Consider the following 54,175-nt stretch of genomic DNA (forward strand, 5'->3'; position numbering starts at 1 on the left):
GCCGTGCTGCACAGCTACGGCGCCGCCCTCGACCTGATGGCGGCCGGCGCCGTGGAGACCGCACCCCTGCTGACCCATACCCCCGGTCTGGAGGAGTTTCCCGCCGCCCTGGACCTGATGCGCGCCGGGACCGGCGTGAAGGTGCAGGTCGTTCCGGAGTCGGCGCAGACCTGACCGAAGCGCAGCCGCCCCGCAGGAGGGGCGGCTGCGCGTGCAGCCCCTGCGCCGACCGCCAGTGGCTGCCGCGCCGCCGGCACCGTCCGCCGGCGGCACCCCCCCACCCCCGAAAGCCCGAAGAAAGGCCCCCCGTGCGCCCCCTTCCCCGCATCGCCCGGCCGGCCGCCGCCCTGGCCGTGTCGGGCGTCCTGCTCACCGGATGCGCCGGAGCGGGCGCCGCCGCCGGAGGCGACGGCGCGACCCGGCTCGTCATCGCGATCGTGTCCAACCCGCAGATGCAGGACGCCATCGCCCTCGAATCGGAGTTCCGCGCCGAGAACCCCGGCATCGACGTCGACTTCGTGTCGCTGCCGGAGAACGAGGCCCGCGCCAAGATCACCACCTCGGTCGCCACCGGCGGCGGCGAGTTCGACGCCGTCATGGTCAGCAACTACGAGACCCGCCAGTGGGCCTCCTACGGCTGGCTGGAGAACCTCCAGCCCTACATCGACGCCTCGGACGACTACGACGACGAGGACTTCATCCCCTCCATCCGGGAGAACCTGTCGTCCGGCGGCGACATGTACTCGGTGCCGTTCTACGGCGAGTCCTCCTTCGTCGCCTACCGCGAAGACCTGTTCGAACAGGCCGGCGTGGAGATGCCGGAGGACCCCACCTGGGAGGAGGTCGCCGGCCTCGCCGAGGAGCTCGACGGCATCGAGCCCGGCGTCTCCGGCATCTGCATGCGCGGCCTGGCCGGCTGGGGCGAGGTCCTCAGCCCCTTCAACTCGCTGCTCAACACCTTCGGCGGCCGCTGGTACGACGAGGACTGGAACGCCGAACTCGACTCGCCGGAGTTCCGCCGCGCCGCCGAGTTCTACGTCGACCTCGCCCGCAGCCACGGCCAGCCGGGCGCTGCCAACGCGGGCTTCGGCGACTGCCTCAACCGCTACGGCCAGGGTCAGGCGGCGATGTTCTACGACGCCACCGCCATGGTCAGCACCATCGAGGACACCGAAGCCTCCACCGTCGCCGGCAAGAACGGCTACGCGCCGGCTCCGGTCGACTCCACCGACTACGGCGGCTGGCTCTACACCTGGTCGCTGGGCATCCCCGCCACCTCCGAGCACAAGGACGAGGCGTGGGCGTTCCTGGAGTGGATGACCGACAAGGACTACATCCGCCTGGTCGCCGACACCTACGGCTGGCAGCGCGTGCCCCCGGGCAACCGCATGTCCACCTTCGAGGAGCCCGAGTACCAGGACGTGGCCGGCGCCTACTCCGACGCCATGCTCGACGGCATCGAGCAGGCTGACCCGGAGGACCCCGGCACCCGCCCGGTGCCCTACGAGGGGATCGGCTTCCTCGCCATCCCCGAGTTCCAGGACCTCGGCACCCGCGTCAGCCAGCAGCTCAGCGCGGCCATCGCCGGCCAGATCACCGTCGATGAGGCGCTCGCCCAGAGCCAGGAGTACGCCCAGACCGTCGGCGACACCTATAAGGAGGGCGACCGATGAGCGCCACCGCCCCGCCGCGCCCCGAAGCCGGCGCCCCCGCGCCGCCGCGGCACACCCGCTCCCGGGCGGCGGAGCGCGCCGCCGGCTGGCGGCGCCGCGCACCGCTGATGCCGGCGCTGGTGTTCATGCTCATCGTGACGCAGCTGCCGTTCCTGGCGACGGTCATCTACTCGCTGCGCTCGTGGAACCTGCTGCGCCCCGACTCGCAGGGATGGGTGGGACTCGCCAACTACGCGGCGGTGTTCACCGACTCCCAGTTCCTCGGCGCGGCCCTCAACACCGTGCTCATCACCGCGGCGTGCGTGGTGGTGTCGATGCTGCTGGGGATCGGCCTGGCGCTGCTGCTGGACCGGCCCTTCCCCGGGCGCGGCGTGGTGCGCACGATGATCATCACGCCGTTCCTCATCCTTCCGGTGGCCACCGCGCTGCTGTGGAAGCACATCATGCTCGAGCCGGTGTTCGGGCTGGTCAACTTCGTGCTGAGCCCGTTCGGCTCGGACATCGACTGGGCGTCGCAGTATCCGGTGCTCTCGGTCGTGGTGGCCCTGGTGTGGCAGTGGACCCCGTTCATGGCGCTGCTGGTGCTGGCCGGCCTGCAGAGCCAGGGCGGCGACGTGCTCGAAGCGTGCCGCGTCGACGGCGCCGGCCCGTGGCAGACCTTCGTCCACATCACGCTGCCGCACCTGCGGCGCTACATCGAGCTGGGCGTACTGCTGGGCTCGATCTACGTCGTCAACACCTTCGACACGATCTACATGCTCACCCAGGGCGGTCCGGGGACCGCCAGCGCCAACCTGCCCTTCTACATCTACCAGCGCACCTTCCTCGGCTTCGACATCGGACAGTCTGCGGCGATGGGCGTGGTCGTCGTCGTCGGCACCATCATCATCGCGACCCTGGCGCTGCGCCTCATCTTCCGCACCTTCCAGACCGCGCAGGAGGCCTCGTGACCGCCCGCACCGCCCCCGCTCGGCGCACCGCCGGCGGAACCGCACTCACCGCCCTGACCTGGGCCGCCGGGCTGTTCTTCGTCTTCCCCGCGCTCTGGCTGGTGCTCACCGCGTTCAAGCAGGAGAACCAGGCCGCCACCGACCCGCCGACGCTGCTGTTCACCCCCACGCTGGACCGGTTCACGGCGGTCATCGGCGCCGACTTCGCGCCCTACCTGGGCAACTCCCTGATCGCGACGCTGGCCTCCACGGTGCTGGTGCTGCTCCTGGGCATTCCGGCGGCCTATGCGCTGTCGATCGCGCCGGTCAAGCGCACCTCCGACGTGCTGTTCTTCTTCATCTCCACCAAGATGCTGCCGGTCGTCGCCGTCGTCGTGCCGATCTACGTGGCCGCCACCCAGCTGTCCATGCTGGACAACATCTGGACCCTCGTGGTCCTCTACACCGCGATGAACCTGCCGATCGCGGTGTGGATGCTGCGCTCGTTCTTCCTGGAGGTGCCCGGCGCCATCATCGAGGCGGCCCGGGTCGAGGGGGCCGGCCTGCCGCGCATCCTGGTCTCGGTGATGCTGCCGATCATGGCGCCCGGCATCGCCGCCACCGCGCTGATCTGCATGATCTTCGCCTGGAACGAGTTCTTCTTCGCCGTCAACCTCACCGCGTCCCAGGCCGCGACGGTGCCGGTGTTCCTCACCGGCTTCATCACCAGCGAGGGCCTGTTCGTGGCCCAGCTCGCCGCGGCCGCGGTCATGGCGTCGCTGCCGATCGTCATCGTGGGCTGGATCGCCCAGCGCCAGCTGGTGCGCGGCCTGTCCATGGGCGCGGTGAAATGATCACGCGGCGCAGCGCCCCGCGCGCTGCCGCCGCAGCAGCGGCCCCGTAGGGTCGCGGTGCGGAAAAGAGCACCGCGCCCTGCGGGCGCACCCAGGACCACCAGGAGCTCCATGATCACCGTCTGCGGCGAGGCCCTGATCGACTTCGTGCCCGGCCCGGAGCCGGGCGACTGGCGGGCCCTGCCCGGCGGCGGCGCGGCCAACGCGGCCGTCGCACTGGCCCGGCTGGGCGCGCCCGCGCCGCTGCTGTGCCGGCTCTCCGGCGACCACTTCGGCCGCACCCTGCGCGACCACCTGGCGGACAGCGGTGTGGACCTGGGCCGCGCGGTGCAGGCCGGCGAGCAGTCCACGCTCGCCTTCGTCGCCTTCGATGCAGCCGGGTCGGCCGAGTACACCTTCTACCGGAACGGCACCGCCGACTTCCAGTGGCGCCCCGAGGAGCTGCCCGACGACACCGCGGGCAGCTGCGTCCACGTCGGCACGCTCGCCGCGGTCCTCGAGCCGGGCGCCGCCGTGCTGCGCGACTGGCTCGCCGAGCGCACCGGCACCACCGCCGTGTGCTACGACGCCAACGTGCGCCCCGACGTCCAGCCCGACCGCACCGCCTACCGCGCCTCGGCGGCGGCCTGGTGCGACACCGCGCACATCCTCAAGGCCAGCGCCGACGACCTCGCCTGGCTCTACCCCGGCACCGACCCGGTGGAGACCGCCGCGGCGATGCTCGACCGGCACCGGCTGCGGCTGGCCGTGGTCACCCTCGGCGGCGACGGCGCGGTGGGCCTGCTGCCCGGGCGGCCGCCGATCCGGGTGCCCGCGGTGCCGGTGGACGTGGTCGACACCGTGGGCGCGGGCGACGCGTTCATCGCCGCGGTGCTGGCCGCGCTGGACGGCGACGGGCTGCTCGACGGCCCCGCCCCGCTGGACACGCTCACGCCCGGCGACGTCACCCGCGCGCTGGACCAGGCGACCCGGGCCGCGGCGCTCGCCTGCACCCGCGCCGGAGCCCAGCCGCCGACCCGCGCCGAACTGGACGCCGCCTTCGGCGGCGGGGGCGGCGGCGCGGTGCCCGCGGAAGCGCCGGCGCCGGTCCGCGACCTCGGCGCACTGCTGGCGGGCCTGCAGCCGGAACTGCATCCGGGCACCTACGTCCACGCGAGCGCGGAAGCCGTGCCGCCGGGCGTGCGGCCGGTGGCGACCTTCGCCGAGGCCGAGGGGCTGACCCTGGTGTGCACCCGCGGGGAGGCCGAGGCTGCGGGCCTCGACCACGGCCCGGACAGCGCCTGGATCACGTTGCGCGTCCACTCGGCGCTGGACGCGGTCGGCCTCACGGCCGCCGTCGCGTCCGCGCTCGCCGACGCGGGCCTGTCCAGCAATGTCCTCGCCGGCTACCACCACGACCACCTGTTCGTCCCCCGCGCTGACGGCCGCCGCGCGGTGGAGCTGCTGGAGCGCCTCTCCGCGGAGGCGTCCCCGGCAGGGGAGACCGTGTAGCGGCGCGGTCCGGACGGTCCGCGCGAAAGCGGGGGAGCGGGGGAGTGGTGCTGCGGCGCGGCTCCGCCGCCTTGCGGGGAGCGGAGCCGTCCCCACCGTGTCCATCAGCCGTCTGCTTCCCTGTTCCCGGGGGCGTTCAGCGCCGATGTGCCCCCTGGTGGCCGGAACGGGCTCGGCAGCCCAGGCCGCGCGCGCCGTGGCTTACCGGTCCCTGCCCGGGGCGGAGACCGCTCCGTGCAGGCCCGCTCTACCAGCCCGGCCACGCGGCCGGCCGCCAGACCGGGTCGTATTGCGGTCGGGCCCGACCGCGCTGATCGCCGCCATCGCCCTGCCCGGTACCGGGCAGGGCGATGGCGGTCGAGCCGACCAGAATCCGGGGCGGGGCTGGCAGCAACCGCGCGGACGCCGTGTCCAGCTCTCCGCCGCCGGCTTCGGGGCAGGTGCAGCAGCGGCACGATCGCTGCAGACCGAAGCAGGGGAGCGGCCCCGCGGGGTGCGCAGGAGGTGCGCTTCTCTTCGGACGGCGCGGCTGCGGTTCCACCGCCTCCCAGCGGTGTTAGTGATCTACGCCGTAAAGGTGGCAGTGGCGTTCACGCCACCCGATACAGATCCAAGAAGCGGCTGCGCCGCCCCTGTCCCACAGAGCCTGCGACTGCTTTCGGCCCGGTCAGCCGCTCACGGCGCCGAGCTGAGCCATCAGCGTGAAGGTGTCGCCGACCACCCAGTACTCGCAGAAGCGGTCGCCGCGCAACCGGAAGAAGTCCGCACCCGGGTACTGGACGCGGGTGCCCAGTGGGGCGGTGGCGGCGTCCAGGCCGCCGGCGTAGTCAGCGCTGAACAGCCAGTGCGCGGCGACCAGGCCGCCGGCGTCCACGACCGGTCCCACCTCGACGGTGGTGGAGATCGACGAGAACATGGCGTGGGTGGTGCGGATCTGGTCGGCGATCGCGAAGGGACCGTGCACGTCGCGGCCGGGCCAGTGGGCGACGGCGTCGTCGGTGAACACCTCCCGGGCGAGCACGTCGAGGTCGGCGGTCGGCGCCTCCCACAGGCCGGGCAGCCAGCGGGCGTAGAGCGCGGATACGGCGTTGGGGTCGAGGGCGCGGTGCGTCGGTTCGTCCATGGATCCTGGTTAGCACCCGTGGGTGACATCGCAGCGCAAGGTGCGGCCGCGCGCCGGGACCCGATCGGGCCGCCACCGAGCAGGCTCGCCGGCTGGGCCGGGCCACCGCCGTCCACCAGCGGCGGCGCCGGTGCGGCCGCGCGCACGCGGACGCCTGGAGCAGCGGCGGGGCTCGTCCTGCGCAGGAGAGCCGGCGCCTACGGCGAAGGCCCGGGGCCGGGGGAGGGCGCGGTGGAACGCCTGCCAGGCCGACAGAGGAGCGGACAGAGGATCGGGGTGCCAGCGGCCTGCCGGCAGGCGGGCCGCCGCTGGACCCCTGAGCCGGTGGCCGGCGCGGAGCAGGCGGTCGGCCCGCTGGTGCGCCGGCAGCCTGCTGGTCAGCGCTGGCGTGCGGTGGCGGCGTAGACGCCGCCCAGCGCACCAGGGAGCCCCGAGAGGCCGTCCGGCGGCGGCGCCCACTGGGCCGCCGGCCCGCTCGGCGCAGTGGGCGCCGCGGGGAGCTCGGGCAGCGCCGGAATCTCGGGCACCGCCCAGAACGCGCCGGGGGAGGGGAGCGCGGCCGAGTCAGGCGCGGTACCGTCTCCGCCACCGGGCGCCTCCTCCGCGGCAGGGACGCGGTCGGAGGGCCCGCCGCCCGCCGCCTCTCGCACAGCCGCCTGCAACGCGCCGCGGTCGCGCCCCAGCCACGCCGTCAGCAGGAACGGGTCCCGGCCGGCCCGGTCTGCCAGTGCCGCCGCGGCCGCGGTGATGTGGCCGCAGCCGCCGCCCCAGGCCGGGCAGGCGCACGTGGCGAGCGTGCCGCCGATCCCGTCCGGCAGCAGCGCAAGGCCGAGCACCGCGAAGACCTGCTCGGTCTCCGGCGGCAGCACCCCCGCCAGGATCCGGCTGCCGAACAGCGGCTGGCTGGCCAGTGCTGCGGCGGCGCGCGCCCAGTCGGCATCGTCGAGCACCGGGCGGATCAGGCTCACCGGAACCCCGTCCGGGCCGCCGATCCGCACCTGCACCTCACCCGGCACCACGCGCACCGGGCTCTGCGGCGCCGGCGGTGCGCCTTCGGCCTCCAGCGCGGCGCGCACCCGCGCCGTCCAGCGGGGGTCGGCAGCGGAGGAGGCTGCGCGGCTCACTGCACCACCGCCTCGGGGCCGAGCTGCACCGCGGTCCGCAGCTCCTCGGTGGACAGCTCGGTCAGCCAGTCCTCGCCGGTGCCCACCACCGTCTGCGCAAGGGCCTTCTTGCGCTCGATCATCGCGTCGATCCGCTCCTCCAGCGTGCCCGCGCACACCAGCTTGCGCACCTGCACGTCGCGCCGCTGGCCGATGCGGAACGCCCGGTCGGTGGCCTGGTCCTCCACCGCCGGGTTCCACCACCGGTCGATGTGCACGACGTGGTTGGCCGCGGTCAGCGTGAGCCCCGTCCCGGCGGCCTTCAGCGACAGCAGGAACACCATCGCGCGGCCCGGGGCACCGCTTTGGAAGTGCCGGACCATCTCCTCGCGGCGGGCCCGCGGAGTGCCGCCGTGCAGCCAGAGGACCTCGCAGCCCAGGCGCTCGGCCAGATAGGGGGCGAGCCGGTCGCCCAGGGCGCTGTACTGCGTGAAGCACAGCGCGCGCTCGCCGCGCTCGGCAACCTCCTGCAGGAGCTGCTCCAGCCGCTCCAGCTTGCCCGAGCGCCCCGGCAGCGGCGAGCCGTCGCCGAGGAACTGGGCCGGGTGGTTGCAGATCTGCTTGAGCCGCGCCATCGCCGCCAGCACCAGGCCCTTCCGGGCCATCCGGTCGGCCTGGCCGGCGCCCCCGCCGCCGGCGTTCTTCTGCTGCTCGTCCAGCTGCTCGGACAACTCGTCCACCGCGGCCCGGTACAGCGACGCCTGCTCGGGGGTGAGCGTGCACCAGGTGAGCATCTCCTGCTTTTCGGGCAGGTCGGCGATGATGCGCCGGTCGGTCTTGAGGCGGCGCAGCACCAGCGGCCCGGTGGCCCGCTTCAGGGGATCGGCCGCCGCCGCGTCGCCTTCGGCCACCGCCCGCTCGATCTGCGCGGCGCCGCGCAGGAACGGCGCCTTGGGGCCGAGCAGCCCGGGGTTGGCGAACTCCAGAACCGACCAGAGCTCGCCCAGGTCGTTCTCGACCGGGGTGCCGGTCAGGGCGATGCGCTCCTGGGCGGGCAGCGACCGCACGGCGCGTGCCTGCTGCGTTCCGCTGTTCTTGATCGCCTGTGCCTCGTCGCAGACCACCCGGTGCCAGGGCAGCGCGGCGAGCATCTCGGCGTCGCGCTGCAGCACACCGTAGGTGGTCACCACCAGGTCGGCGCCGCCGGCCGCGCGGGCCAGCGCGTTGCCGTGGGCCCGATCGGGGCCGTGGTGGGTGTGCACGCGGAGCTTGGGCGCGAACTTCTCGGCCTCGCGCACCCAGGTGCCGACCAGCGACACCGGGCACACCATGAGCGTCGGGCCGGGGGCGCCGCCGCCGGCCCGTTCGTCGCACAGCACCGCCAGCATCTGCACGGTCTTGCCCAGGCCCATGTCGTCGGCGAGCACGGCGCCCAGGCCGAGCCGGCCGAGGAGCCGGAGCCAGGCGGCGCCGCGCCGCTGGTAGGGGCGCAGCTCGCCGGCGAAGCCGGGCGGGTCGGCGAGCGGCGCCAGGCGGAGGTCGGGCGCGCCGTCGAGGAGGGCGCCCAGCGCCCCGTCGGCGTCGACCGCGTCCACCGGTGCGGGGGCGCCGGCGCCGGACAGCGCGGCGCGCAGGGCCTCGTCGCGGCGCATCGCTCCGCTGCCGCGGCGGCGCAGGAACTCCAGTGCGGCGCGCACGTGCCCCTGGTCCACCTCCACCCAGCGGCCGCGCAGCCGCACCAGGGGCTGTTTCAGGCGGGCCAGTTCGGCGAGTTCGCCCTCGTCGAGCTCTGCGCCGCCCAGCACGGCGGAGAAGGAGAAGTCAACCAGGTCCGACGGGGAGATCCCGCCGCCCGAGGAGGGCGCGGGGGCGGGGTCCTGCTCGCGCAGGACCAGCCGCAGGCCGAGGCGTGCGGCGTCCATGCCCTGGGGCAGGACGACGGCGAATCCGGCGGTGTCCAGGCGGGGCGCTGCGTCGCGCAGGAACGCGTAGGCACCGCCGGTGCCCAGTTCCACGGCCGAGGGGGCCAGGTCGCGCAGGGCGTCGCGGATCGGCGGGAACGCGCGGGCGGCGCGCTCCAGATCGGCGAGGAGGGTCTCGGCGGCGTCGGAGGGCAGCCGGCCGCCGCTCGCGCCGGACCAGAGGTGCTCCAGCGGCAGTTGGAGGCTGGGGTCGTCGGGTGCGGCCGCCCAGAACTCGACCCGCCAGGTCTCCGAGCCGCCGGCGGCGCTGCCTTCGGCCGTGCGCTCGGGTTCGACCAGGCGCAGGACCAGGCGGGTGCGGCCGCCGCCGGCGGCAGCGCGGTGCCACGCGTCCAGCCGCCCGGCGGCCGGTGCATCCGGCCGGACGCCGGAGCGGTGCAGCGCCTCTTCACCGGCGCGGGGTCCCGCGGCGGCACGGACGGCGGCGTCGAGCAGCGCGGACAGCACGTCGTCGACCAGAGCCGCGGGCGGTGTGCCGGGGCTCAGGGCGCGGGCTGCCGCGGGCAGGGCGTCAGCGAGTGCGGTCCGGTGGGCGGCGTCGTCGCCGCGCAGCACCGGGCGCCAGGAGACGGTGCTCAGGCCGCCGGCGGTGTCGCGGCTGAGGGCGGGCAGGAAGCAGCCGCGCCGGGCCAGCGACCGGGCGAATTCCTCGACCGCGGCCAGGTGGCGCGCCTCCGGTCCGGTGCTTCCCCGGGCGGCGGCGCGGATCACGGGGCCGGCGTCGGTGGCGGGGACGCGCCGCGCGGGCACCCGCCAGGTCCGGTACTCCAGTGTCGGCGCCGGCTCGGGGGCGGCAAGCGCCGGTGAGGCGGTCGGCATCTCCGCGGTGCCCGGCAGCAGCACCTCGGCGGTGGTGGCGGTGCCTGCGCCGTGCGTCATCCGGCCGAGTGCGCCCGCCGAGAGCGCGAACGGGTGCCCGCCGCCGTCGGGACTCCCGGCCGCGGCGTCCTCGCCCCACACCCACAGAGCGCCCTCGCTCCAGCACCAGTGCAGGACCCGCGCGCTTCCCCCGTCCGTCACCACCCGCCCATTGTGTCCCACCCCGCCGACACTCCCGGTCGCCGCGGCGGCGCAGCAGGTTCAGCGGCGCCGCATTCCCACGATGTCGGGTGCCGTCTCGGTGAAGCCGTGCCGCTTGTACAGGCGGCGCCCGGGAGGGTCGGCGAGCAGGCTGATGTCGGCTCCGGGGGCGTCTTCTTCGATCGCGGCGGTGAGCGCGCTGAGCACGGCGTCGCCGATCCCGCGACGCTGGTGGCCGGGGAGCACGGCCATGTCGATGATGTGGAAGTACCAGCCGCCGTCCGCGATCACCCGCCCCATCCCGACGGTCTCTCCGGTGGCGCGGTGGACCGCGCGGACGGCCGCCCATGCTCCGCCGATGCCCCGCTCGGCCTGTTCGCGCGTCGGTTCCGACAGCCCCGCTTCGCGGCGCAGCCGGAGGTAGTCGTCGACCGAGGGCGGGCCCGCCACCACGTCGTAGTCGCTGTCGCCGGTGCTGTTCATCGGTGTTCCTTTCGCTGTGCCGAGTGGGGCAGGGCCGGCCGGGCCGCAGATGGATGCGGAGGCTGCCGGGGGCCGCGGTGGGCTGCTGTTGCCTCCCGGTTGTGTACCAGGTGGTGCGGGTCCGCAGCTCCGCGGGCACCTCCCCGGCGGTCCCGGCGCGACTCACGGCTGCACCGCTACACGGGCCGGGCGTGGCTTCCAGAGGAGCACGACCGCGGCGAGTCCGGCGGCGGTCGGAGCCATCGATGGGGCTCCGAGTGCCGGCGCCAGGCCGGCCTGGCGCGTTGGTGTCGGGGGTGAGGAGGAGGGTGAGGCCGACGAGGACGGCGGCCGCGAGCAGGGCCGTCGCCAGGGGGCGCCGCCCAGCGTCTCCCTGCCGCGGCCGCCCCGATTGCGATTGCCCACGCCGCAGCGCCGGCGGCCCCGACAGCGGTCAGGATCACCTGGTAGGCGGTGACTGCGCTGTCGATCCGTGCAGCGCTGTAGGCCGGGTAGCCCTCGCGGATGTGGCTGGCGAGCAGTTGGGTCGTGGCGCTGTCGGCGTAGGGGAGCGCCGTCGCGATGACGGTGGGGCCCACTCGCCTCCATCGCGGTCGGAAAGGCTGTGAGCTGGAGCGATTGCGGCGTGTCGACGGTAGGACGCAGGTGCGGGAGGGGTATGAGGGACCGGTGAGCGCTGAGAACGGGAGTCCGACGATGCACCTCGCCACCGCGACCGCGCCGCAGGCGGCGGCGCTGTACGCCCTGCTCTGCGTGTTGGCGCCGGACGGCGCCGCGCTGCCGCTCCGCCGGGTCCCGGCGCCGCTGCTGCAGGGCGGTCCGGTGGACAGCGCCGACACCCCGCTCGACGAGGACGGGCTCGCCCGGCTGCTTGCCGAGCTGGCCGCCGACGGCCGGATCGCTCTCGAGCCCGAGGACGGCGGCAGCGGCTACGGCGTCCGCATCCCGCCGGACGAGGCCGCCGCAGCCCGCTCCGCGCTCGACGGCACCGCCGCGGCGACCGGCGAGCAGGCCGCGCGGATCCTGGAGGCGGCCCGCGGGCTCGACCCCGACTTCGAAGCCGCGGGCTACCGCGCGCTGCGCGAACTGCGCGAGCACGCGCTCGGCCCGGTCCACCCCGACACGCTCGCCACCGCCCTGCACTGTGCCCGCCTCGCCCAGGTCGGCGCCCCCTCCGAGCGCACCCGGGAATGCGCCCGGATCCGCACCATCGCTGAGCGCGAGCTGGGCGCCGACCACCCCGTGACGCTCGCCGCTCGGCGCACCGCCGCCGAGGCGCGCTCCGAGGCCGGCGACCCCGCACTCGCCCACGAGGAGTGCGCCAAGGTGGCGGCGGCGTGCGATCGGCGCTGGGGGCCCGGCCACCCCGAGACGCTGTCGGCGCTGCTGCACGCCGGCGTCGCGGCCGGGCATCGGGGCTACACGGCCGCGGCCGCCGAGCTGCTCGACACGGTCGCCGAGCGCGCCGAAGCGCAGGGCGGTGCCGAAGACCCCGTCGCGCTGGAGGCCGTGCGCGAGCGCGCCTTCCTCGCCCTGGCCGCCGGCGATGCGGCGGGCGCCCTGCAGCGGTTCGACCGGGTGGCCGCGGCGTCCGCCCGCACCCTGGGCCCCGAGCACCCCGACACCCTCGACGCCCGCTTCCACCAGGCCCTGGCCTGGGCGCGCACCGGAGAGCGGGACCGTGCCTGCGCCGCGCTCTCCGAGGTCGCCGGTGTCCGCACCGCCCGCCTGGGCGCCGACCACCCGGCAACCGCCCGCACCCGCGCCGCCCTGACGACCCTGGAGCGCTCCGTCTGATCGCCCCCGGATCCTGGGTGGAGACGGCCCGTTTCCGCTGCGCGGCCCGAGTCTGCTCCTGCGGCGAGTCGGTCGACGGCCTCGGTGATCGGCACTCGGGTGCCCGTCTCCGCAGCTGCGGAGGCCCGGAGCAGCGGCTCGGCGGCGGATCGTCCGCCGCGAGCGCGGCGCGGTCCGCGGGGATCGCGCCGGGCAGCCGGATTTGCGGGCGGACCCGCGCTCCAGCATGGCCGGGAGAGGGTGGTGAGCAGGACGATCGCGTCGAATCAGTGGAAGAACCGGGCCTGGTTCCGGGCGGTTCCCGCGATGAAGAGCGGTACCTGGTCGCTCACGCGCTCAGTGGGCAGCGCGTCGGTCCGCTGCTCGTGCCAGCGCTCCCCGGTGCGGCGCCGCCGCGTATTAGCATCGGCCCATGCTGGTGTGGATCAACGGGCCGTTCGGCGGCGGCAAGACGCAGACGGCGCATGAGCTGCACCGGAGGCTGCCCGGAAGCGTCGTCTGCGACCCCGAGCACGCGGGGATCGGGCTGCACCGGATGATGCCGCGCGAACTGCGGGGGGACTTCCAGGACTTCGCGGCGTGGCGGTCCGGTGTCGCCGAGGTCTTGGACGAGGTGCTGCGCCGCCACACCGGCGGCCCTGTGCTGGCGCCGATGACGCTGGTGGACCCGGGCTATTTCACCGAGATCGTCGGCCGCCTGCGCGGCCAGGGCCACACCGTGCACCACTTCGCCCTGCTGGCCGATCGGAAGACCGTGCTGAAGCGGCTCCGCGAGCGCAGTGCGGTGCACGCCCTGCGCGGCCGCCACCCGCTGAAGCAGGAGAGCTTCGCGGTGCGCCGCCTCGACGACTGCCTGGAGCGGCTGTCCCAGCCGCAGTTCGCCGAGCACGTGCACACCGACCGCCTGACGGTGCCGCAGGTCGCCGACCGCGTCGCGGCTATGGCCGGAGTGCGCCTGCGGCCCACCACCGACGGACCCGCGCGCCGCTTCCTGCGCACCACCTGGACCAGCATCAAGCACATCCGCCTGGGTTGAACCCCGCAGCGCCAGAGGCGCGCGGCGTCCGCGGGTCCCTATGCGCTGTGCGGATGCAGGGGGCCAGAGCCCGGCGCTACTCTGCCCGGCATGCCTCCCCTCGACCGCCGGCGCCGCCGCGCCATCACCGTCACCGCCACCGCGGCAGCTGCGCTCGCAGCCGCGGTCGGGCTGCTCTTCGACCCGCTGTCGGCGGCGGCGCTGGTGGCGGCCGCCGTCCTGGTGGCGGTGACCGGGGCGCTGGTGTGGTGGGCCACCGGGGGGATCCGCCCCGAGCGTGCCGTCACGGCGCTGGTCCTCCTGGTCTGGGGCGCTTGCGCGGTGGGCGGGATCCTCGGCTCTGCGGCGGCCTCTCCGCTGCGGCCGCAGCCTCTCGTGGCGACCCAGAGCATGACGCCCAACCCGTTCGAGACCACCACCGACTTCGGCTGGTTCGCCTACTCGCCGCCGCCGGACGCCTCCGCACCCAGTGACCTGCCGGCGTCCTCCGGCCCGCCGGAGGGCGCCGGGCTTGCCGGTGAGGGGACCAGCACGGGCACCATGGTGCTGCCGCCGGCGTTCTCCGACCCGCACCGCACGCTGGGCCTGGGCCTCGGCTGGTTCCCTGCCCTCGGTGCAGCTATCGCCTACCGGCGAACGCGCCCGGCCGGTGGCGCAGCCGCTGCCACCAGCTCTGCGATTGAGGACGCGGGCCCGCAGCAGCCGGATTCCTGAGGCGCTCCAGCGCCCGGGTTCTTCCCGCTCGGCGTGGTGCCGCCACGTGGGAAGCGGCGGCACCACGCAACCTCAGACGTCAGTGCCGAGCAGGTGCCGGGCGATCACCGTCCACGCGCCGGGGGAGACGTGGCCGACGGGCGTGCCCGGGGACACCTCCGCGGCGCGCAGGGCAGCGTCGACCCGGGCCCGGGGGTGGCTGCGGCGCAGCGACGCGGCGAGGGAGCCGCCCACGCCGCGGAAGCCCTCACCGACGAGTTGCCGGTAGGCGGGCAGCGCGGAGGGCGGAAGCAGCGGACGGTCGCGGCGCCGGATCAGCAGCAGGCCGCCGTCGACGCTCGGCCGCGGGCGGAACCGGTCGCGGCGCACCGGGCCGGCGTAGTGCCAGTCGAACTCCGGCCAGCTCAGCACGGTGCGCCGGGTCCAGCGGCCCGCGGTGCCGGCCCGCTTGCGCGCGACGTCGTTCTGCACGAGCAGCGCCGCTGACTGCAGCGCCGGCGCGGTCAGGCACCGGTCGACGATCGCTGCGGTCTGCGCGAAGGGGATGTTGCCGACCATCCGGAACGGGGTACCGGGCAGCCGCGCGGCCGTGACGTCCTCCTCGATGACCCGCACCTGCGGGTCGCGGCCGAATCGGCGGCGCAAGCGCTCGGCGAAGGCCGGGTCGATCTCGTAGGCGTCGACGTGGAGGTCGGCGGCGCGCAGCGCGCGGGTGACGCGGCCGTCGCCGGAACCGGGCTCGACGGCGCGGTCGCCGGGAGCGGCGCCGGCCAGGCGCACCAGGCGGCGGGCAACCGAGGAGTCGGCGAGGAGGTTCTGCGACAGGGTGCGGCGCCGCTCCCGGGGCCTTCCGGCGGAGGCCGCGGCCGGGGCAGGGGTGCGGGGCGCGCTGGAATGGGCGCGCCGGCGCGGATTGGCGGGCATGGGTGTCCGTTTCTCGCCGCCGCGGTTGCGGCGGCCGGCCAGGACGGGCGGCGCGGTCGCCCCGCCGTCCGTCCGAAGGGATCGGGGACGCGCGGTGGACCCGGACTGGCCGGTGAGAAGGGGACGCGCGCAGAGCAGGCGGCGCCCTGTCCCGCCGCGCAGGCAGCGCGGGGGAGGGGAGGGGCGTGCTCTGCGGCCGAACGGTCGGATGCCCGGGCACGAGCACCAGCCGACCCGGAAGAGGGCGGGCAGGGCACTCGGGACGGCGGGCAGCCGCAGGGCACCGGTGTCAGCACACCGGAGGCGGTTCGGTCAGGTCAGGCGTCAGCGGCGGTCCGGGCCGGCGGTCCGGACGCGGATGTAGTGCCAGGCGGAGCCTGGGGTCGCGCACCGGGCCGCGAGGCCGGTGCGGAAGATCGCGTTGAAGGCACCCATAGTGCGGCCGAAGCTAGCAAGCGGCGCGGACGGCGTCGATCCGTTTTTTCGCAGTCACTCACTCCCCGTTATGAATCTACATCGTAAAGGTCGTGGTTTTAAAAAAGACAAGCCAACTACCCAAAGGAGCGGCTTCGCCGCCCTCTCCAACCAAAACGGAGGGCTCCTCTCGGCGTCGCTACGTGAACGGGGCCGTACCTGCCTGGGCGGCTCGGCTTCGCGAGCACGGTGCCGGGCACGTGCACCGCCGCGCCCGGAGGAGTGGCGTCGCTGCCGGGATGCCGTACCGCGGCGCGGAGGCCCGGGGCGTACGCGGTTCGAGCCAGCCTCCCTCGGCAGCGCGGTGCGAGCGGTGGGAACAGGGCGGATCCTGCACTCTGAGCGGAAACCTTCCGGAGAGCCGCGGGTCAGGGCCGCGCGCCGGTGCGGAGCACGGCCGCCGCACAGGGCACGGTGCACGCGGCGCCCGCCGCGGCCCCGAACGCCAGCGCGGTCCCCAGCGGCAGCCACAGGGCCAGCGCGCCCACCGCGACCGCCGGGAGGCCGGATCCGAGGTAGAAGAAGACGTACAGCGCGCCGGTGACGGCGCCGCGCTGGTGTTCGGGCGCGACCGCGTCGACCGCCGCCGCTGCACCCCCGTAGGCGAGGCCGTGGCCCGCACCGGCCAGCAGTGCGGCGGCCAGCACCGCGGTGAGCGAAGCTCCGCCTGCCGCAGTGAGGAGGAGCAGGCCCGCGCCGAGGGCGGCGAGGCCGGCGAGCTGTGCGTCGCGGGCGGCGGCGCGGCGCACGATCGGCTGCATCGCTACCGAGCAGGCGAGGACCGCGGCGAGCACGGTGCCGGTCGCGGCGGGCCCGCCCAGTCCCTCGCCGGCCAGGAGTGAGGGCAGTACGGCGAGGAAGAGCCCGGCCGCGGCCCAGGCGAGGAACCCCGACATCGCGGCGGTGGCGAAGACCGCGCGGATGCCGCGCGGGATGCGCGGCCGCACCGGTCGCCAGTGCCGCAGCCCGGCGCCTTCCGGCGCACTGCGCAGGGTGCGGTGCGGCCGGCGGAGCCGGAGCCAGCCGATGGCCAGCAGGGCCAGGTGGGAGGCGAACGGGACGGCGGTCGGGGCGGGCGCGTACTCCGCGAGGACGCCGGCGGCGAAGGGGCCGGCGGCGGTGCCGGTGAGGAAGGCGGCCCCGGTCAGCAGGGCGGCGCGGCCGGGGCCGCCGAGCGTGTTGCGGGCGATGAGGACGCCCGCGGCGGTGGTGGCGGCGCCCATTGCCGCGCCCTGGGCGACGCGGCCGGCGGTCAGCCAGGCGGCGCTGTCGGCGAGGAGGAAGCAGAGCGAGCCGACCGCTGCGGCCGCGATGCTCGCCCGCAGCACAGGCCGGGGGCCCAGTGCGTCGGAGGCTTGGCCGAACACCAGCAGTGCGGGTGCGCTGACCAGGGCGAAGGTGGCGAAGAGCAGGGTGGTGCCGAGGTCGGTGAGGCCGAAGGCGCCCTGGTAGGCGGGCAGGAGCGGGCTGGGTAGGTAGGCGCCGGCGGTGAGCACGACGAGGAGGTAGATGCCGGTGCGGACGGCGCGCCGGCCGGACTGCGGCGCGGGCGCGGGTGCGGTCGGGGCCTGGGGCGGGAAGGTGTCGCTCGTGGTCACGAACCCAGGATCGGCGACTTTAATCATGAGCACAATCAATGGTTTTACTCGTGGAGTGTGCAGATTTATTGCACAATGGGGGCATGATCGATCCCCGGTTGAAGGTGCTGCAGATGGTGGACCGGCACGGCACGGTCACTGCTGCAGCTGCCGCGCTGAACTACACTCCGTCGGCTGTCTCCTACCAGCTGCGGCAGCTCTCCGCCGACCTCGGCGCCGATCTGGTGGCGCCGCAGGGGCGGGGGATCCGGCTGACTGCGGCGGCGTTCGCGCTGCTGGACCACGCGGAGGGGCTGTTCGCCGAGGCGGAGCGCGCCCGTGCGGCGCTGGCTGCGGCGGACGGGGATCCGCGGGGCCGGTTCACCGTGTGCGGCTTTTCGACCGCGGCGATGCGGCTGCTGCCGCCGGCGGCCGCGGCGCTGCGTGAGCGCTTCCCGCACGTTCGGCTGCGGGTGATCGAGGCGGAGCCGGAGCGCTGCTTCGATCTGCTGGCCGCGGAGGAGGCGGATCTGGCGCTGGTGGTCAATACCGCGGATACGCCCGCCTACGGCGATGACCGCTTCGACCGGCGGCACCTGTTCGACGATCCGCTCGATCTGGTGGTGCCGCGGGGGCACCGGTTCGCGGGGGCCGCCAGTGTCGGCCTGGCGGAGGCGGCGGAGGAGTCGTGGATCGTGGGCCAGCCGGGCGGTGCATACCACGGGCTGGTGCTGTCGGCCTGCCTGGCTGCGGGGTTCACGCCGCGGATCGACCATTATGCCGATGAGTGGAGTACCGGGACGGCGCTGGTGGCGTACGGGTTCGGCATCATCCTGGTGCCGCGGCTGGCGCGGCTGATCGATGCGGAGGAGCTGGTGCGGGTGCCGCTGCACGGTGATCCTGCTCCGGCGCGCCCGATCACTGCGGCGCTGCGCAACGGCGGCCGGGGGCATCCGGTGCTGGCGGCGGCGCTGGAGGAGATCACCCGGCTGGCGGGGGAGCTGGTGCCGTCGGGCGGCGGTTCCGGCGCGGTGGGCCCGGTCCTGCGTGCGGGTGGCGAGGAGGAGCCGCTGCAGCTGTGACGGGGGCGGGCGCCAACCGGGTGTGCTGGCGCCCGCTGCCGCGGTCCGGCTCAGTCGGTGGGCACGATGACGGCGCGGCCCTGGATTTCTCCGTGGTGCAGGCGCCGGTAGACCTCCGGTCCCTGTTCCAGGGTGTAGCGCTCGACGTGGACGCCTACGGCGCCGCGCTTGGCGAGTTCGATGAGTTCGATGAGTTCGGAGCGGGTCCCCCAGTAGGTGATGCCGGCCCGGACTCCGTAGGGGACGTCGGAGAAGCCGACGGGCTGGGCGCCGCCGGCGATGCCGACGATGTTGAGGTCGGCGTCCTTGGCGAGCATCTTGGCGCCGAGGTCGACGGTGGGTTGGGCGCCGACGAAGTCGAAGACGGCGTTGGCGCCGCGGCCGGAGGTGAGGTAGCGGACGGCGTCGATGGCGCTGGAGTCGGACTGGAGGGTGTGGTGGGCGCCCATCCGGGTGGCGAGGTCGAGGCTTTCCTGGCGGACGTCGAGGGCGACGACGGTGGCTGCGGTGGTGGCGCGGAGCAGTTGGACGGCGACGTGGCCGAGTCCGCCGACGCCGATGACGACGGCGGTGGCTCCGGGGTAGAGGTTGCGGGCTGAGCGTTTGATGACGTGGTAGGGGGTGAGGCCGGCGTCGGTGAGCGGCACGGTCTGGACCGGGTCGAGGCTGCCGATGGGGACGAGGTGGCGGGCGTCGTCGACGAGCAGGTAGTCGGCGAGTGCGCCGGGTCGGCCGAGTCCTGGCGGGTTGATGCCGAGTTCGGCGGCGCGGACGCAGTAGTTCTCTTCGCCGAGTGCGCAGGCGCGGCAGACGCCGCAGCCCCAGGGGCCGTAGACGATGGCGGCGTCGCCGACGGCGACGGAGGCGACGCCTTCGCCGACCTGGGCGACGGTGCCGGCGGCTTCGTGGCCGAGGGTCATCGGCAGTGCGTAGGGGAAGTCGTCGGCGGGCCAGCTCATGACGGCGATGTCGGAGTGGCAGACGCCGGCGGCGGTGACTTTGAGCAGGACCTGGCCGGGGCCGGGCTGGGGTGCGGGGATCTCGACGACTTCGGGGTCGTGGCCTACTGCCGTGTACTGGATGGCGCGCATCCGGTCCTCCTGGGTCGCTGCCGTGTCGGTCCCGGCGCTGTGCGCCGCTGCCGGTGGCTTTCCCAGCGGTCGCCTACGGCCATCTCAGCGGGGCGTCAAAGCCTGGTTGGGCGGTGGGTGCTGAGGTGTCCGGCGGTCCAGCCCAGCCCGGCTGCTGCGAGGGCGGCTGCGGCTGTTGCGGCGAGGTGGGCGGCTGGGAGGTGGGCTGCGGTCCAGTGTGCGGCGTCGAGGTTGGCGGTCAGGGTGGCGAGGCCGAGGCCGGTGAAGAAGGCGGCGCAGCCTGCTTGGAGGGCGAGGTAGCGCGAGCGGGTGGTGTGGTCGGTGGGGGCGCCGGAGCGCAGCATCAGCAGTACCGAGCCGCACACGGTGAGGAGGGCGGCCAGGGGTATTGCGACGGCGGCGGCGAGGGGTCCGGACCCGTCGGGTGGGCCGCCGAGTGCGCTCCAGTGGAGGGCTACCGGGTCGGGGAGGCGGTGGCGGAGGAGGAGCGGGGCGCTGAGCGCTGCGGCGGCCGGCGTGTAGAGGGCGGCGGTGGCGGCGAGGAGGGGTGCTGTTGCGGTGCGCGGGGCCGGTGGCGCGGTCACGGAGTTCCTCGGTGGTGGAGCGGGCGGGTGTCTGTGCTGCGGCGGGGCCCGGTGTGCTGGACAGTGTCGCAGAGGGCCGACCGGGTGGGCCGTTTCGGGTGCGGGCTGTGCGGGAGGGGAGGGGCGAATTGACCGGAGTGCGGGGGCGTGGCCAGACTGATCGGCAGCGGCCCGCGGTGGGCCGTATCGCACCCCTCTTACCCCCGGGAGTACCGATGTCGCTGGTCGCGGGCGTCGACTCGTCCACTCAGGCCACCAAGATCGTTGTCCGCGATGCGGCGGACGGGTCGCTGATCCGGCAGGCGCAGGCGGCGCATCCGGTGGGGACGGAGGTGGATCCAGAGGCGTGGTGGTCGGCGCTGCGGGAGGCGGCGTCGGGCGGGCTGCTGGAGGGTGTGTCGGCGGTTGCGGTGGCGGCGCAGCAGCACGGCATGGTGGCGCTGGACGAGGGGGGTTCGGTGGTGCGGCCGGCGTTGCTGTGGAATGACACCCGGTCGGCGGGGGATGCTGCGGACCTGGTTGCGGAGTTTGGCGGTCCTGCGGTGTGGGCGGATGCGGTGGGCTCGGTTCCGGTGGCCAGTTTCACGGTGTCGAAGCTGCGGTGGCTGGCGGGCAATGAGCCGGAGAATGCGGCGCGGGCGGCGCGGGTGGTGCTGCCGCACGATTGGCTGACGCAGCGCTTCACCGGCGGCGCGTATGTGACGGACCGCGGGGATGCGTCGGGGACGGGGTATTACTCGGCTGCGGAGGGCGGGTACCGGCCTGATCTGCTGCGTGCCGCGTTCGGCCGCGATCTGGAGCTGCCGCGGGTGGGTGCGCCGGGTGAGGCGCTGCCGGCCGGCGGTCCGGGTGCGGAGTTGGCGCCGGGGCTGCGCGCGGTCGGGGTGGGGACCGGGGACAACATGGGTGCGGCGCTGGGCCTGGATGTGCGGGCGGGTGACGTGGTCGTGTCGGTTGGTACGTCGGGGACGGCGTTTGCGTCGACTGCGGCGGCGGCTGCGGCGGACCCGTCGGGGGCGGTGGCGGGTTTCGCTGACGCGGCGGGGCGGCATCTTCCGCTGGTGTGCACGTTGAATGCGGCGCGGGTGCTGGATGCGGGGGCTGCGGCGCTGGGGGTGGACCGGGCGGGGTTCGACCGGTTGGCGCTGCAGGCGCCGGCGGGGGCCGGGGGTCTGGTGCTGCTGCCGTATCTGGAGGGTGAGCGGACGCCGAACCTTCCTGATGCGGCGGGTCGGCTGGATGGGCTGACCGGTGCGAATCTGACGCCGGCGCATGTGGCGCGGGCGTTTGTGGAGGGGGTGCTGTGCGGTCTGGCTGATGCCATCGACGCGCTGGTGGTGCACGGTGTGGAGGTGCGGCGGGTGCTGCTGATCGGGGGCGGTGCGCGGTCGGAGGCGGTGCGGGCGCTGGCGCCGCAGGTGTTCGGCCGTCCGGTGGCGGTGCCGGCGGAGGGGGAGTATGTGGCCGATGGTGCTGCGCGGCAGGCGGCGTGGGCGCTGTCGGGGGAGGCGGCGCCGCCGGAGTGGGTGCGTCCGGAGCCGGAGGTGCGTACGGCGGAGCCGGCGCCTGCGGTGCGGGCCCGGTATGCCGAGGTGCGGGAGGGCCTGACCGGGTGAGGGCGGCCGCTGCGCGGGTGGTGCGGGTGGAACCGCGGCGGCGGGTGTGATGTGCTGGTTCGCTGTCCGGGGCCCGTTCGGGCTCTGGTGCCGTCCGGTGCGGCTGCGTGCCGTGCTTGAGTGGAGATTGTGATGACCGACGCGCCGGCTGCGGTGTCCGGACGCCCGTTCGGCCGCGGGGCTGATGGTGTGCCCGCTCGCCTGTACACGCTGGATGGCGGGGCGGGGGTGGTGGCGCGCGTTACTGACATGGGTGCGGCTCTGGTGGGGCTGGACGCGCCGGACCGGTCCGGGGCGGCGGCTGATGTCGTGCTCGGGTTTGATTCGGCGGAGGGGTATGCGTCGTCGGCCAATCCGCATTTCGGGGGCACGGTGGGGCGGGTGGCCAACCGTGTTTCGGGGGCGGAGTTCGTGCTGGACGGGGTGCGCTATCCGCTGGCGGCCAATGAGGGGCCGAACCATCTGCACGGTGGCGGGCGCCGCGGGCTGGACCGGATCATGTGGTCGGTTGAGGATGCGGGGCCGGCGGCGGTGCGGCTGCGGGTGGTTTCTCCTGCGGGGGAGGAGGGCTATCCGGGGCGGCTGGAGGTGACGGCGGAGTTCCGGGTGGCTGGCCGCGTGCTGGAGATCGAGTATCGGGCGGTTGCGGATGCGGCGACGCCGGTGAACATGACCAACCACGCCTATTTCGATCTGGCGGGGCCGGGGGCGCCGGGTGCGCGGGGGCGTACTGCGGGCGACCATCTGGTGCAGGTGGAGGCGGATGCGTATACGCCGGTGGACGGTGCGCTGCTGCCGACGGGGGTGGTCGATCCGGTGGCGGGGGCGCTGGATCTGCGGGAGCCGCGGCGGATCGGTGACGCGCCGGGCGGCTATGACCATAATTTCGTGCTGCGCGGGAGCGGGCTGCGGCGGGCTGCGGTGCTGCACCATCCGGATTCGGGGCGCACGCTGGAGGTGGCGACCGATCAGCCGTGCCTGCAGCTGTATTCGGGCGGGGGGATCCCGGCCGGGCTGGTGGGCAAGGCGGGGCGGGTGCACGGGCCGGGGGCGGCGGTGTGTCTGGAGCCGCAGGGCTATCCCGATGCGGTGAACCGGCCGGAGTTTCCGCCGGTGGTGCTGCGGCCGGGTGAGGTGTACCGGCACCGGATCCGGTTCGCGCTGAGCGCTCGGTGATCGGGCCGCATGTCCCGGCCCCGGAGTGCCTGGGGCCGGGACGTGCGGCGGGTGGGGGTGCGGTCCGCCGCACTCAGGTTTCGGTCAGGTCTTTGGACCAGAATGCGACGCGCCGTTCGAGCCAGCGCATGGTGCCGTAGAAGGCCAGTCCGAGCAGCATGAGCAGGAACAGGATGGCGAAGACGCCGGGCACGTTGAACTGGGAGCGGGCCAGCAGCAGGATGTAGCCGAGTCCGGCGCGGGAGCCGATGAATTCGGCGACGACGGCGCCGATCAGGGCGAAGACGACGCCGACGTGCAGGCCGGCGAAGATGTAGGGCACGGCGTTGGGGACGCGCAGGTAGCGGAAGAGCTGCCAGCGGGACGCGCCGAGCGAGCGCATCAGCTCGTATTGGTCGCGGTCGCGGATCCGCAGGCCCTGCAGGGCGTTGATGAGGATCGGGAAGACGCACACGATCACCACGATCGTGGTCTTGCCGAGGTTGCCGAACCCGAACCAGAGGACCACCAGCGGCGCGATCGCGATCTTGGGCAGGGTCTGGAACGCCACCACGTAGGGCATGAGGATGCGTTCGACGCGGGGCATGCTCGCCAGTAGTCCGGCGCCGAGGACGCCGGCCAGGGCGGCGATGGCGAAGCCGGAGGCGGTGGAGAGCACGGTGGAGCCGATGTGGGTCCAGTAGAGGCCGGTGGCGAAGCCGTCGGCGAGTGCGGCGGCGACCTGGGTGGGGGCGGGCAGGACGAGGTCGGAGACCCAGCCCATGCGGGAGATGAGTTCCAGGAGGCTGAGGGCGGCCGCGCCGACGGCGGTGGAGGCGGCGATGTCGCGGAGCCGCTGGGGGGTGAAGCGGCCCGCGCCGGCGGGCGGGGTGCCGGCGGGGGCGGGTGCGGGCGCTGCTGCGGCGCTGTCGGTGGCGGTCATGGTGCGGCCTCCGTGGTGCGGGGGGTTCCGGCCGCGGCGTCCTCGCCGGGGGTGCGGTGGTCGAGGTGGGCGCGGATCTGCTCTTCGGCGGCGCGGAACTCGGGCGTGGACTGGGCGCGGGGGCCGCGCGGCCGGTCCAGGGGGATGGGGAGGTCGGCGACGACGCGGCCGGGGCCGGCGGAGAGCACCAGGACGCGGTCGGACAGCAGGACGGCCTCGGTGATGCTGTGGGTCACGAACAGCACGGTTTTGCGCTGATCGAGGTGGATGCGCTGGAGTTCCATGTTGAGTTCTTCGCGGGTCATGGCGTCGAGCGCGCCGAAGGGCTCGTCCATCATCAGCAGGTCGGGGTCGTGCAGGAGGGCGCGGGCTATGGCGGCGCGCTGCTGCATGCCGCCGGAGAGTTCGCCGGGGTGCTTGTCGGCGGCGCCTTCGAGGCGCACCAGCCGGATGAGGTCGGCGGCGCGTTCGCGTGCGGCGGTGCGGTCGAGGCCGAGGATGTCGGCGGGCAGGCGCACGTTGTCGCGGACGGTGCGCCAGGGCAGCAGGGCGGGGCTTTGGAAGACCATGCCGTAGGTGCCGGGGCCGACGGGTGCGCCGGTGCCGCGGTAGGAGACGGTGCCGCCGGTGGCGGGGATGAGGCCGGCGCAGAGTTTGAGCAGGGTGGTTTTGCCGCATCCGCTGGGTCCGACGAGGCTGAGGAATTCGCCTTGGGCGACGGCGGTGCTGACCGGTTCGAGGGCGATGGATTCGGGTGCGCCGGGGGCGGTGTAGGTCTTGGATACCTCGGTCAGTGTCAGCACGGTGCCGCTGCCGTCGCTGCTCCCGGTGCCGGCGGCGCTGTCGCTGGCGCTGTCTGCGGTGGCGCCGGCTGCGCCTGGTCCGGGGGTGGCGGGGTCGGTGCTCATTGCGGGGGGCTCCATTCCGCCGCCTGGCGCTCGACGGCGTCGGCGTCGAAGTCGTTGATCTCGGGGAGGAGGTCCTCGGTCCACAGCTGGCTGCGGGTCACGTCGGAGCTGATCACGCCGGCCTCTTGGAGCAGCTGGGACTGGGCCTCGATGGAGTCGTCTGCGGTGGCGCCCCAGACTCCGCCGACCGGCTGGGTGTTGGCCTGGCGGGCTTCGAGGACCCGGATGCCCTGGGCGACGGCGACGTCCTCGTCGACGCCCAGCGGCTTGGTTTCGGGGTAGACCTCCCAGGTGAGGCGGACGGCGGCCTCGGGGTTGGCTTCGGCGAACAGCGACCCCATGGCGATGCCGCGGGCTAGGGCGACGACGGTGCTGCGGTTTTCGCGCAGGTAGGTTTCGTCGGCGGCGAGGACCTGGCCGAAGCCCATGTCGGCGGTCTCCTGGTCGGCGATCTCGCGCAGCGGCACGCCGAACTCCTCGATCTCGGCGTGCGGGGCGTCCCACAGCGCGACGACGTCGATGTCGCCCTGCTTGATGAACTGCAGGGCTTCGGCGCCGGTGCCGATGGTGACGAAGTCGGCCGATTCGGGGTCGGCGCCGGCGCGCGCCATCATCGCCTTGACCATGAAGATGGAGCCGGATTCGAGGCTCTGCACGCCGATGGTGGTGCCGGCGAAGTCGGCGGGGGAGTCGATGGGGCTGTCCTCGGGGACGGCGGGCACGAGGTAGTTGCGGGTGACCTGGTCGTAGAAGGACACGAGCGGGGAGCCCTGTTCGACGGCGCTGAACAGCGAGGATCCGGCGGCGATGCCGAGGTCGATCTGGCCGGCGTCGAGGGCCTGCACCACCGCGGAGCTGCCTTCGAAGCCCATCACTTCGACGTCGAGGCCCTCGTCGTCCCAGTAGCCGAGGGCATCGGGGACCGCGGCGTAGGGCGATTGGGCGGGGCCGAGGAGGGCGGTTGCCACGCCCCACCGGAGGGGGGTTCCGGTCGGTTCTTCTGTGCCGCAGGCCGAGAGCAGGGCGGCCGCGGCGATGGCGGCCGCTGCTGCGGCGGTGGTGCGGTGCGCCCCGGGGGCGCGGCGTTCAGGCATGGCGGGCCTGCCCTTGGGCGATGAGGGCGCGCCCGATCACACCCTGCTGGATTTCGCTGGTGCCCTCGTAGAGGCGCAGCAGGCGCGCGTCGCGGTAGAGGCGCTCCACGGGCACGCCGCGCATGTAGCCGGAGCCCCCGTGGATCTGCACGGCGCGGTCGGCGACGCGGCCTGCCATCTCTGAGCAGTAGTACTTGGCGGCGGAGGGGCCGACTTTGGTGTCGGTGCCGTCGTCGTAGCGGTCGGCGGCGGACAGGGTGAGGGCGCGGCCGGCGGCGATCTCGGTGTAGGAGTCGGCGAGCATGGCCTGGACGAGCTGGTGTTCGCCGATGGGGCGGCCGGATTGGATGCGGTGGGCGGCGTGGGCGGTGCTTTCGTCCAGGGCGCGCTGGGCGAGGCCGACGCTGATGGCGGCCAGGTGGAGGCGGCCGCGGCGCAGGGCGCCCATGGCGGCGCGGAAGCCGGCGCCTTCGGCGGCGGGGCCGCCCAGCAGCCCTTCGGGGCCGATGGCGGCGCCGGTGAAGTGCACTTCGGCGGTGTGGGCGCCGGCCTGGCCCATTTTGGCGTCGGGTGGGCCGACGGTGATGCCGGGGGTGTCTGCGGGGACGAGGTAGACGGAGAGCCCGTCGGGGCCGGTGGTGCGGGGTGCGCGGGCGAAGACGACGAAGAGGCCGGCGTGGGGGGCGTTGGTGATGAAGCGTTTGGCGCCGTCGAGGGTGAAGCCGCCGCTGCTGGTGGGGGTGGCGGTGGTCTGGAGTGCCGCCGGGTCGGATCCGGCGCCTTCTTCGGTGAGGCAGAACGAGGCGATGGCTGCGCCGGAGGCGAGCTGGGGCAGCCAGTGGCGGCGCTGCTCTTCGGTGCCGTGGTGCAGCAGCGCCTGCCCGGCGATGCCGTTGTTGGTGCCGAACAGGGAGCGGAACGCGAGGCTGACCCGGCCCAGTTCGAAGGCGAGGCGGACCTCTTCGGCCATGGTCAGGCCGAGGCCGCCGTAGGAGGCGGGGATGGCGAAGCCGAACAGGCCCATGGCGGCGGCCTTGGTGCGCAGGGTGTCGGGGACGGCGTCGTCGCGTTCGATGGCGTCTTCGGCGGGCCGGACCTCGCTGTCGAGGAAGGCGCGGACGGTGGACAGGACTGCGGTGAACTCGTCGGGGTGCATGGGCTCTCCAGGGGCCGAGGGGTGCGCGGTCCGGAGCCGGCGGCGCCGCGGGGGCGGGGCGGGCCAGCGGGGGGGCGGGGGGGGTGCTCCCGCGGTGTGGTGGTGCCGTGGAGGGATGGTGAGCGGCGCTGCGGGGCGGGTGCTGGCGGGTGCGGCCCCGAGGGTGCGCGGGGCCGCACCCGCCGCGGTGGGGGCCGGCCGGCGGCCGGCCCGCGGGATTCAGGTTGAGGGGGCGGCGTAGGCGTCGACGGCGGCGGTTCCGTGCGGGCCGGCGATGAGCGGGTTGACGTCGAGTTCGGCGAGGTCGTCGCCGACCTCGGCGGCGAGTGCCGCGATCCCGGCCAGTGCGCGGGCGAGCGCCCCGGTGTCGGCGGCGGGGCGGCCGCGCACCGGGCCCAGTACGGCGTTCAGCGGAAGCCGGCCGATGAGGGCGCGGGCGCCGTCCAGGTCCAGCGGCGGGCGCGCCACCACCCCTTCGCCGACGAGTTCGGCCAGCGTGCCGCCGTGGGCGAGCAGCAGCACCGGGCCGAACACCGGGTCGTGTTTGATGCCGGCCATGAGTTCGGCGCCGGGCGGCGCCATGCGCTGGACGAGGAGGCGCGCATCGGGGTGCCCGCTGCCGCGGGCCCGCCCCAGCAGCTCTGCCGCCGCGTCCTGCACGGCGCCGGCGCCCTCCAGGCCGAGGCGGACGCCGCCCAGCTCGGTTTTGTGCGCGAGGCGGTGCGACAGCAGCTTCACCGCGACGTGGCCGCCCAGTGCGGATGCTGCTGCGGCGGCGTCGTCGGGGGTGGCGACCGGGCGCTCGTCGGCGACCGGGACGCCGTACAGCGCCAGCAGCTGCTTGGCTTCGTGCTCGTCCAGGGCGCCGCCCTGCCCGCGGCGGCGGGCGCGGTCGAGCAGGAGGCGGGCGGATTGGCGGCGGACGGGATCGGCGGCCGGTACCGCCCGGTGGGTGCGGGCGGCGGGGCGGCGCGGGGTGGTCCATTCGCCCAGGCCGGCGAGTGCGGCGGTGGCGCGTACGGCCCGGCCGGGGTCGCTGAACACGGGGACGCCGCGGCGAGCGAGTTCGCGGGCGGGCCGGCCGCTGCCGCCCACCCAGGTCACCACGACGGGTTTGGGGGTGTGGGCGGCGACCCGGGCGACGGTGGCGATGACGTCGTCCTCGCCGTTGGTGACGGCGCCCATGAGCAGGTGCACGATGTCGGTTCCGGGGTGGTCGGCGCAGAGCCGCAGCACGCCGTCGAGCATCGAGGTGTCGGCGATGGCGGTGGCGGTGACGTCGATCGGGTTGGCTGCCGAACCGTAGCCGGGGATGGCGTCCTCCATCCGCTGGCGCCAGGATCCTTCCCAGACCGGCACCTCCAGGTCCAGGTCGGCGCAGAGGTCGGCCATCAGGATCCCGCCGCCGCCGGAGATCGTGACGATGGAGACCCGGGGGCCGGCTGCGGCGCGGCCGGGCGCGAGGATGCGGCCGGTGTCGATGAGCGGCTCCATGCCGTGGGTGCGCACGACCCGGTGCTGGGCGAGGACGCCGTCGTAGACGAGGTCGTCGCCGGCGATGGCGGCGGTGTGCGAGGCCGCGGCGCGCGTTCCCTGCGCGGAGCGGCCGACTTTGACGGCGGCGATGGCCTTGCCGAGGTCGCGGGCGCGCTCGGCGGCGGCGGTGAACCGGTCGGCGTCGCGGATCTGCTCGGCGTAGATGAGGACGGCGGTGACTTCGTCGCGCTCCAGGAGGTCTTCGGCGGCTTCGGAGACGGTGAGGTCGACTTCGTTGCCGGTGTTGACGAAGTGGGCGATGCCCAGCTGCGATCCGAGGGCGGCGCTGAGCAGGAAGCTGCCGAAGGCGCCGGACTGGGTGACCAGGGCGACGCTGCCGGGGAGCAGGTCGACGCCTTCCAGGGCGCTGGTGAAGGTGGGGGTGGTGCCGGAGTGGAGGTTGACGGCGCCCAGGCAGTTGGGGCCCAGGAGGCGGATGCCGGTTTCGGCGGCGGTGGCGGCGAGCTGGTCCTGGAGGGCGGCGCCGTCGGGGCCGGTTTCGGCGAAGCCGGCGGCGAAGACCATGGCGGCGCGTGCTCCGGCTGCGGCGCAGGCGCGCACGGCGCCGGGGGTATCGGCGGCGGGCACGGTGACGATGGCGAGGTCGGGGGGTTCGGGCAGGTCGGCGGGGGGGGGGTAGGCGGGCAGGCCCTGAACGGTGCCGCGGCGGGCGTTGACGGGGTGGAGGCGCTCTTTGGGGAAGCCGAAGCGGAGCAGGTGCGCCAGGGGGCGGCCGGAGATCTTGACGGGGTCGTCGGAGGCGCCGATCAGGGCGATGGAGGCGGGGGCGAGGACGGGGTCGAGTGCGCTCATCGGGGGCCTTTCGTGGGGCGGGTCGAAAGGGCGGGGGAGCGGGGGCGGGCGGGGTCTACATGCCGCGGCCGCCGGTGACCTCCAGGACGGTGCCGGTGAGGTAGGCGGCGCCGGGGGAGCAGAGCCAGCGCACGGCTTCGGCGATCTCGCCGGTGGCGCCGAACCGGCGCAGCGGTACGGCGGCGACGCGTTCGGCGAGGATGTCCTGGGGCATGGCGGCGGTCATGTCGGTGGCCACGGCGCCGGGCATGACGGCGTTGACGGTGCCGTAGCGGGCCAGTTCGCGCGCGGCGACCTTGGTGAAGGCGATCAGGCCGTATTTGGAGGAGGAGTAGTTGGCCTGGCCGAAGTTGCCGAGTTTGCCGGCGATGCTGGAGATGTTGACGACCCGCGCGCCCCCGCCGCCCCCGTCGGCTCCGCTTGCGTCGGCGGTGCCGTCGGCGGCGGTGCGGGCGCGCAGCCGCCGCGCCAGTGCGCGGGTGGTGAGGAAGGGGCCGTCGAGGTTGACGGCCATCACCGAGCGCCACTGCTCCAGAGTCATCTTGTGGATGGTCTTGTCGGAGGTGATGCCGGCGTTGTTCACCAGCGCCATGACCGGGCCGGCGGTCGCCTCGACGGCGTCGAAGACCTGCTCGACGGCGTCCTCGTCGGTCACGTCCAGGCCGACGCGGTAGCGGCCCGGCCCTGTCTGCTCGGGTGCCGGGGCCGCTACGGTGCGGTCGGCGGAGACGACGGTCCATCCGTCGCCGGCCAGGGCGTCGGCGATGGCGGCGCCGATGCCGCGCTCGCCTCCGGTCACCACTGCAACACCGCTCATCGGAGCCTCCCGCTCGGTTGTGGTGGGGTCGGTCTTTGCCGGGCGCGCCGGTGCGCCCGGTGTCATGCCGTGAGTACGGCGGTGACCTGGCTGGACAGGACGCCGCCGTTGCCGTGCACCACCGCGGTGCGGGCGCGGTCGACCTGGGCGCCGCGGGCGGTTCCGCGCAGTTGGCGGACGGCTTCGGTGACCAGGAAGGCGCCGAGCATGCCGGGGTGGGTGTAGGAGAGGCCGCCGCCGTTGGGGTTGACCGGTAGGGCGCCGCCGGGGCCGATGGCGCCGTCGGCGACGAACGGCCCGCCTTCGCCTTTCTTGCAGAAGCCGAGGTCTTCGAGGAAGAGCGGCACGTTGATGGTGAAGGCGTCGTAGAGCATGGCCAGGTCGATGTCGGCGGGGCCGATGCCGGCGCGGGCGAACGCGTCGGGGCCGGAGTGGCGGGCGGCGGTCTCGGTGAGTTCGGGCATCTGGCCGATGTGGCGGTGTTCGTGGGCTTCGGCGACGGCGGCGACGGTGATGCCGCGGGCGTCGAGGTCGGCGGCGCGGTCGGCGCGGACCATCACGAATGCGGCGCCGCCGTCGGTGACCAGGCAGCAGTCGGCTTTGCGCAGCGGGGTGGAGACCATCGGCGAGGCGGCGACGTCGTCGATGGTCAGCGGGTCGCGGGCGAACGCGTCGGGGTTGCGGCGGGCCCAGTCGCGGGCGCTGACGGCGACCTGGGCGAGCTGTTCGGGGGTGGTGCCGTAGAGGTGGGCGTGGCGGGCGGCGGCGAGGGCGTAGCCGGAGACGGGGTAGCGCAGGCCCAGGGGGGCTTCCAGGGGCGGGGGTTCGCTGGCGGAGACGAGGGCGCCGCCGTCGGAGCGCTGGGTGGAGCCGTAGGCGATGAGGGCGGTGTCGCACAGGCCCGCTTCGAGGGCGGCTTTGGCGTGGCCCATGTGGGAGACGAAGGAGGCGCCGCCGATGCTGGAGGCGTCGGTGTGGCGGGGGGTGATGCCCAGGTGCTCGCCGAGGGTGAGGGTGGGCATGAAGTGGTAGGCGCTGCTGGAGAACAGGCCGTCGACGTCGCGCGGGCTGAGTCCGGCGTCGTCGAGTGCGGCGAGTGCGGCTTCGACGGAGAGTTCGTCGGCGGTGGTGCCGGGGACGTGGCCGTGCCGGGATTCGCCGGCGCCGACGATCTGCACGCCGCGGCTCATCGCCGGACTCCCGGGGTGAAGCCGATCTGGGTGCTGCCGTCGGGTGCGGTCCAGGGGGTGAAGCGGACGCGGTCTCCGATGGCTGCCTCGGGCGGCGGGGCGCCGGCGCGGGAGTGGATGCGGCCCATGACGCGCGGGCCTTCGTCGAGGTCGACGAGGGCGACCTGGTAGGGGGCGTGTGCGCGGTGGGGGCGGGGCGGGCGGTGGACGGTGGTGGCGGAGTAGACGGTGCCGGGCCCGGCGGCGTCCTCCCAGGTGTGGCTGGTGGCGCCGCACTGCGGGCAGAGCAGGCGGGGGCGGTGGAAGGGGGTGGCGCATGCGGTGCAGCGCTGGTAGGCCAGCCGGCCCTGGTCGAGGGCGGCGCGGAAGAGAGCGGTGGGGCCGGGTGCGGGGGTGCCGGGGGGTTGCATGGGGGTCCTCTCCACCTCGCGGCGGCGGCCAGCGCCAGGGTCTGTGACGCCGGTCACGAGCATCGCGTTGAGAATAATTTATAAATCACTGCGGGCAAAGGGCTGGAGCGAAAAAGACCCTGGGCGGGGCCCTATCCTGGGCCGGTGCTGAGAGACGTGGTGGGGACGCGGTACGTGCTGCCGCTGCGCGAGGGGGGCTCCCTGCCGGGGCTCGTGGAAGCCGACGACGACGGCATGTACGTCGTGAAGTTCCGCGGCGCCGGCCAGGGGCGCAAGGCGCTCATCGCCGAGGTCATCGCCGGCGAGCTGGGCCGCCGCCTGGGCCTGCCGGTGCCCGAGCTGGTGCTGCTGGAGTTCGACGCGGTGATCGGCCGCGGCGAGCCCGACGAGGAGGTGCAGGAGCTGCTCAAGGGCAGCGGCGGCACCAACCTCGGCATGGACTACCTGCCCGGGTCGCTGGGTTTCGACCCGCTGGTCTGCGCGGCCGATGCGGGCTTCGCCGGCCGCGTGCTCTGGTTCGACGCCTTCACCGGCAACGTCGACCGCACCTGGCGCAACCCCAACATGCTGGTGTGGCACGGCGCGCCCTACCTGATCGACCACGGAGCGACGCTGATCTTCCACCACAACTGGAAGGGCGCCGCGGCGGCCGTCCAGCGCCCCTACGACGCCTCCGACCACGTCCTGGCGGGCTTCGCGCCCGACCTGGCCGGCGCGGACGCGGCGCTGGCCCCCCGGGTCACCGGCGAGATGCTGCGCGAGATCACCGCGCTGGTGCCGGATTCCTGGCTGGTCGACGAGCCCGGCTTCGACGGCCCCGCCCAGGTGCGCGGCGCCTACGTCGAGCACCTGCTGGCGCGGGCCGCCGAGCGCTCCTGGCTGCCGGAGGTGGGCCGGTGAGCGGGGGGCTGGTCGCCTACGAGTACGCGCCGATCCGGGTGGTGCCCCGGCTGGAGCGCGGCGAGCAGGTCAACGCCGGTGTCATCGTCTACAGCCAGGCCGCCCGGTTCCTCGGCGCCCGGTGCGTGCTCGACGCCGGGCGGCTGCGCGCGCTGGACCCCGGGGCCGACGTCGAAGGGGTCCGCAAGGCCCTCGCCGCGGTGGAGATGGTCTGCCGCGGCGGCGCCGAGGCCGGCCCGGCGCGCACGGAGCCGGCCGGGCGCCGCTTCCGCTGGCTGACCGCGCCGCGCAGCACCATCGTCCAGCCCGGCCCGGTCCACTCCGGGCTGGCCGCCGACCCCGCGGCCGAGCTCGACCGCCTGGCCGCCGCCCTCCTCGCCTAGGCCGCGGTTCCGGGCCCGGCCGCGGGGGAAGAGCGCCCCGCGCCCCCTCGCCTCAGGGGCCCGCTGCCGGGGCGCCGGGAGCACCGCCGGCCGGCTCCCCGCCAGCCGTGTTGACTCTGCCCTCGGGGCAGGGTTTGGGATGCGGTCATGTCTCTGGGGAGGAGCGGCATGGGCTGGAGCACCCGGGAGCTCGCCGAAATGGCGGGCACGACCATCAAGACGGTGCGCTACTACCACCAGGCGGGGCTCCTCGAAGAGCCGGAGCGCAGGGCCAACGGCTACAAGTCCTACGGCCCCGAGCACCTGGCCCGCCTGCTGCACGTCCTGCGGATGCGGGAGATGGGGTTCCCGGTCTCGCGGATCCTCGAAATCACCCGCTCTGACAGCGCCGAGGCGGCCACGCGCCGGCTCCTCAACGAGGTCGAGGCGTCGATCCGCCGCCTGGAGGGCATCCGGGACGACCTGCTCGCTTCGCTGGGCTCGGAGGGGCACTGGAAGGTGCCGCAGGGCTTCGCGGGGGTGTCGGAGCACCTCGGCCGCGCCGACCGCGTGCTGTCGCTGATGATGTCCCGGCACTTCACCGGCGAGGCCATGGAGGCGCTGCGGTCGATCAGCGCGGCACCGGATCCGGTCGATGCGGAGTTCGCGCGGCTGCCCGCCGACGCCGGTGCGGCGGCCATCGCCGACCTCGCCGCGCGGATGGCTCCGGTGATCGCGCGGGCGCGGACGCACCATCCGCTGCCGGACCGGGCGGTCCAGGGCGGGCGGGCGGCGGAGCAGCGGGCCGCGCGCTCGATGGGCAAGGCGCTCGCGGAGTTCTACAACCCGGCCCAGGTCGCGGTGCTCGTGCGCGCCGTCGAGCTGGGCGGGGCCTGAGAACCGCCTGGCTGCTTGAGCGACGCCGCCCCGGAGACGGCACGTATCCGCCGACCACGTATCGAGGCGATGACATGGATTCGCACACGCCGCCCCCCGCGGGGCCGCAGCCCTGCACGGCGGCACCGGGCCGCCCCGCGCCGCCGGCGCCCCCGGAGGGCCTGCGGGAGCCGGGCGCCGCCCCTCCCGGCCGGGAGTACCACCGGGCACTCGCGGGCGAGAACAGGAGGATCGGGCGCGGTGTCCTCGCGATCGCGCTGGTCTTCGCCGGACTGTTCGGGATCGGCGGAGCGGTCGCCGCGGCCGGAGCCCAACTCGACCTCGCGCTGGGAAACACCAACCCCGCTGCGGGGGGCAGGGACTACACCGCGGTCTTCCACGCCGCTAACACCCTCGGTATCGCCCTGCTCATCCCGTGGGCGATGCTGGTCCAGCGGTGGCTCTACGGGGTCCGCGGAGCGACGCTGGTCTCGGTCGCCTCGGCGTTCCGGTTCGAGCTCCTCGGCCGCTACCTGCTGATCGTGGGCCCCGCCGCGGTCCTGGCCATGGCCGTGCTCTCCCTGATCACCCCCGCTGAGCAGGTGGCGTGGCCGATCGCCCAGCTCACCGGCGTGCTGACGGTGACCCTCCTGCTGACACCGCTGCAGGCCGCCGGCGAGGAGTTCGGGTTCCGCGGGCTTGTCTTCCGCGCCGCGGCGAGCTGGGCGCGCACTCCGCGGGCCGGGCTCGCCGCGGGTGTGGCGGTGTCGACCGTCCTGTTCGCGCTCGCGCACCCCCAGACGAGCCCGTGGCTGAGCCTCAACCTCGTGCTGCTCAGCGTGGGGGCGGCGCTCATCACCTGGCGCACCGGAGGGCTTGAGATCGCCATCCTGGTGCACGCGCTGAACAACGTGCTCAGCCAGGTCTATGCCCAGGCGCTGCACCTGGACCTCCTCGACGGGGCGGTCGAGCCGTCGATCGTGCTCGCGAGCCTGCCGACGGTGATCGCGACCGCGGTCGTGTTCTGGCGCACGCGCGGCCGGGAGCGGCCGGCCGTTCCGGGCGGTCGGCCCCCGCGGAGCTAGGGCGTACCGGGCGGGCACCTGTCCTGCTGCGCGGCGCCCCGGCACGCCCCTCGCGGCGTTCCCCTCAGTCGAGGAGGCGAGGAGGGGCAGCGGGCCCGCCCCGGACTCCCTCGCCGGCCGTGCGCCAGTGCACCCGGCGCCGCGTCGGGACGGCGGAGCGGCAGGCGCGCCGCGGCGGCCGGGCCGGGGACGGCGGCGGCCCCACCACCCCTATTTGATTAGTTAGGCTAGCTAAATATAGAGTGGGCGGGTGATGAGCGACAGGGGAGCGGCGCCGGAGGAGGCGCACCGGCTGGCCGCGGTGATCCGCGACCTGGTGCTGCTGACCCGGCAGGCCGCCGCGGACCTGCCGGTGTCCGGCCAGCAGCTGGGCGTCCTCGGGTCGCTGGACGCCGGACCGCGCCGCGTCAGCGCACTGGCCGGCGAGCACTCGGTGCGCACGCCCACCATGACCGGCATCGTCGGGCGACTGGAGCAGGCCGGCGCCGTGGTGCGCCGCGCCGACGACGGCGACGCCCGCGCGGTCGCCGTCGAACTCACCGCCGAGGGCGCCCGCATCCTCGCCCGGGGGCGTGCCGCACGCGCCGCGTTCCTGCAGGCCCGGCTGGACTCCCTCGCCCCCGCCGAGCGTGCGGCCGTCGCCGCCGCGCTGCCCGCGCTGGCGCGGCTGGCCGACCGGGACCCGCCGCAGGGCTGAGCCGGCATCCGCGCCGGCGGGCGCCGTACGCGTTCGCCCCTTCCTCTCCGCGCGGTGCCCTCGCGCCGCACTCATAGATCCGATCACCGGAGGTTTCGCTTTCCCATGTCCACGTCCGCAGAACCGCAGACCGGGCCCCCGCCCGAGGGCAGCGCCGGCGCCGGCGCAGGCGCCGCGGGGATCGATGCGGAGCCGCCGCCCAGCCCCTGGCGCCAGCCGCTCTCCGTGTACGCCACCGCGTTCGCCGCGGTGGTGGCGTTCATGGGGATCGGACTCGTCGACCCGATCCTGCCCTCGATCGCCGAAGGCCTGGACGCCACCCCCAGCCAGGTGTCGCTGCTGTTCACCAGCTACTTCCTGGTGACGGCTGCGGCGATGCTGGTCACCGGCTTCATCTCCAGTCGGATCGGCGGCAAGGCGACCCTGCTGCTCGGGCTGGCGCTGGTGGTCGTGTTCGCGGCCGCCTCGGGCACCTCCGGTAGCGTCGGCGAGCTCATCGGCTTCCGGGCCGGCTGGGGGCTGGGCAACGCGCTGTTCGTGGCGACCGCGCTGGCCGTCATCGTCGGGGCCGCCAGCGGCGGCATGGCGTCGGCGATCGTGCTCTACGAGGCGGCGCTGGGCGTGGGCATCGCCTCGGGGCCGCTGGTCGGGGCGCTGCTGGGCGACTGGCACTGGCGGGCGCCGTTCTTCGGAACCGCCGTGCTGATGGCCGCCGGGTTCCTGCTGATCGCCGTGCTGCTGCGGCCGCCGGAGCGGCCGGCGGTGCGGACCCGGCTCAGCGATCCGCTGCGCGCCCTGGCCCATGGCGGGCTGTCGACGACCGCCGCCACGGCGCTGTTCTACAACTTCGCGTTCTTCACGGTGCTGGCCTTCACCCCGTTCGTGCTCGGAATGTCGCCCTACGGCATCGGCGCGGTGTTCTTCGGCTGGGGCGTGCTCGTCGCGGTCTCCTCGGTGTTCGCGGCGCCGCGCCTGCAGCGGGCCCTCAGTTCGGTGCGCACGCTGCACCTGGCGCTGGGCGCGATGGTCGTCCTGCTGGCCGCGATCGGCGCCGCGGTGACCGCCGGAGCCATGCCGGTGGTGATCGGCGCGGTGGTGCTGACCGGAGTCCCCATCGGGATCAACAACACCGTGTTCACCGAGGCGGCCATGGAGGTCTCCGATGCGCCGCGGCCGGTCGCCTCGGCCGGCTACAACTTCGTGCGCTGGATGGGCGGTGCGCTGGCGCCGTTCATCGCGACCAAGCTCGGTGAAGAGGTCCGCCCCGATCTGCCGTTCTTCCTGGCGGCCGCCTGCTGCGCGGTGGGCATCGGCGTCCTGCTGGCGCGCCGCCGCCACCTTGGCGCGCTGCAGGGCTGAGCGGCGGCTGCGCCGCGGGCCCGGCTGCCGGCGCGCTGTCAACGGGGTGGCGGTGTGCGGATGCGGACATTCCGTATTCCGGGAAGGGCCGTCGTCGGGGGATGGGATCTCTGCGTTAAGGCGTTGAGGACTTCGGTGCCCGCTGCGGCGCCCCCGCCCTGACCGCACCGCAGACGCCGCTCTGCGATGCCCTGATGAGAGGAGCGCCGGCGTGTCCACGTCGCCCCCGTCCGCCGACCGGGAGTCCGCCCCCGCCGCCCCGCGGCCCGCGCGCCGCGCCGCGGTCCTGACCCTGATCCTGGCGACGCTGACGGCCACCGGCCCGCTGGCCACCGACCTCTACCTGCCGGCGTTTCCCGCCATCGCGGCCGACCTCGGCGCGCCCGAGGCCCAGATCCAGCTCACGCTGACCGCGATGATGGTCGGCCTCGCCGTGGGCCAGCTCGCGATCGGGCCGATGAGCGACGCGTGGGGGCGCCGCCGGCCGCTGCTGGTCGGCGTCACCGTGTTCGCCCTGGTGTCGGTGGCGATCATGGTGGCGCCGGACGCGCAGACCTTCATCGCGCTGCGGTTCGTGCAGGGGCTGGCCGGCGCCGCCGGCGCCGTGATCGCCCGCGCGGTGGTGCGCGACCTGTTCACCGGCGACGACGCGGCACGGTTCTTCTCCCGCCTGATGCTGGTGACCGGTATCGCGCCGTTGGTCGGCCCGGTGCTGGGCGGCCAGCTTCTGCTGGTGGGGCCCTGGCAGCTGTCCTTCGGCGTGCTGGCGGCGGTGTCGGCGGTGGCACTCGTGGTGGTGGGGGTCTGGCTGCCGGAGAGCCTGCCCCGGCACCAGCGCACTCCGCTGCGGCCGCGGGTGCTGGTCGCGACGGTGGGGCGGCTGGTGCGCGACCGCGCCTACCTGGGCCCCGTGCTGACGCTGGGCCTGGCCTTCGGCACGATGTTCACCTACATCGGGGCGTTCTCCACGGTGGCGCAGGGCGAGCTGGGCGTCACGGCGCAGCAGTACAGCGTCATGTTCGCCGTGGTGTCGCTGGGCCTGATGATCGGCAACTTCGGCAACGGGCGGCTGATCGGCCGGGTGGACACGGTCCACCGGCTGGCCGGGGGCCTCGTCGGCGTCGCGGTCGCGGTGGTGGGGCTGGCCGTGGCGGTGGCGTTCCAGCCGGAGGGGCTGGGCGGCCTGGTGCTGCTGGGTGGTGTGCTGTCGGTGATGATGTTCAGCCTGGGCTTCGTCTACCCCAACGCCACCACCCTGGCCCTGTCCAGCCAGCCGGTGTCGGTGGCGGGCAGCGCCTCGGCCCTGATGGGCGCCCTGCAGTTCACCCTCGGCGGCGGCCTCGCCGCCCTGGCCGGCCTGACCCCCTCGGGCCAGGCCACCCTGGCGAGCATGGCGGTCGTCATGGGCATCGGCATCCTCGCCGCAGGCGCCGCCTTCACCCTGTCCCGCCGCAAGGCCCTGGCGGTCTGAGCCTGCGCGGCGGCACCCGGTCAGCCGGCCGCGGCGCCGCCGCGCAGGGCGCGGGCGATGCGGTCGAAGCCCTCGGTGCCGTGGTCGGGGGCGCGCCGGCGGCGCTCGCCGGGTACCCCCGGCTGGCCGCGGGGCCCTGGGCCAGAACCGGCGGTGCCGGCACGCTCCCCCTCGCGGGCACGGATCTCGCGCCACCGGACAGGGAGAACACTCCGCGTCTCGGCCGCCCTCAGTCGGGCTTGCGGGCCCGGAGCCCGGCCAGGAAGGTCGCGGCGGCTTCGGAGAACTGGTCGGCCCAGGCGTCGGGCGGATCAGCCGGAAGCGCGGCGAGTGTGGGGTAGCGGTCGGCGTGGCGCTGCAGGTGCGTGTGCATCGCGGCGCGGGCCGCGCGCTCGCCGTCGTGGCGCCAGGCGGATTCGGCCGCGACGCTGCCGATCACGAGGTTGGTGACGGCCCCGGCCGCGGCCGTCAGCTCCGCCCCCTCGAACCCGGCCCGGGCCAGCGCCGCGTGGACGAACTCCGAGCGGGCCAGTGCCTCGGGGCCCAGGAGCGGCCGGCTCCCCGCCAGCGCCCCGGACCACGGGTGGCGCAGCAGCGCGCCGCGCAGGTCGTGCATGAAGCGGCTGACATCGTCGACCCAGTCGCCGGCGTGGTCCGCCGGAAGGGGGAGCTCGGCGAAGACGGCGTCGAGCGCCAGGTCGAGGAGGTCGTCGCGCGTCGCCACGTGCCAGTACAGCGACGTGGGATGCACCTCGAGCGCGCCGGCCACCGCCCGCAGGCTGAGCCGGCCCGGACCGCTGCGGTCAAGCGCGTCGACCGCAGCCCTGGCGATCGCGGCGCGCGTCAGGCTGCCGGTGCCCCGCCGGGGCGGGCGCTCCCGCAGCCAGACCGCGCCGGGCATCGGGGGATCGGTGTCGGCCTTCTTCGGACTCACGCCCTCCAGTGTAGGAGCGCCCCGCTAAGCCCTACACTGAAGGACCATTAGTCCCACAGTGAAGGACCAATGGAGAGGGCCGCCATGACCGAAGAGCACGCCTGCCCCCGCAGTGCAGCCACCGAGCCGCCGGGCCACCCGCGGCGCTGGTGGATCCTGGCCGCCGCCTGCGCCGCGCTGCTGATCATCGTCGTCGACACCACCGTGCTGTCGGTGGCGCTGCCCGCGATCGCGGCCGACCTCGCCACCGGCACCGCCGGACTCCAAGCCGTGGTCGACGCCTACGTCGTGGTCTTCGCCGGACTGCTCGTCGCCTTCGGGGCCGCGGGCGACCGGTTCGGGCGGCGCCGCGTGCTGCTCGTGGGGCTGGCGCTGTTCGCGGCCGCCTCCGCCGCGGCCGCACTCGCTCCCGCAACGGGCTGGCTGGTCGCAGGACGGGCCGCGATGGGCGTCGGTGCGGCGCTGGTCATGCCGGCAACACTGGCGATCCTCGTGCAGGTCTTCGCGCCCTCCGGGCGGCCGAAAGCGTTCGCGGCCTGGGCGGCGGTCGCGGCGGTCGCGATGGCGGCCGGCCCGGTGCTGGGCGGGCTGCTGGTCGCGGCCTGGTCGTGGGCCGGCGTGTTCTGGATCAACGTCCCGCTGGCCGCGGCCGCCCTGGTGGCGGTCGGGGCACTGGTACCCGAGTCCTCCGACCCGGACGCCGCACCGGTGGACATCCCCTCGGCGGCGCTGGTGACCGCGGGCATGGGGGGCGCGATCCTGGCCGTGCTCATTCTGGGCGAGACCGCGCCGTCCTGGCCCGCCGCGGCGGCGGGCGCCGCGACCGCCGCCGTCGGCCTGACCGGGTTCGCGGTGCGCCAGCGGCGCGCACACCCCGATGGTCGACTTCTCCCTCTACCGGGACCGCCGGTTCGCGGGCGCGAGTGTCGCCGCCGCCCTGCTGACGCTGGGCACCGGCAGCACCCTGTTCATCGTGACCCAGTATCTGCAGCTGGTCCGCGGATTCGATGCCCTGCAGGCCGGCGCGGCGCTCGCGCCGCTGGCCGCCGGAGTCGTCGCCGGTTCGGCTGCGGGCGGCCGCGCCCCGGCCCGCCTGGGCGAGCGGTGGACGATCGCCGCCGGGTTCGCGGCCGTCACCTGCGGTTTCGTCGCCCTGGCAGTGCTGGATCCGCAGAGCGGCTATCCGCACACCGCCGCCGCCCTGGCGCTGCTGGGCACGGGGACGGGCTTCTCCAGCCCCGCGGTGACCAGCGTCGTCCTCGGCGCGGTCCCCCGCCACCGCGCCGGCATGGGGTCCGCGCTGAACGACACCCACCAGCAGCTCGGCATCGCCGTCGGCGTGGCCGTGTTCGGCGGCCTTCTCGCCGCGGCCTACCGCACCGGGCTGCCGCCCGCCCTCCCGGTCAGCGCGGCCGGCTCCCTCGCTGAGACCCTCGCCTACGCCGCTGCCCGCGCCGATCCCGCCCTGGCTGAGACCGCCCGGGCCGCCTTCACCGCCGCGCAGACGCCCACCTTCCTGGCCGCCGCCGGCTGCGCCGCAGCGGGAGCCCTGGTCGTGCTGAAGGCGCTGCCGGGACGTGCGCGCCGCGGTTGAGGGGTGCTGTTGCGCTCCGCGGGTCGCGCCGTTCGGATACGTCCGTTTCGGCCGCCTCCGCATGCACGGCATCCGCGCAACCCCTCCACCGCCGATAGCGCATCCGCTCTCGCCGGGGATGTTCTCCGCCCGCGATCGCGGCGGGGCCGCTCAGCCGGCCGCGGCGCCGCCGCGCAGGGCGCGGGCGATGCGGTCGAAGCCCTCGGTGCCGTGGCCGGCGTCGACCTGGGCGCTGACGAGGCGGGACACCATGGCGATGGGGGCGGGGTCCACGCCCAGTTCGCGGCTGGCGCGCTCGATGAGGGCGAGTATCGGCGCGGTCCAGGCGAGGCTCTGCTCGGGCGGCTCCTCCGCACCGGCGCCGAGGCCGTCCACGCTGTCCACCTCCTTGCGCTGGGCCTCAAGGGCGGCCTCCAGGAACGGGACGGCGCGCCCGGTGAAGGCGGCCGCGCTGAAGCCGCCGGCCGCGGCCATGGCGGCGCCGTGCATCAGGCCCACGCTGAGCAGGTACATGCCCGACAGCATGGCCAGGTCGGAGATTGACGCGGCGCCCGCGTCGGCGCCGTCGAAGGAGGGCGCGGCCCACGCCTCCAGCACGCCGCGGTGGGTGTCGAAGACCGTGCGGGAGCCGCTGTAGAGGATGGCGGCTCCGGGCCCGCCGATCATCGGCGGCGTCGCCATGATCGCGGCGTCGAGGTAGCCGATGCCGCTGCGCTGGGCCCAGCCGGCGAGCTCGCGGGCCTCGCCGGGCGTCGTGGTGGTCAGGTTGACGACGTCGCGGCCGCGCAGCTGTGCGGCGAGCGGCTCCAGCGTCGCGCGGACCGAGGCGTGGTCGTAGAGGCAGACGGCGACCAGGCCGGCGCCGTCCACGGCGGCGCGGGCCGATTCCGCCACGGTCGTGCCGCGGCCGGCCAGCGGGCGGGCGCGCTCCGGCGTCCGATTCCAGGCGGTGACGTCGGCGGTGCCGGCGTCCAGTAGGGCCTGGGCCAGGGCGGATCCCATGGCGCCGGTGCCGAGGAGGGCGACGCGGGTGCGGTCAGCAGGCATGGCGGTGCTCCCGGAGAGTGGCGGGTGGTTGCGTGGCCATGCTCGGCCTTGGCGCCCGCGGGCGGAAGTACCTACTTTGTAGTGCGGTACTGACCGGAAAGTGCGGGGGAGTGGAGGAATCGTGGCGCGCGCACCGAGAACGGGCCCCTACGTCTGCGGCATCGACGCGGCAATGGACGTGGTCAGCGGCAAGTGGAAGGGCCTGATCCTGTGGGAGCTCGACGCCCACCGGGTGCGGCGCTTCGCTGAGCTGCGGCGGGGGCTGCCCGGCGTCAGCGAGAAGATGCTGGCCCAGCACCTGCGGGAGATGGAGGAGGACGGCCTCGTGCACCGCGAGGCCTATCCGGTGGTCCCCCCGCGGGTGGAGTACTCCCTCACCGAGCACGGCCGGAGCCTGAACGCGGCGCTGGGCCCGCTCGGCGCCTGGGGGGCCGACCGCGTCGCGCGGGAGAAGCACCCGAAAGCCTCCGTTCCCGAGGCAGCAGAAGCGCCGTAGGCCGCGAAAACCGGTTGCCGGGTGCGCGGTGTTCTGGCGTCATGGGGGGCGTTCACCGGCGTCGGATGAGGAGCGTGGCACCATGCCGTACACGGAGGTTCCCGGAGCCCGGGTGCCGATCCGGATGTGGGCCGACCCGGAGGCGGTCGAGCCGGCGGCGATGGACCAGCTCCGCAATGTGACCCGCCTGCCGTGGGTCGAGGGCCTGGCGGTCATGCCGGACGTCCACTACGGCAAGGGCGCCACCGTCGGGTCGGTCATCGCCATGCGCGACGCGGTCTCGCCGGCCGCAGTGGGAGTCGACATCGGCTGCGGCATGAGCGCGGTCAAGAGCTCGCTCACCGCCGAGGACCTCCCCGACGACCTGGGCGGGCTGCGCTCGGCGCTGGAGCAGGCCATCCCGGTGGGCCACCGCGCCCACGCCGTCCCGGTCGACCCGCGCCGCGTGCACGGGCTGCGCACCAGCGGCTGGGACCGCTTCTGGGAGGGCTTCGCCGCGCTGGCGCCGGGTGTGCAGCAGCTCCGCGGCCGCGCGCAGGCGCAGATCGGCACGCTCGGCGGCGGCAACCACTTCCTGGAGGTGTGCCTGGACGGCGAGGGCGCGGTGTGGCTGGTGCTGCACTCCGGCTCGCGCAACATCGGCAAGCAGCTGGCCGACCGGCACATCGAGCGCGCCCGCACGCTCCCGCACAACCAGGACCTGCCCGACCGCGACCTCGCGGTGTTCGTCGCCGGCACGCCGGAGATGGACGACTACCGGCGCGACCTGTTCTGGGCCCAGGACTACGCGCGCCGCAACCGCGCCGTCATGATGGGGCTGGCCTGCGACGTGGTGCGCCGCCGGTTCCCGCGCACCACGTTCGGCGAGGTCGTGTCCTGCCACCACAACTACGTGGCCGAGGAGCGGCACGGCGGCGTCGACGTGCTGGTCACCCGCAAGGGCGCCATCCGCGCCGGCGCGGGCGACCTCGGCATCATCCCCGGTTCGATGGCCACCGGCACCTACATCGTGCGGGGACTGGGCAACACGGCGTCGTTCGAGTCGGCCTCGCACGGCGCCGGCCGCCGCATGAGCCGCAACAAGGCGCGCATGACCTTCACCGAGGCCGACCTCGCCGAGCAGACCGCCGGGGTGGAGTGCCGCAAGGATGCCGGGGTGGTCGACGAGATCCCGGGCGCCTACAAGGACGTCCGCGAGGTCATCTCGGCCCAGTCCGACCTCGTCGAGGTGGTCGCCCACCTGCGCCAGGTGGTGTGCGTGAAGGGCTGATGCAGCGGAGCCGGGGCGGTGCCGCTGCTGCGGAGGCCGGTCAGTGGTGGTGGGCCACTTCGGCGTGGGCGGACTCGGCCCGGCGGTCGGGCTCGGTATGCACAGCGGCCGCCTGCATCCGCGGCACGGCGTGCAGCACCGCGTGCTCGACCCGGTGGGCGATCCGATGGGCGCTGGCCACATCCAGGTGCGCCGGCAGCGCCACCGACAGCTCGGCGCGCAGGCTGTGGCCGATCCAGCGCATCCGCACTCCCCGCACGCCGGCGACCCCGCCGACCCTGCGGGCGGCGTCCTCGGCTGCCTGGACCAGGCGCGGGTCCACGGCGTCCAGCAGCCGTCCGCCGACCTCCCCGGCCGCGCCGCAGCCCACGAACACGATCGCCACGGTGATGCCCAGGCCGATCAGCGGGTCGGCCAGGGGGAAGCCCGCGGCGATCCCGACGGCGCCGCCGACGACTGCCAGGGAGGTGAATCCGTCGGCGCGGGCGTGGACGCCGTCGGCCACCAGCGCGGCCGAGCCGATGCGCCGCCCGACCCGGATGCGCCAGCGGGCGACCAGCTCGTTTCCAGCGAATCCGATCACCCCGGCGGCGGCCACCGCCCAGAGGTGGGTGACCGGCTGCGGGTCGGCCAGGCGGCGGATCGACTCGTATCCGGCCGCGGCGGCCGAGGCGGCGATGAGGAGTACCACGGCCATTCCGGCGAGGTCTTCGGCGCGGCCCAGCCCGTAGGTGAAGCGGCGGGTGGCGGCGCGGCGGCCGAGGATCAGGGCGGCGGCGACCGGGATCGCGGTGAGGGCGTCGGCGAAGTTGTGGATGGTGTCGCCCAGCAGCGCCACCGAGGCGGTGAAGGCGACCACGACGGCCTGCAGGGCGGCGGTGGCCATAAGTGCGAGGAACGACCAGGTCAGGGTGCGCACGCCCAGCCGGCTGGTCTCCAGCGCGGAGTCGAAGCGGTCGGCGGCATCGTGCGAGTGCGGGGTGAGGGCGTGGCGGAGGCGTGCCCGCACCCCGCGCACGCTGCCGTGCCGGTGGCCGTGGTGGCGGTGTTCTGAGCCCATGGCGGATGCGCCTTCTGTCGCGGGGAGGGCGGACCCGGCGGGTTGCGGCCGGTCCGGCATTGAGCCATCATGCAAGCATGCACGCGCACATTAACGCAAATGGTCCGCCGGACGGCTCCGACGAGCAGTACGGGGCGGCCGCCGAGATCCTGGGGCTGCTGGCCGACCCCACCCGCCTGCACCTGCTGCGCCTGCTCGGCGACGAGCAGGACGTCACGGAGCTGACCGCGCAGGTCGAGGCGTCGCGCTCCTCGGTGTCGCAGCACCTGGGGAGGCTGCGCCTGGCGGGCCTGGTGACCGCGCGCAAGGACGGGCGCCGGATGCTGTACCGCATCACCAGCGACCACCTCGCCCGCCTGGTCGACGAGGCGCTCGGCTACGCCTACCACGCAGTCCACGGCGTCCCGCACCACCGCGACCCCCCGCTGCCGGACGCCGGCCTCCCGCACTGACCGCTTCGGCGCCGCCGGAGCGGCGCGGGCCCCTTGCCCGCCGAACGCAGCGGCCGACGGGAACCCCCGGCGCGGCAGCGGCATCCAACCCCCGAGTCGAGATCGACGGGGGCGGGGCGGATGCAGCAGCGGCTCGTGGTCGGGGGAGTGCTGTTCGTGCTCGGCGGCGGGTGTGCGCTGCTCGCGCTGTATGCGCCCCTGATCTGGTACTTCACACTGGCGCTGTGGGTGGGGACCGCCGCGTTCGGCGTCCAGGCCCTCCGCTCGGTCCTGGGCCGGCCGCGGAGGACGCGGCGGGTACAGTCCCGGCACGCCGCCGACGGGCCCGCTGCGGACGGAGCCGGTGCGGACATCGGCGACGCGATCGCCGACGCGGCCGCCGGGGCGGTGGGGGTCATGAAGGCCACGGTGATCCTCGCGACCGTGCTGGTCCTCTCCCTGGTGGGGCTGCTCATGCTGGGTGTGGGGACCGTGCTCCTCGTCGGCGGCAACTGGCTGGGTCTGGGGCCCTTCGCCCTCGTGGGGTTCTTCGTCTGGTACGTACTCGGACCGCTGCTGGGCGTGTGGGATCCGCAGTCGGTACTCCGGCAGTGGAACGGCGGCGACAGCAGCGGCGCTAGCGGCGGGGACGGGGGAGGCGGGGGCGGGGAGTAGCCCGTGCCCGTACCCGGAGCCGGAACCGCCGGACCCGCGGGCGGCCGCGGCGAGGTCCCCGGGAAGCCGGCAAACTAGGGTGGCCCGATGGGAGAACCCGGCAACGATGTGATCCAGGCCGTCTCGTCACTGCGCGCCACCCGCTGGTTCTCTGACGCAGCGGTCGGCGACGGCGAGATGCACGTGCTCCTGGAAGCGGCTCGCTGGACCGGCTCGGCCCGCAACGGGCAGCCATGGCGGTTCATCGTGATTCGCAACCCCTCAGTGCGGAGCGAGCTGAGTCTGCTGGGCTCCTACGCAGCCCACCTCGCGGGCGCTCCCGTCGTGGTGGCACTAGCAGTGAATGAGGACGCCGGAGGCCAGGATGCACTGTTCGATGCCGGGCGCGCGGCACAGAACCTCATGCTCGCCGCCGGCGCGCTGGGCCTCGGCAGCTGCCCGGCATCGTTCTTCCCCAGCAGCAGCGCCGATCGAGCCGGACAGCTCTGCCGCATGAGCGCTCCCTGGCGGGTGCGTACCGCGATCTCCCTCGGACACCCGGGGCCGAAACCGGAGGGCACGTCGGCTATCCCCACGGGGCGCCTGCCGCTCTCGCAGCTCGTGACCGAAATCGAATGACGGGGCTCCAGCATGCCGGCTGCGGGCCCACGCTGCTGGGTCCCGGTCCTTGCCCGCTCTCGGCCGCCTCACCGCTGAGCGGCTCTCCCCTCCGTGCCGCTCTCCCGTGGCCAGGACACTCCTCACCGCGGGTTCGTCGCGGTACTCCTCGCCCCGGCCTCGCGCATCGGCGGGGCGATCCTGGCTGACGGAACGGGCCCGCCGCCGCTCCCAGCGCCGCCTTCAGGGCCGGCCGGTACTGCCCGCGCCGGCCTCGCCGCCATCGGGGGGCGGCGGTGTATCCGGGGGCGGGCCGCCGGCGACGACGGCGCCGAGCGCTTCGGCCGCGGGGAGCCGCCCGGCGAGTTCCCAGGCGACCAGGCGGTGCAGGCCGTCGAGGTGGATGAGCCCCTCGCGGGTGCGGACGCGGTCGTAGTGGGGGTGGTCCGGCAGTGCCCGCCCGCTGAGGTAGACGTGGGTCAGCGGCGAGCGGCCCAGGAGTTCGAGTTTGGCCGCGCACACCGGGTTCGCACGGGTCCACCGCGCACCGCCCGCGCGCACCCGCTCCGCGGCCTGGCCGACGGTCAGTCCGGTCGGCGGCACCATCGCCTCCTCCCCTCCCTCGGAGAGATGCCAGGGAAGGACGACGGCGAGGGCGTCCGCCCGGGACAGCCGGATCCGGAACCAGGCGGAGAACAGGGCGTCGGCCAGTTCGAGGTTGCGGGCCCCGTCCCGGTTGGTGTTGGACGGGTGCACCCGGTCGCAGGGGTGGTCGCTCCGGTACAGCCGCTGGACGTCGGCGAACGCCATCTGCTCGACGGTCTCCACGTGTGCCCCTCTCGTGTATCGCCGGGGTGGGCGGTCAGGTGCGCGCGGGCGCGGCCGTGCTGGAGCGGATGACCAGCTCCGGGGTGAGAACGGTGTGGTCGGGCTCGGTGCGGCCGGCGTCGAGGCGGCCGGAGGCCGAGCGTACGGCGGTGTCGGCCAGGGCGGCCACGTCCTGGCGGACGGTGGTCAACTGGAGGTAGGAGAGGCTGGCGGTGCGGCTGTCGTCGAAGCCGACCACCGACATGCCGGCCGGGGTGCGCACTCCGGACCGCAGCAGGGACTCGACGAGCCCCTCGGCGGAGATGTCGTTGGCGGCGACGACGGCGGTGGGCCGCTGGGCGCGCTGCAGCAGGGCGTGGGCCGCACGGGCTCCGGATTCGGCGGTGTAGTCGCCGGGCAGCACGTCGATGGCGCCGCCCAGGCCGTGGGCGGCCATCGCTTCGCGGTAGCCGCGGCGGCGCTCGGCCGCGCCGGGAAGGGTACCGCCGTCGATGTGCGCGATGGCGCGGTGGCCCAGCTCGGCGAGGTGGCCGACGGCGCGGGCGGTGCCGGCTGCGTCGTCGACGCGGACGCTGTCGGTGCCGGGGGTGCCGGTGCGCTGGGCGATCTCGACGACCGGCACGCGGGCGGCGACGTCGGCGAGGTGGGCGGGGGCTTCGGCGGACAGGCCGATGAGGATGAGGGCTTCGCAGCGCAGGCCGAGGAGGTCGTCGATGGCGCGGCGCTCGCCGCGGGAGGGCAGCAGAGCGCTGAGGACGACGTCGTAGCCGCAGCGGGCGGCGGCCGGATAGAGGGCTTCGACGACCTGGGATTCGAGCTGGTGCTCCATCGTGAACAGGACGCCGAGCTGGCGGCTGCGGGCCCGGCGCAGCAACTGGGCGGCGGTGTCGGCGTGGTAGCCGAGGTCGGCGGCCGCCTGCAGGACGCGGGTGCGGGTGGCCTCGCTGGGTCCGGCCTTTCCGGCCAGGACCAGGGAGACGAGCTGGCGGGAGACGCCTACGTGGGCCGCGACGTCGGCCATGGTGGGGCGCGCGCCGCGGATGCGGTCGTCGCCGTGGGCCATGGAGTCCTCGCCGCGGGTCGGGGGCGGTGGTGCGACCAACCTTAGAACGTTTCCGGTCCGCGGCGCTGCAGGGTTCCTCCTCCCGTGCCGGGCGCCGGGTGCGCGCCGCACCGCGGCCGGCTCGGCGGAGGCTGCCGCGGGGCCGGCCGCGGTGCGGCGGGTCAGGCGGTGAGGGCGGGGTAGTCGGTGTAGCCGGTGGCGCCGCCCACATACATCAGGTACTTGTCGCGGACCGGGTTGACGGGCGCGCCGGTGCGGAACCGCTCGACCAGGTCGGGGTTGGCCAGGAAGGGGCGGCCGAGTGCGACCAGGTCGGCGCCGTCGCGGAGCAGGCGCTCGGCTGCGGCGCGGCCGCCGTCGGCGGGGATCGCGTCGGCGGGCAGGGCGGGGTTGCCGATCAGGGTGCGGGAGAAGCGGGCGCGGATCTGCTGCCAGCTGCTGCTGCGGCCGTCGGCGAAGGCGACGTGCAGGTAGGCCGGGCGGCGCTGGTCCAGGCGTTCGGCGAGGGCGGGGTAGAGGGCGTCGATGTCGGCGGGCGTTTCGGCGATGCCGTTGGCGGTGTGGCCGGGCGAGATGCGGATGCCGGTGCGGTCGGGGCCGACGGCGGCGATGACGGCGTCGACGGTTTCCAGGACGAAGCGCATGCGCGCTTCGGGGCTGCCGCCGTAGGCGTCGGTGCGCTGGTTGGTGGTGGGGGCGAGGAACTGGTGGAGGAGGTAGCCGTTGGCGGCGTGGACCTCGACGCCTTCGAAGCCGGCCGCGACGGCGCGGCGGGCTGCGGCGGCGAAGTCGGCGATGGCGGTGTCGATGTCGGCCTGGCCCATGGGGCGGGGGGTGACGGCCGGCTGGAACCCGGCGGGGGTGAAGACCGGGTCGGGGAGCGCGATGGGGGAGGGCGCCTGCGGAACGTGGCCGCTGGTGTCGGGGTGGCCGACGCGTCCGCCGTGCTGGATCTGGGCGAACATGCGGCCGCCGGCGGCGCGGACGCGGCCGGTGATGCGGCGCCAGCCCTCGGTGTGGGCGTCGGTGGCGAGGGCGGCGATGTCGGGGTAGGTGCGTCCGGCCTCGCTGGGGGTGGAGGCTTCGGCGATGATCAGGCCGGCGGAGGCGCGCTGGGTGTAGTAGTCGGCCATCAGGGCGCTGGGGGTGCCGTCCGGTTCGGCGCGGTTGCGGGTCATGGGTGCGATGACCAGGCGGTTGGGCAGGTCGAGGCCTGCCAGGCGGGCGGGGCTGAGGAGTTCGGCTGCGGTGCTGTGCTGGTTCATGCGGGTACCGTAGAAGTTCACATGGGTGTCAGTTTCAAGGCCGGGGAGTGTGGGGTGCCTCATGCGGATCGGTGAGTTGGCCCGGCGCAGCGGGGTGAGTCCGCGGTCGCTGCGGTACTACGAGGAGCAGGCGCTGCTGTCGGCCGGGCGCACGGCCGGAGGGCACCGGGACTACGCGGAGTCGGCGGTGGACCGGGTGGTGCGGATCCAGGAGCTGTACGCGGCGGGGCTGTGCAGTGCGAAGATCGCGACGCTGCTGCCGTGTATGCGCGACGCCGACGGCGGGCCGGCCGCTGCGGCCGGCGGCACCCTGGTGCGGGAGCTGGCGGTCGAGCGGGCGCGGATCGACCGGATGATCGCGGATCTGGAGCGTTCGCGCGCTCTGCTCGATGAGGTCATCGCCTCCGCGGAGGGCGCTGGGCCGGAGGCGTAGGGGCCGCTGCCCGCCGAGGCCGTGCCGCCACTGGCGGTGCCGCTCCGACCTGCGGTTGCGGTGCCGCGAGGCAGATCACACCGGTGGCTGGTTGGCGGACCCGGGGTGGGGTGCGACCCTGGAATTAGCACGTGCCAAACGGGGTTGCGCGAATGGCGCACCACCCGCGGCGGCGCCCGCGGCGCGTGTGCACGGCGGCCGGGTGCGGCCGCGCTTCCCTTCCGCCACTGCACTTCCACGCTCTTCCTCTGAGGGGACCACTATGGGTCTGGCCCTGCTCGCCCTGGCGCTGGGCGCGTTTGCGATCGGCACGACGGAGTTCGTCATCATGGGGCTGCTGCCGGAGGTGGCGGCCGATCTCGGCGTTCCGCTGTCCCAGGCCGGCCACCTGATCTCGGCCTACGCGCTCGGCGTGGTGGTCGGCGCGCCGCTGCTGACCGCACTGGCGACGCGGCTGCCGCGCAAGACGATGCTGCTGGCGTTCATGGGCATGTTCGCGCTGGGTAACCTGGCGACGGTCGCGGCACCCGACTTCGGCACGGTGTTTGCTGCGCGCGTGCTGGCGGGGCTGCCGCACGGGGCGTTCCTCGGCGTGGGCGCGCTGGTGGCGGCGCACATGGCCGGGCCGCTGCGCCAGGCCACTGCGGTGGCGCGGATGATGCTCGGGCTCACCGTCGCCAACATCGTCGGGGTGCCGGCCGGGACGCTGCTGGGCCAGCTGATGGGCTGGCGGGCGGCGTTCGCGGTCGTGGCCGGTCTGGCGCTGCTGTGCATGGCCGGGGTGGCGCTGTTCGTTCCGCGCAGGGCGGCGGCGGGCGGCGGCGGGATCCGCGGCGAAGTGGTGGCGCTGGGCCGGAGCCAGGTGGTGCTGGCGCTGCTGACCGGAGTGCTTGGCTTTGCCGGGGTGTTTGCGGTGTTCAGCTACATCTCGCCGATGGCGACGGAGCTGGCCGGGTTTGCGCCGGGCATGGTGCCGGTGGTGCTGGCGCTGTTCGGCACCGGGATGACGCTGGGTTCGCTGGCGGTGGGTCCGCTGGCGGACCGGTGGCTGCGGCCGACGATCTACGGCGCGCTGGCCTCGCTGGCAGTGATGCTGGTGGTGTTCGGATTCGCGGTGCACCATCCGGTGACGGCGGCGATCGCGGTGGTGCTGCTCGGCGCGGCCGGGTTCAGTGTGACGGCGCCGCTGCAGGTCCTGGTGATGCGCAAGGCGGGGGAGGCGTCGGCGATGGCGTCGGCGTCGAACCACTCGGCGTTCAATCTGGCCAACGCCGGCGGCGCGTGGATCGGCGGTGTGGGGATCGGCGCGGGCCTGGGGCTGGCGTCGCCGGCGTTCATCGGCGCGGTCCTTGCGGTGGCCGGACTCGGCGTGGCGCTGGTGGCGGGTCGCCGGGACCGCGCGTCCGGCGGATCGGACCGTCCGGAGCAGGCCGCACCGGAGGCGGCCGAGCGCGAGCCGGCCGCCTGCTGACCGGAAGGAGCGCCCACTGCCGGCGGGCCGGCGGGGTCCGCCCGCCAGCCCGCCGGGTGGCGTCCGCCGCCGTCGGTTCCGGAGGCGCGCCGGCTCGCCGGAGTCAGGTTGGCCCGCGTCTCCCCTCTGCCGCCGGCCGGGGAGGAGGCCGCCAGAGGCGCCACCGGGCTGCGCGCAGCAGGGTGCCTACCGGGCAGGCCCGTCCTCGCCGGGGCGGTTGAGGGCGCGCTGCTCGAGCTGCTCGGCGCTGCGGTTGAACTCGGCCAGGAGCGCGGTGAACTGCGCGGCGCGCTCGCTGCTCCAGTCGGCCGTTTCGATGAGGCGGGCGGTATTGGTGCGGCTGAGCGTGCGGTCGGCCTCCAACTGCTCCAGCCCCAGAGGGGTGGGCCGGAACTTGCGGGCGATGCCGCCGTCGGGGTCGGGGATGCGCTCGACGAGGCCGGCCCGGAGCATGGCGCTCACCTGGCGGTTGATGGTGGAGACGTCGGCCTGGAAGAGGCCGGCGAGTTCCTTGAGGGTGCGGGGTGCGCCCGTCTCCAACCGGGTGAGCAGGACGTAGGCGGACCGGCCGAGGTGCTGCCCGGCGCGGGGCCCGCGCAGCGAGGTGAAGTGCCGGGACAGCAGGGTGAGCTCCCGCTCGATGGCGTTGAGCCGGTGGTCGTGCTCGCTCATTGCAGCCTGGCCTTCCTGTGTCCGCGCGGTCCGGGAACAACTCTCTCGCGATGTGCATTTTACACACCGTGTGTATTCTGCACATGAGGCGTGGTTCGCTCCCGCGCCCCGGCCCGGCCGTCCGACCGGGCCGCAGCCGCTCTCGAAAGGACGCACCCCATGAGTCACCTTCCCCTGGACGGAAAGTCGGCCATCGTCACCGGCGGAGCCTCCGGCATCGGCGGCGCGATCACGGCGCTGCTGGCCGCGCGCGGCGCCCGGGTCGTGGTCGTCGACCTGCAGCGCGATGCCGGGGAGGCGCTCGCCCGGGACCTGGGCGAATCGGTGCTCTTCCTCCGGGGCGACGTCGCCGACCGGGCCGTCGCCGACCGTGCCGCGGCACTGGCGGTCGAGCGCTTCGGCAAGCTCGACGTGCTGGTGAACAACGCCAGCGTGTCGCGGCAGAAGCCGTTCGAGGAGCAGACGGAGGAGGACTGGAGCCTGGCCATGGACACCGGCCTGTACGCCACCCGCAACTTCATGCTGGCGGCCGCGCCGGAGCTGAAGAAGGCCGGCAGTGCAGCGGTCGTCAACTTCGCCTCGGGCGCCGGTCTGGACGGCCAGCCCAACCAGGCGTCCTACGCCGCGGCCAAGGAGGCGATCCGCGGGCTGAGCCGGGTGGTCGCCAACGAGTGGGCGCCGTACAACATCCGGGTCAACGTGGTCAGCCCGATGGCCCTGACGGCGGGCGTGGCCGCCTGGGCCGAGGCGCGGCCCGAGCAGTACGCCCAGTCGGCGGCGAAGGTGCCGCTGGGCCGCTTCGGCGACCCCGGGCGCGACGTCGCGCCGATCGTCGCCTTCCTCGTGAGTGAGGACGCGCGGTACATGACCGGGCAGACCGTGATGGCCGACGGCGGGGCGATCAAGCTCCGCTAGCGGGGGCGGTCAGACCAGCAGGATCGCCGCGAGGGAGGCGATGAGCAGCGCGACGTAGGCGGCGGCGTGCACGCGGTCGGGGATGTGCGGGATGAGGCGCTTGGCAACGGCGATCGTGGGCAGCGACGCGGCCAGCAGGGCGGCGGCGGCGAACAAGTCGACGTAGCCGATGCGCCCCGGCGCGGCGGCGTCGCCGAGCACGGCGTAGACGGCGGTGCCGATGAGCGCGACGGGCAGCGTCAGGGGGTTGGCCATCGCGGTGGACTGGGCCATCGTCAGGCCGCGGCGGCGCAGCAGCGGGACGGTCAGGACGCTGCCGCCGACGCCGAGGAACGCGGCGACCGCGCCCACCCCGAGGCCGCCGGCGGAGGCGGTGGCGGCGTGCAGTCCGGCGGCGGGGCTTTCGCCGGAGCGGGTGAGGAAGCCCTTGCGGACGATGCTGTCGACGATGGTGACGGCCAGGTAGAGGGCGAACAGGGCCTTCTGCAGTGCCGGGTCGACGACGGCCACGGCCAGCGCACCGAGGAGCGCGCCGGCGGCGATATAGGCGATGAGGGGCCACAGGAAGCGCTTCTGCAGCCGCCCGGCCCTGTACTGGGCGAGGGTGGCGCTGGCGGCGTTGACGATCATCACGGCGGTGGAGGTGGCCACCGCGATGTGCATGGCCTCGCCGCCGGAGCCGGAGGAAGCGGCGTAGGCGTAGACCACGGGGACGGTGATGAACCCTCCGCCGAAGCCGAACAGGACGGTGGTGAGCCCGGTGAGGCAACCGAAGGCGAGCAGGAGGGGGAGTGCGTCGATCACCGGGCCGAGCCTAGACCCGGTGGCAGCGCTGCGGGTGCGGTGGGGCCCGCCCTGGCCCGGGGCGCCCTCAGCCGCAGCGCGCAGGGCCCCGTCCAGACCGGCCGCGCGGGCACGGTCCGCCTGGTCGGCACCTGCCGGCGGGGGCGCCGCGCTGCGGGGAGCGGCGCGGGCAGGACGCCCCCTGGCGCGGGCGGCCGCTCAGAAGTCGCCGGACGATTCGCCGGGGGCGGAGGGGGCGCTGCCCCGGGCGCGGATCTGCTGGATGTGGATCTGGCGGCTGGCGCGGATGAGCGGG

The 54,175-nt window shown here is 74.7% G+C and carries 53 protein-coding genes and 1 pseudogene (2 of these 54 cut by a window edge); 28 read left to right on the forward strand and 26 right to left on the reverse strand.

Annotated features, from left to right (window positions below; all coding sequences use genetic code 11):
* The 5 genes from ACYVGT_RS03145 to ACYVGT_RS03165 all read left to right on the forward strand — a co-directional run.
* Positions 1–174, forward strand: the 3' end of a protein-coding gene (locus tag ACYVGT_RS03145; RefSeq protein ID WP_460854832.1) for a zinc-dependent alcohol dehydrogenase family protein. It extends 831 nt beyond the left edge of the window; only the last 174 of its 1,005 coding nucleotides appear in the window; the start codon falls outside the window, past its left edge; the stop codon is at positions 172–174.
* A 134-nt stretch (positions 175–308) separates the two neighbouring features.
* Positions 309–1,673, forward strand: a complete 1,365-nt coding sequence (locus ACYVGT_RS03150) for an ABC transporter substrate-binding protein (RefSeq protein ID WP_460854833.1) — start codon at positions 309–311, stop codon at positions 1,671–1,673.
* Positions 1,670–2,623, forward strand: a complete 954-nt coding sequence (locus tag ACYVGT_RS03155) for a carbohydrate ABC transporter permease (protein WP_460854834.1) — start codon at positions 1,670–1,672, stop codon at positions 2,621–2,623. The genes ACYVGT_RS03150 and ACYVGT_RS03155 overlap by 4 nt, the downstream gene beginning before the upstream one ends.
* Entirely contained in the window at positions 2,620–3,456 is an 837-nt protein-coding gene (locus tag ACYVGT_RS03160) for a carbohydrate ABC transporter permease (protein WP_460854835.1), read from the forward strand. Before ACYVGT_RS03155 ends, ACYVGT_RS03160 begins: the two co-directional genes overlap by 4 nt.
* Positions 3,457–3,567: 111 nt before the next feature.
* On the forward strand, positions 3,568–4,947 hold the full coding sequence (locus ACYVGT_RS03165) for a PfkB family carbohydrate kinase (RefSeq protein ID WP_460854836.1): 1,380 nt from the start codon (positions 3,568–3,570) through the stop codon (positions 4,945–4,947).
* 667 nt (positions 4,948–5,614) lie between these two features.
* Here the strand turns inward: ACYVGT_RS03165 and ACYVGT_RS03170 are convergent.
* The 4 genes from ACYVGT_RS03170 to ACYVGT_RS03185 form a co-directional block, all read right to left on the reverse strand.
* Positions 5,615–6,070 carry an ester cyclase gene (locus tag ACYVGT_RS03170; RefSeq protein ID WP_460854837.1) on the reverse strand — a complete coding sequence of 152 codons (456 nt, stop codon included), beginning with the start codon at positions 6,068–6,070 and terminating at the stop codon, positions 5,615–5,617.
* A gap of 377 nt (positions 6,071–6,447) precedes the next feature.
* The gene (locus ACYVGT_RS03175; protein WP_460854838.1) at positions 6,448–7,194 is read right to left on the reverse strand and encodes a hypothetical protein; all 747 of its coding nucleotides are present in this window, start codon (positions 7,192–7,194) and stop codon (positions 6,448–6,450) included.
* Positions 7,191–10,175 (reverse strand): DEAD/DEAH box helicase, encoded by a 2,985-nt coding sequence (locus ACYVGT_RS03180; protein WP_460854839.1) that lies wholly within the window; start codon positions 10,173–10,175, stop codon positions 7,191–7,193. The genes ACYVGT_RS03175 and ACYVGT_RS03180 overlap by 4 nt, the downstream gene beginning before the upstream one ends.
* Positions 10,176–10,235: 60 nt before the next feature.
* The gene (locus tag ACYVGT_RS03185) at positions 10,236–10,658 is read right to left on the reverse strand and encodes a GNAT family N-acetyltransferase (RefSeq protein ID WP_460854840.1); all 423 of its coding nucleotides are present in this window, start codon (positions 10,656–10,658) and stop codon (positions 10,236–10,238) included.
* A 669-nt stretch (positions 10,659–11,327) separates the two neighbouring features.
* Here ACYVGT_RS03185 and ACYVGT_RS03190 point away from each other — a divergent pair.
* The 3 genes from ACYVGT_RS03190 to ACYVGT_RS03200 all read left to right on the forward strand — a co-directional run bounded on the left by ACYVGT_RS03190 (position 11,328) and on the right by ACYVGT_RS03200 (position 14,205).
* A complete protein-coding gene (locus ACYVGT_RS03190) occupies positions 11,328–12,455 on the forward strand; it encodes a hypothetical protein (protein WP_460854841.1) in 1,128 nt (375 codons plus the stop codon).
* A gap of 412 nt (positions 12,456–12,867) precedes the next feature.
* A complete protein-coding gene (locus ACYVGT_RS03195) occupies positions 12,868–13,491 on the forward strand; it encodes an AAA family ATPase (RefSeq protein WP_460854842.1) in 624 nt (207 codons plus the stop codon).
* 90 nt (positions 13,492–13,581) lie between these two features.
* On the forward strand, positions 13,582–14,205 hold the full coding sequence (locus ACYVGT_RS03200) for a hypothetical protein (protein ID WP_460854843.1): 624 nt from the start codon (positions 13,582–13,584) through the stop codon (positions 14,203–14,205).
* A gap of 72 nt (positions 14,206–14,277) precedes the next feature.
* Here ACYVGT_RS03200 and erm read toward each other — a convergent pair whose 3' ends face one another.
* Positions 14,278–15,129, reverse strand: a complete 852-nt coding sequence (erm, locus tag ACYVGT_RS03205; protein ID WP_460854845.1) for a 23S ribosomal RNA methyltransferase Erm — start codon at positions 15,127–15,129, stop codon at positions 14,278–14,280.
* Positions 15,130–15,971: 842 nt separating this feature from the next.
* Positions 15,972–17,201, reverse strand: a complete 1,230-nt coding sequence (locus ACYVGT_RS03210) for an MFS transporter (RefSeq protein WP_460854846.1) — start codon at positions 17,199–17,201, stop codon at positions 15,972–15,974.
* An 83-nt stretch (positions 17,202–17,284) separates the two neighbouring features.
* Between ACYVGT_RS03210 and ACYVGT_RS03215 the strand changes: the two genes are divergently transcribed.
* Positions 17,285–18,262 (forward strand): LysR family transcriptional regulator, encoded by a 978-nt coding sequence (locus ACYVGT_RS03215; protein WP_460854847.1) that lies wholly within the window; start codon positions 17,285–17,287, stop codon positions 18,260–18,262.
* A gap of 50 nt (positions 18,263–18,312) precedes the next feature.
* Here ACYVGT_RS03215 and ACYVGT_RS03220 read toward each other — a convergent pair whose 3' ends face one another.
* Both ACYVGT_RS03220 and ACYVGT_RS03225 read right to left on the reverse strand, forming a co-directional pair.
* The gene (locus ACYVGT_RS03220; RefSeq protein WP_460854848.1) at positions 18,313–19,353 is read right to left on the reverse strand and encodes an NAD(P)-dependent alcohol dehydrogenase; all 1,041 of its coding nucleotides are present in this window, start codon (positions 19,351–19,353) and stop codon (positions 18,313–18,315) included.
* A gap of 95 nt (positions 19,354–19,448) precedes the next feature.
* Complete coding sequence (locus tag ACYVGT_RS03225; RefSeq protein ID WP_460854849.1) at positions 19,449–19,937, reverse strand: hypothetical protein; 489 nt, start codon at positions 19,935–19,937, stop codon at positions 19,449–19,451.
* Positions 19,938–20,152: 215 nt separating this feature from the next.
* Here ACYVGT_RS03225 and xylB point away from each other — a divergent pair, with 215 nt between their 5' ends.
* Both xylB and ACYVGT_RS03235 read left to right on the forward strand, forming a co-directional pair.
* On the forward strand, positions 20,153–21,553 hold the full coding sequence (gene xylB / locus ACYVGT_RS03230) for a xylulokinase (RefSeq protein ID WP_460854850.1): 1,401 nt from the start codon (positions 20,153–20,155) through the stop codon (positions 21,551–21,553).
* Positions 21,554–21,685: 132 nt separating this feature from the next.
* Positions 21,686–22,729 carry an aldose epimerase family protein gene (locus ACYVGT_RS03235; RefSeq protein ID WP_460854851.1) on the forward strand — a complete coding sequence of 348 codons (1,044 nt, stop codon included), beginning with the start codon at positions 21,686–21,688 and terminating at the stop codon, positions 22,727–22,729.
* A 73-nt stretch (positions 22,730–22,802) separates the two neighbouring features.
* Here the strand turns inward: ACYVGT_RS03235 and ACYVGT_RS03240 are convergent, their stop codons facing one another.
* The 8 genes from ACYVGT_RS03240 to ACYVGT_RS03275 form a co-directional block, all read right to left on the reverse strand.
* Positions 22,803–23,651, reverse strand: a complete 849-nt coding sequence (locus tag ACYVGT_RS03240; RefSeq protein ID WP_460854852.1) for an ABC transporter permease — start codon at positions 23,649–23,651, stop codon at positions 22,803–22,805.
* A complete protein-coding gene (locus tag ACYVGT_RS03245; RefSeq protein WP_460854853.1) occupies positions 23,648–24,559 on the reverse strand; it encodes an ABC transporter ATP-binding protein in 912 nt (303 codons plus the stop codon). Before ACYVGT_RS03245 ends, ACYVGT_RS03240 begins: the two co-directional genes overlap by 4 nt.
* Positions 24,556–25,653: an ABC transporter substrate-binding protein gene (locus tag ACYVGT_RS03250; RefSeq protein WP_460854854.1), complete on the reverse strand. Its 1,098-nt coding sequence runs from the start codon at positions 25,651–25,653 to the stop codon at positions 24,556–24,558. Before ACYVGT_RS03250 ends, ACYVGT_RS03245 begins: the two co-directional genes overlap by 4 nt.
* On the reverse strand, positions 25,646–26,809 hold the full coding sequence (locus ACYVGT_RS03255) for an acyl-CoA dehydrogenase family protein (protein WP_460854855.1): 1,164 nt from the start codon (positions 26,807–26,809) through the stop codon (positions 25,646–25,648). Before ACYVGT_RS03255 ends, ACYVGT_RS03250 begins: the two co-directional genes overlap by 8 nt.
* Positions 26,810–27,028: 219 nt before the next feature.
* Positions 27,029–29,158 (reverse strand): acetate--CoA ligase family protein, encoded by a 2,130-nt coding sequence (locus ACYVGT_RS03260; RefSeq protein WP_460854856.1) that lies wholly within the window; start codon positions 29,156–29,158, stop codon positions 27,029–27,031.
* A 55-nt stretch (positions 29,159–29,213) separates the two neighbouring features.
* On the reverse strand, positions 29,214–29,975 hold the full coding sequence (locus ACYVGT_RS03265; RefSeq protein ID WP_460854857.1) for an SDR family oxidoreductase: 762 nt from the start codon (positions 29,973–29,975) through the stop codon (positions 29,214–29,216).
* Positions 29,976–30,037: 62 nt separating this feature from the next.
* Positions 30,038–31,165: an acetyl-CoA acetyltransferase gene (locus ACYVGT_RS03270; RefSeq protein WP_460854858.1), complete on the reverse strand. Its 1,128-nt coding sequence runs from the start codon at positions 31,163–31,165 to the stop codon at positions 30,038–30,040.
* Positions 31,162–31,575 carry a Zn-ribbon domain-containing OB-fold protein gene (locus ACYVGT_RS03275; RefSeq protein ID WP_460854859.1) on the reverse strand — a complete coding sequence of 138 codons (414 nt, stop codon included), beginning with the start codon at positions 31,573–31,575 and terminating at the stop codon, positions 31,162–31,164. Before ACYVGT_RS03275 ends, ACYVGT_RS03270 begins: the two co-directional genes overlap by 4 nt.
* A 144-nt stretch (positions 31,576–31,719) precedes the next feature.
* Here ACYVGT_RS03275 and ACYVGT_RS03280 point away from each other — a divergent pair, with 144 nt between their 5' ends.
* The 7 genes from ACYVGT_RS03280 (at position 31,720) to ACYVGT_RS03310 (ending at position 38,325) form a co-directional block, all read left to right on the forward strand.
* Complete coding sequence (locus ACYVGT_RS03280; RefSeq protein ID WP_460854860.1) at positions 31,720–32,475, forward strand: HipA family kinase; 756 nt, start codon at positions 31,720–31,722, stop codon at positions 32,473–32,475.
* Positions 32,472–32,858, forward strand: a complete 387-nt coding sequence (locus ACYVGT_RS03285; RefSeq protein WP_460854861.1) for a DUF3037 domain-containing protein — start codon at positions 32,472–32,474, stop codon at positions 32,856–32,858. The genes ACYVGT_RS03280 and ACYVGT_RS03285 overlap by 4 nt, the downstream gene beginning before the upstream one ends.
* Positions 32,859–33,026: 168 nt before the next feature.
* Positions 33,027–33,734, forward strand: a complete 708-nt coding sequence (locus tag ACYVGT_RS03290) for a MerR family transcriptional regulator (RefSeq protein ID WP_460854862.1) — start codon at positions 33,027–33,029, stop codon at positions 33,732–33,734.
* A 74-nt stretch (positions 33,735–33,808) separates the two neighbouring features.
* On the forward strand, positions 33,809–34,798 hold the full coding sequence (locus ACYVGT_RS03295) for a lysostaphin resistance A-like protein (RefSeq protein WP_460854863.1): 990 nt from the start codon (positions 33,809–33,811) through the stop codon (positions 34,796–34,798).
* Positions 34,799–35,051: 253 nt separating this feature from the next.
* Positions 35,052–35,495: a MarR family winged helix-turn-helix transcriptional regulator gene (locus ACYVGT_RS03300; protein ID WP_460854864.1), complete on the forward strand. Its 444-nt coding sequence runs from the start codon at positions 35,052–35,054 to the stop codon at positions 35,493–35,495.
* 105 nt (positions 35,496–35,600) lie between these two features.
* The gene (locus tag ACYVGT_RS03305) at positions 35,601–36,854 is read left to right on the forward strand and encodes an MFS transporter (RefSeq protein ID WP_460854865.1); all 1,254 of its coding nucleotides are present in this window, start codon (positions 35,601–35,603) and stop codon (positions 36,852–36,854) included.
* A gap of 211 nt (positions 36,855–37,065) precedes the next feature.
* Positions 37,066–38,325, forward strand: a complete 1,260-nt coding sequence (locus ACYVGT_RS03310; protein WP_460854866.1) for a multidrug effflux MFS transporter — start codon at positions 37,066–37,068, stop codon at positions 38,323–38,325.
* Positions 38,326–38,554: 229 nt separating this feature from the next.
* Here the strand turns inward: ACYVGT_RS03310 and ACYVGT_RS03315 are convergent, their stop codons facing one another.
* Both ACYVGT_RS03315 and ACYVGT_RS03320 read right to left on the reverse strand, forming a co-directional pair.
* On the reverse strand, positions 38,555–39,259 hold the full coding sequence (locus ACYVGT_RS03315) for a TetR/AcrR family transcriptional regulator C-terminal domain-containing protein (RefSeq protein ID WP_460854867.1): 705 nt from the start codon (positions 39,257–39,259) through the stop codon (positions 38,555–38,557).
* A 47-nt stretch (positions 39,260–39,306) separates the two neighbouring features.
* The gene (locus tag ACYVGT_RS03320; protein WP_460854868.1) at positions 39,307–39,513 is read right to left on the reverse strand and encodes a hypothetical protein; all 207 of its coding nucleotides are present in this window, start codon (positions 39,511–39,513) and stop codon (positions 39,307–39,309) included.
* Here ACYVGT_RS03320 and ACYVGT_RS03325 point away from each other — a divergent pair.
* Together ACYVGT_RS03325 and ACYVGT_RS03330 are read left to right on the forward strand one after the other, a co-directional pair.
* A pseudogene (locus tag ACYVGT_RS03325) lies at positions 39,473–39,925 on the forward strand (MFS transporter); the annotation flags it as partial. The gene ACYVGT_RS03320 and the pseudogene ACYVGT_RS03325 overlap by 41 nt on opposite strands.
* 211 nt (positions 39,926–40,136) lie before the next feature.
* Positions 40,137–40,853 carry an MFS transporter gene (locus tag ACYVGT_RS03330; RefSeq protein ID WP_460854869.1) on the forward strand — a complete coding sequence of 239 codons (717 nt, stop codon included), beginning with the start codon at positions 40,137–40,139 and terminating at the stop codon, positions 40,851–40,853.
* Positions 40,854–41,003: 150 nt separating this feature from the next.
* Here the strand turns inward: ACYVGT_RS03330 and ACYVGT_RS03335 are convergent, their stop codons facing one another.
* Entirely contained in the window at positions 41,004–41,900 is an 897-nt protein-coding gene (locus ACYVGT_RS03335) for an NAD(P)-dependent oxidoreductase (RefSeq protein WP_460854870.1), read from the reverse strand.
* Between the two features lie 172 nt (positions 41,901–42,072).
* On the opposite strand from ACYVGT_RS03335, the gene ACYVGT_RS03340 reads away from it, so the two are divergent.
* The gene (locus ACYVGT_RS03340; protein ID WP_460854895.1) at positions 42,073–42,396 is read left to right on the forward strand and encodes a winged helix-turn-helix transcriptional regulator; all 324 of its coding nucleotides are present in this window, start codon (positions 42,073–42,075) and stop codon (positions 42,394–42,396) included.
* A gap of 82 nt (positions 42,397–42,478) precedes the next feature.
* Complete coding sequence (locus tag ACYVGT_RS03345; protein WP_460854871.1) at positions 42,479–43,666, forward strand: RtcB family protein; 1,188 nt, start codon at positions 42,479–42,481, stop codon at positions 43,664–43,666.
* Positions 43,667–43,706: 40 nt separating this feature from the next.
* Here ACYVGT_RS03345 and ACYVGT_RS03350 read toward each other — a convergent pair whose 3' ends face one another.
* The gene (locus ACYVGT_RS03350) at positions 43,707–44,726 is read right to left on the reverse strand and encodes a cation diffusion facilitator family transporter (protein ID WP_460854872.1); all 1,020 of its coding nucleotides are present in this window, start codon (positions 44,724–44,726) and stop codon (positions 43,707–43,709) included.
* A 77-nt stretch (positions 44,727–44,803) separates the two neighbouring features.
* Here ACYVGT_RS03350 and ACYVGT_RS03355 point away from each other — a divergent pair, with 77 nt between their 5' ends.
* From ACYVGT_RS03355 to ACYVGT_RS03365, 3 genes are all read left to right on the forward strand, one after another.
* On the forward strand, positions 44,804–45,178 hold the full coding sequence (locus tag ACYVGT_RS03355) for an ArsR/SmtB family transcription factor (RefSeq protein WP_460854873.1): 375 nt from the start codon (positions 44,804–44,806) through the stop codon (positions 45,176–45,178).
* 120 nt (positions 45,179–45,298) lie between these two features.
* On the forward strand, positions 45,299–45,832 hold the full coding sequence (locus tag ACYVGT_RS03360) for a hypothetical protein (protein ID WP_460854874.1): 534 nt from the start codon (positions 45,299–45,301) through the stop codon (positions 45,830–45,832).
* A gap of 87 nt (positions 45,833–45,919) precedes the next feature.
* Entirely contained in the window at positions 45,920–46,450 is a 531-nt protein-coding gene (locus tag ACYVGT_RS03365; RefSeq protein WP_460854875.1) for a nitroreductase family protein, read from the forward strand.
* 222 nt (positions 46,451–46,672) lie between these two features.
* On the opposite strand, the gene ACYVGT_RS03370 is transcribed toward ACYVGT_RS03365, so the two are convergent.
* From ACYVGT_RS03370 to ACYVGT_RS03380, 3 genes are all read right to left on the reverse strand, one after another.
* Positions 46,673–47,257: a DUF6309 family protein gene (locus tag ACYVGT_RS03370; protein ID WP_460854876.1), complete on the reverse strand. Its 585-nt coding sequence runs from the start codon at positions 47,255–47,257 to the stop codon at positions 46,673–46,675.
* 34 nt (positions 47,258–47,291) lie between these two features.
* Positions 47,292–48,278, reverse strand: a complete 987-nt coding sequence (locus ACYVGT_RS03375; protein ID WP_460854896.1) for a LacI family DNA-binding transcriptional regulator — start codon at positions 48,276–48,278, stop codon at positions 47,292–47,294.
* 203 nt (positions 48,279–48,481) lie between these two features.
* Positions 48,482–49,585 carry an alkene reductase gene (locus tag ACYVGT_RS03380; protein WP_460854877.1) on the reverse strand — a complete coding sequence of 368 codons (1,104 nt, stop codon included), beginning with the start codon at positions 49,583–49,585 and terminating at the stop codon, positions 48,482–48,484.
* A gap of 61 nt (positions 49,586–49,646) precedes the next feature.
* Here ACYVGT_RS03380 and ACYVGT_RS03385 point away from each other — a divergent pair, with 61 nt between their 5' ends.
* Positions 49,647–50,018: a MerR family transcriptional regulator gene (locus ACYVGT_RS03385; protein WP_460854878.1), complete on the forward strand. Its 372-nt coding sequence runs from the start codon at positions 49,647–49,649 to the stop codon at positions 50,016–50,018.
* A 262-nt stretch (positions 50,019–50,280) separates the two neighbouring features.
* Entirely contained in the window at positions 50,281–51,489 is a 1,209-nt protein-coding gene (locus ACYVGT_RS03390) for an MFS transporter (protein WP_460854879.1), read from the forward strand.
* Between the two features lie 186 nt (positions 51,490–51,675).
* On the opposite strand, the gene ACYVGT_RS03395 is transcribed toward ACYVGT_RS03390, so the two are convergent.
* Positions 51,676–52,161 carry a MarR family winged helix-turn-helix transcriptional regulator gene (locus ACYVGT_RS03395; RefSeq protein WP_460854880.1) on the reverse strand — a complete coding sequence of 162 codons (486 nt, stop codon included), beginning with the start codon at positions 52,159–52,161 and terminating at the stop codon, positions 51,676–51,678.
* A 159-nt stretch (positions 52,162–52,320) separates the two neighbouring features.
* Here ACYVGT_RS03395 and ACYVGT_RS03400 point away from each other — a divergent pair, with 159 nt between their 5' ends.
* Positions 52,321–53,076, forward strand: coding sequence for an SDR family NAD(P)-dependent oxidoreductase (locus tag ACYVGT_RS03400; RefSeq protein WP_460854881.1), 756 nt, complete (start codon positions 52,321–52,323; stop codon positions 53,074–53,076).
* A gap of 9 nt (positions 53,077–53,085) precedes the next feature.
* On the opposite strand, the gene ACYVGT_RS03405 is transcribed toward ACYVGT_RS03400, so the two are convergent.
* Together ACYVGT_RS03405 and ACYVGT_RS03410 are read right to left on the reverse strand one after the other, a co-directional pair.
* Positions 53,086–53,880 carry a sulfite exporter TauE/SafE family protein gene (locus ACYVGT_RS03405; RefSeq protein ID WP_460854882.1) on the reverse strand — a complete coding sequence of 265 codons (795 nt, stop codon included), beginning with the start codon at positions 53,878–53,880 and terminating at the stop codon, positions 53,086–53,088.
* A gap of 198 nt (positions 53,881–54,078) precedes the next feature.
* Positions 54,079–54,175 carry the final stretch of a YrhK family protein gene (locus ACYVGT_RS03410; RefSeq protein WP_460854883.1) on the reverse strand. 227 nt of this gene lie beyond the right edge of the window, so the window shows 97 of its 324 coding nt (coding positions 228–324); the start codon falls outside the window, past its right edge — the gene reads right to left on this strand; the stop codon is at positions 54,079–54,081.

The sequence above is a fragment of the Nocardiopsis coralliicola genome, assembly GCF_054779695.1.

What these genes read in the sequence shown, in the direction of transcription:
- ACYVGT_RS03155 (WP_460854834.1), top strand. Translation starts at nt 1,670, where the DNA reads ATGAGCGCCACCGCCCCGCCGCGCCCCGAAGCCGGCGCCCCCGCGCCG.
- ACYVGT_RS03165 (WP_460854836.1), top strand. Translation starts at nt 3,568, where the DNA reads ATGATCACCGTCTGCGGCGAGGCCCTGATCGACTTCGTGCCCGGCCCG.
- ACYVGT_RS03170 (WP_460854837.1), bottom strand. Translation starts at nt 6,070, where the DNA reads ATGGACGAACCGACGCACCGCGCCCTCGACCCCAACGCCGTATCCGCG.
- ACYVGT_RS03185 (WP_460854840.1), bottom strand. Translation starts at nt 10,658, where the DNA reads ATGAACAGCACCGGCGACAGCGACTACGACGTGGTGGCGGGCCCGCCC.
- ACYVGT_RS03195 (WP_460854842.1), top strand. Translation starts at nt 12,868, where the DNA reads ATGCTGGTGTGGATCAACGGGCCGTTCGGCGGCGGCAAGACGCAGACG.
- ACYVGT_RS03200 (WP_460854843.1), top strand. Translation starts at nt 13,582, where the DNA reads ATGCCTCCCCTCGACCGCCGGCGCCGCCGCGCCATCACCGTCACCGCC.
- erm (WP_460854845.1), bottom strand. Translation starts at nt 15,129, where the DNA reads ATGCCCGCCAATCCGCGCCGGCGCGCCCATTCCAGCGCGCCCCGCACC.
- ACYVGT_RS03215 (WP_460854847.1), top strand. Translation starts at nt 17,285, where the DNA reads ATGATCGATCCCCGGTTGAAGGTGCTGCAGATGGTGGACCGGCACGGC.
- ACYVGT_RS03220 (WP_460854848.1), bottom strand. Translation starts at nt 19,353, where the DNA reads ATGCGCGCCATCCAGTACACGGCAGTAGGCCACGACCCCGAAGTCGTC.
- xylB (WP_460854850.1), top strand. Translation starts at nt 20,153, where the DNA reads ATGTCGCTGGTCGCGGGCGTCGACTCGTCCACTCAGGCCACCAAGATC.
- ACYVGT_RS03235 (WP_460854851.1), top strand. Translation starts at nt 21,686, where the DNA reads ATGACCGACGCGCCGGCTGCGGTGTCCGGACGCCCGTTCGGCCGCGGG.
- ACYVGT_RS03240 (WP_460854852.1), bottom strand. Translation starts at nt 23,651, where the DNA reads ATGACCGCCACCGACAGCGCCGCAGCAGCGCCCGCACCCGCCCCCGCC.
- ACYVGT_RS03245 (WP_460854853.1), bottom strand. Translation starts at nt 24,559, where the DNA reads ATGAGCACCGACCCCGCCACCCCCGGACCAGGCGCAGCCGGCGCCACC.
- ACYVGT_RS03250 (WP_460854854.1), bottom strand. Translation starts at nt 25,653, where the DNA reads ATGCCTGAACGCCGCGCCCCCGGGGCGCACCGCACCACCGCCGCAGCA.
- ACYVGT_RS03255 (WP_460854855.1), bottom strand. Translation starts at nt 26,809, where the DNA reads ATGCACCCCGACGAGTTCACCGCAGTCCTGTCCACCGTCCGCGCCTTC.
- ACYVGT_RS03260 (WP_460854856.1), bottom strand. Translation starts at nt 29,158, where the DNA reads ATGAGCGCACTCGACCCCGTCCTCGCCCCCGCCTCCATCGCCCTGATC.
- ACYVGT_RS03265 (WP_460854857.1), bottom strand. Translation starts at nt 29,975, where the DNA reads ATGAGCGGTGTTGCAGTGGTGACCGGAGGCGAGCGCGGCATCGGCGCC.
- ACYVGT_RS03270 (WP_460854858.1), bottom strand. Translation starts at nt 31,165, where the DNA reads ATGAGCCGCGGCGTGCAGATCGTCGGCGCCGGCGAATCCCGGCACGGC.
- ACYVGT_RS03275 (WP_460854859.1), bottom strand. Translation starts at nt 31,575, where the DNA reads ATGCAACCCCCCGGCACCCCCGCACCCGGCCCCACCGCTCTCTTCCGC.
- ACYVGT_RS03290 (WP_460854862.1), top strand. Translation starts at nt 33,027, where the DNA reads ATGGGCTGGAGCACCCGGGAGCTCGCCGAAATGGCGGGCACGACCATC.
- ACYVGT_RS03295 (WP_460854863.1), top strand. Translation starts at nt 33,809, where the DNA reads ATGGATTCGCACACGCCGCCCCCCGCGGGGCCGCAGCCCTGCACGGCG.
- ACYVGT_RS03300 (WP_460854864.1), top strand. Translation starts at nt 35,052, where the DNA reads ATGAGCGACAGGGGAGCGGCGCCGGAGGAGGCGCACCGGCTGGCCGCG.
- ACYVGT_RS03305 (WP_460854865.1), top strand. Translation starts at nt 35,601, where the DNA reads ATGTCCACGTCCGCAGAACCGCAGACCGGGCCCCCGCCCGAGGGCAGC.
- ACYVGT_RS03330 (WP_460854869.1), top strand. Translation starts at nt 40,137, where the DNA reads ATGGTCGACTTCTCCCTCTACCGGGACCGCCGGTTCGCGGGCGCGAGT.
- ACYVGT_RS03335 (WP_460854870.1), bottom strand. Translation starts at nt 41,900, where the DNA reads ATGCCTGCTGACCGCACCCGCGTCGCCCTCCTCGGCACCGGCGCCATG.
- ACYVGT_RS03340 (WP_460854895.1), top strand. Translation starts at nt 42,073, where the DNA reads ATGGACGTGGTCAGCGGCAAGTGGAAGGGCCTGATCCTGTGGGAGCTC.
- ACYVGT_RS03345 (WP_460854871.1), top strand. Translation starts at nt 42,479, where the DNA reads ATGCCGTACACGGAGGTTCCCGGAGCCCGGGTGCCGATCCGGATGTGG.
- ACYVGT_RS03350 (WP_460854872.1), bottom strand. Translation starts at nt 44,726, where the DNA reads ATGGGCTCAGAACACCGCCACCACGGCCACCGGCACGGCAGCGTGCGC.
- ACYVGT_RS03355 (WP_460854873.1), top strand. Translation starts at nt 44,804, where the DNA reads ATGCACGCGCACATTAACGCAAATGGTCCGCCGGACGGCTCCGACGAG.
- ACYVGT_RS03360 (WP_460854874.1), top strand. Translation starts at nt 45,299, where the DNA reads ATGCAGCAGCGGCTCGTGGTCGGGGGAGTGCTGTTCGTGCTCGGCGGC.
- ACYVGT_RS03365 (WP_460854875.1), top strand. Translation starts at nt 45,920, where the DNA reads ATGGGAGAACCCGGCAACGATGTGATCCAGGCCGTCTCGTCACTGCGC.
- ACYVGT_RS03375 (WP_460854896.1), bottom strand. Translation starts at nt 48,278, where the DNA reads ATGGCCGACGTCGCGGCCCACGTAGGCGTCTCCCGCCAGCTCGTCTCC.
- ACYVGT_RS03380 (WP_460854877.1), bottom strand. Translation starts at nt 49,585, where the DNA reads ATGAACCAGCACAGCACCGCAGCCGAACTCCTCAGCCCCGCCCGCCTG.
- ACYVGT_RS03385 (WP_460854878.1), top strand. Translation starts at nt 49,647, where the DNA reads ATGCGGATCGGTGAGTTGGCCCGGCGCAGCGGGGTGAGTCCGCGGTCG.
- ACYVGT_RS03390 (WP_460854879.1), top strand. Translation starts at nt 50,281, where the DNA reads ATGGGTCTGGCCCTGCTCGCCCTGGCGCTGGGCGCGTTTGCGATCGGC.
- ACYVGT_RS03395 (WP_460854880.1), bottom strand. Translation starts at nt 52,161, where the DNA reads ATGAGCGAGCACGACCACCGGCTCAACGCCATCGAGCGGGAGCTCACC.
- ACYVGT_RS03400 (WP_460854881.1), top strand. Translation starts at nt 52,321, where the DNA reads ATGAGTCACCTTCCCCTGGACGGAAAGTCGGCCATCGTCACCGGCGGA.